At 69.5% G+C, this 57,671-nt stretch carries 45 protein-coding genes, 1 tRNA gene and 1 pseudogene (1 of these 47 cut by a window edge); 23 read left to right on the plus strand and 24 right to left on the minus strand.

All coding sequences use genetic code 11. The features are described from left to right. Positions 1-557, plus strand: partial view of an HlyD family efflux transporter periplasmic adaptor subunit gene (locus RIE32_14200; protein MEQ9097404.1) — the final stretch only. The gene continues 1,621 nt to the left of window position 1, outside the view; 557 of the gene's 2,178 nt are visible here — the last part of the coding sequence; its start codon lies off the left edge, out of view; it ends in the stop codon at positions 555-557. A 2-nt stretch (positions 558-559) separates the two neighbouring features. Further along, positions 560-2,593, plus strand: coding sequence for a hypothetical protein (locus tag RIE32_14205; protein MEQ9097405.1), 2,034 nt, complete (start codon positions 560-562; stop codon positions 2,591-2,593). Here RIE32_14205 and RIE32_14210 read toward each other — a convergent pair. The 6 genes from RIE32_14210 to RIE32_14235 all read right to left on the minus strand — a co-directional run bounded on the left by RIE32_14210 (position 2,547) and on the right by RIE32_14235 (position 6,782). Next, complete coding sequence (locus RIE32_14210; GenBank protein MEQ9097406.1) at positions 2,547-3,197, minus strand: hypothetical protein; 651 nt, start codon at positions 3,195-3,197, stop codon at positions 2,547-2,549. The genes RIE32_14205 and RIE32_14210 overlap by 47 nt on opposite strands. A gap of 432 nt (positions 3,198-3,629) precedes the next feature. Then, a complete protein-coding gene (locus RIE32_14215) occupies positions 3,630-4,217 on the minus strand; it encodes a hypothetical protein (GenBank protein MEQ9097407.1) in 588 nt (195 codons plus the stop codon). A gap of 9 nt (positions 4,218-4,226) precedes the next feature. Continuing rightward, positions 4,227-4,832, minus strand: coding sequence for a hypothetical protein (locus RIE32_14220; protein MEQ9097408.1), 606 nt, complete (start codon positions 4,830-4,832; stop codon positions 4,227-4,229). A 27-nt stretch (positions 4,833-4,859) separates the two neighbouring features. Beyond that, entirely contained in the window at positions 4,860-5,453 is a 594-nt protein-coding gene (locus RIE32_14225; GenBank protein ID MEQ9097409.1) for an MYXO-CTERM sorting domain-containing protein, read from the minus strand. A 26-nt stretch (positions 5,454-5,479) separates the two neighbouring features. After that, complete coding sequence (locus tag RIE32_14230) at positions 5,480-6,064, minus strand: hypothetical protein (protein ID MEQ9097410.1); 585 nt, start codon at positions 6,062-6,064, stop codon at positions 5,480-5,482. Between the two features lie 94 nt (positions 6,065-6,158). Beyond that, positions 6,159-6,782 carry a hypothetical protein gene (locus RIE32_14235; protein ID MEQ9097411.1) on the minus strand — a complete coding sequence of 208 codons (624 nt, stop codon included), beginning with the start codon at positions 6,780-6,782 and terminating at the stop codon, positions 6,159-6,161. Positions 6,783-6,848: 66 nt separating this feature from the next. Between RIE32_14235 and tilS the strand changes: the two genes are divergently transcribed. Together tilS and RIE32_14245 are read left to right on the plus strand one after the other, a co-directional pair. Beyond that, the gene (tilS, locus tag RIE32_14240) at positions 6,849-7,850 is read left to right on the plus strand and encodes a tRNA lysidine(34) synthetase TilS (GenBank protein MEQ9097412.1); all 1,002 of its coding nucleotides are present in this window, start codon (positions 6,849-6,851) and stop codon (positions 7,848-7,850) included. Positions 7,851-7,882: 32 nt separating this feature from the next. After that, positions 7,883-9,136 (plus strand): Xaa-Pro peptidase family protein, encoded by a 1,254-nt coding sequence (locus RIE32_14245; protein ID MEQ9097413.1) that lies wholly within the window; start codon positions 7,883-7,885, stop codon positions 9,134-9,136. Between the two features lie 393 nt (positions 9,137-9,529). On the opposite strand, the gene RIE32_14250 is transcribed toward RIE32_14245, so the two are convergent. The 3 genes from RIE32_14250 to RIE32_14260 form a co-directional block, all read right to left on the minus strand. Continuing rightward, positions 9,530-9,961, minus strand: a complete 432-nt coding sequence (locus tag RIE32_14250) for a hypothetical protein (GenBank protein MEQ9097414.1) — start codon at positions 9,959-9,961, stop codon at positions 9,530-9,532. Beyond that, positions 9,958-10,383, minus strand: a complete 426-nt coding sequence (locus RIE32_14255) for an alkyl hydroperoxide reductase (protein ID MEQ9097415.1) — start codon at positions 10,381-10,383, stop codon at positions 9,958-9,960. The genes RIE32_14250 and RIE32_14255 overlap by 4 nt, the downstream gene beginning before the upstream one ends. 61 nt (positions 10,384-10,444) lie before the next feature. Continuing rightward, positions 10,445-11,137: a hypothetical protein gene (locus RIE32_14260; protein MEQ9097416.1), complete on the minus strand. Its 693-nt coding sequence runs from the start codon at positions 11,135-11,137 to the stop codon at positions 10,445-10,447. Between the two features lie 76 nt (positions 11,138-11,213). Here RIE32_14260 and RIE32_14265 point away from each other — a divergent pair, with 76 nt between their 5' ends. From RIE32_14265 to RIE32_14275, 3 genes are read left to right on the plus strand one after another with little or no spacing between them, the layout of a single operon-like run. Continuing rightward, a complete protein-coding gene (locus tag RIE32_14265; protein MEQ9097417.1) occupies positions 11,214-13,082 on the plus strand; it encodes a glycosyltransferase family 4 protein in 1,869 nt (622 codons plus the stop codon). Further along, positions 13,075-14,514 (plus strand): ABC transporter ATP-binding protein, encoded by a 1,440-nt coding sequence (locus tag RIE32_14270; GenBank protein ID MEQ9097418.1) that lies wholly within the window; start codon positions 13,075-13,077, stop codon positions 14,512-14,514. Before RIE32_14265 ends, RIE32_14270 begins: the two co-directional genes overlap by 8 nt. Next, positions 14,511-16,472, plus strand: coding sequence for a sulfotransferase (locus RIE32_14275; GenBank protein ID MEQ9097419.1), 1,962 nt, complete (start codon positions 14,511-14,513; stop codon positions 16,470-16,472). Before RIE32_14270 ends, RIE32_14275 begins: the two co-directional genes overlap by 4 nt. An 81-nt stretch (positions 16,473-16,553) precedes the next feature. On the opposite strand, the gene RIE32_14280 is transcribed toward RIE32_14275, so the two are convergent. Beyond that, on the minus strand, positions 16,554-17,477 hold the full coding sequence (locus RIE32_14280) for a GC-type dockerin domain-anchored protein (protein ID MEQ9097420.1): 924 nt from the start codon (positions 17,475-17,477) through the stop codon (positions 16,554-16,556). Between the two features lie 191 nt (positions 17,478-17,668). Between RIE32_14280 and RIE32_14285 the strand changes: the two genes are divergently transcribed. Then, the gene (locus RIE32_14285) at positions 17,669-19,360 is read left to right on the plus strand and encodes a hypothetical protein (protein ID MEQ9097421.1); all 1,692 of its coding nucleotides are present in this window, start codon (positions 17,669-17,671) and stop codon (positions 19,358-19,360) included. On the opposite strand, the gene RIE32_14290 is transcribed toward RIE32_14285, so the two are convergent. From RIE32_14290 to RIE32_14305, 4 genes are all read right to left on the minus strand, one after another. After that, the gene (locus RIE32_14290; protein ID MEQ9097422.1) at positions 19,357-21,138 is read right to left on the minus strand and encodes a HAMP domain-containing sensor histidine kinase; all 1,782 of its coding nucleotides are present in this window, start codon (positions 21,136-21,138) and stop codon (positions 19,357-19,359) included. The genes RIE32_14285 and RIE32_14290 overlap by 4 nt on opposite strands. Beyond that, positions 21,139-21,858, minus strand: a complete 720-nt coding sequence (locus RIE32_14295; protein MEQ9097423.1) for a response regulator transcription factor — start codon at positions 21,856-21,858, stop codon at positions 21,139-21,141. It abuts the gene before it with no gap. Then, positions 21,858-24,248, minus strand: coding sequence for a VWA domain-containing protein (locus tag RIE32_14300; protein MEQ9097424.1), 2,391 nt, complete (start codon positions 24,246-24,248; stop codon positions 21,858-21,860). The genes RIE32_14295 and RIE32_14300 overlap by 1 nt, the downstream gene beginning before the upstream one ends. Positions 24,249-24,403: 155 nt before the next feature. After that, positions 24,404-25,660, minus strand: coding sequence for a hypothetical protein (locus tag RIE32_14305; GenBank protein ID MEQ9097425.1), 1,257 nt, complete (start codon positions 25,658-25,660; stop codon positions 24,404-24,406). Between the two features lie 142 nt (positions 25,661-25,802). On the opposite strand from RIE32_14305, the gene RIE32_14310 reads away from it, so the two are divergent. Next, complete coding sequence (locus RIE32_14310) at positions 25,803-26,225, plus strand: hypothetical protein (protein MEQ9097426.1); 423 nt, start codon at positions 25,803-25,805, stop codon at positions 26,223-26,225. Between the two features lie 28 nt (positions 26,226-26,253). On the opposite strand, the gene RIE32_14315 is transcribed toward RIE32_14310, so the two are convergent. After that, positions 26,254-26,958, minus strand: coding sequence for a hypothetical protein (locus RIE32_14315; protein MEQ9097427.1), 705 nt, complete (start codon positions 26,956-26,958; stop codon positions 26,254-26,256). Between the two features lie 373 nt (positions 26,959-27,331). On the opposite strand from RIE32_14315, the gene rdgB reads away from it, so the two are divergent. The 3 genes from rdgB to RIE32_14330 are packed head-to-tail and all read left to right on the plus strand — an operon-like array spanning position 27,332 to position 29,627. Continuing rightward, positions 27,332-27,967 carry an RdgB/HAM1 family non-canonical purine NTP pyrophosphatase gene (gene rdgB / locus RIE32_14320; protein MEQ9097428.1) on the plus strand — a complete coding sequence of 212 codons (636 nt, stop codon included), beginning with the start codon at positions 27,332-27,334 and terminating at the stop codon, positions 27,965-27,967. A gap of 4 nt (positions 27,968-27,971) precedes the next feature. Further along, complete coding sequence (locus tag RIE32_14325; GenBank protein ID MEQ9097429.1) at positions 27,972-28,916, plus strand: VOC family protein; 945 nt, start codon at positions 27,972-27,974, stop codon at positions 28,914-28,916. 6 nt (positions 28,917-28,922) lie between these two features. After that, positions 28,923-29,627, plus strand: coding sequence for a dienelactone hydrolase family protein (locus RIE32_14330; protein ID MEQ9097430.1), 705 nt, complete (start codon positions 28,923-28,925; stop codon positions 29,625-29,627). Here the strand turns inward: RIE32_14330 and ligD are convergent. The 3 genes from ligD to RIE32_14345 all read right to left on the minus strand — a co-directional run bounded on the left by ligD (position 29,617) and on the right by RIE32_14345 (position 36,514). Further along, positions 29,617-32,112: a DNA ligase D gene (gene ligD, locus RIE32_14335; protein MEQ9097431.1), complete on the minus strand. Its 2,496-nt coding sequence runs from the start codon at positions 32,110-32,112 to the stop codon at positions 29,617-29,619. The two genes, RIE32_14330 and ligD, sit on opposite strands and share 11 nt — an antisense overlap. A gap of 9 nt (positions 32,113-32,121) precedes the next feature. Beyond that, a complete protein-coding gene (locus tag RIE32_14340) occupies positions 32,122-32,964 on the minus strand; it encodes a Ku protein (GenBank protein MEQ9097432.1) in 843 nt (280 codons plus the stop codon). Positions 32,965-33,328: 364 nt separating this feature from the next. Continuing rightward, complete coding sequence (locus RIE32_14345) at positions 33,329-36,514, minus strand: protein kinase (GenBank protein ID MEQ9097433.1); 3,186 nt, start codon at positions 36,512-36,514, stop codon at positions 33,329-33,331. A 355-nt stretch (positions 36,515-36,869) separates the two neighbouring features. Between RIE32_14345 and RIE32_14350 the strand changes: the two genes are divergently transcribed. The 3 genes from RIE32_14350 (at position 36,870) to RIE32_14360 (ending at position 38,425) form a co-directional block, all read left to right on the plus strand. Beyond that, positions 36,870-36,955 (plus strand) — tRNA-Leu (locus RIE32_14350). Positions 36,956-37,076: 121 nt separating this feature from the next. Then, a complete protein-coding gene (locus RIE32_14355) occupies positions 37,077-37,892 on the plus strand; it encodes an ankyrin repeat domain-containing protein (protein MEQ9097434.1) in 816 nt (271 codons plus the stop codon). Positions 37,893-37,990: 98 nt separating this feature from the next. After that, on the plus strand, positions 37,991-38,425 hold the full coding sequence (locus RIE32_14360; protein MEQ9097435.1) for a hypothetical protein: 435 nt from the start codon (positions 37,991-37,993) through the stop codon (positions 38,423-38,425). Between the two features lie 44 nt (positions 38,426-38,469). Here the strand turns inward: RIE32_14360 and RIE32_14365 are convergent, their stop codons facing one another. After that, positions 38,470-39,075: a DUF2238 domain-containing protein gene (locus RIE32_14365; GenBank protein ID MEQ9097436.1), complete on the minus strand. Its 606-nt coding sequence runs from the start codon at positions 39,073-39,075 to the stop codon at positions 38,470-38,472. A 61-nt stretch (positions 39,076-39,136) separates the two neighbouring features. Here RIE32_14365 and RIE32_14370 point away from each other — a divergent pair, with 61 nt between their 5' ends. Together RIE32_14370 and RIE32_14375 are read left to right on the plus strand one after the other, a co-directional pair. Then, positions 39,137-39,859, plus strand: a complete 723-nt coding sequence (locus RIE32_14370) for a hypothetical protein (protein ID MEQ9097437.1) — start codon at positions 39,137-39,139, stop codon at positions 39,857-39,859. A gap of 368 nt (positions 39,860-40,227) precedes the next feature. Continuing rightward, positions 40,228-42,696, plus strand: a complete 2,469-nt coding sequence (locus tag RIE32_14375) for an EF-hand domain-containing protein (protein MEQ9097438.1) — start codon at positions 40,228-40,230, stop codon at positions 42,694-42,696. A 68-nt stretch (positions 42,697-42,764) separates the two neighbouring features. Here the strand turns inward: RIE32_14375 and RIE32_14380 are convergent, their stop codons facing one another. Beyond that, positions 42,765-43,133 carry a hypothetical protein gene (locus tag RIE32_14380; protein MEQ9097439.1) on the minus strand — a complete coding sequence of 123 codons (369 nt, stop codon included), beginning with the start codon at positions 43,131-43,133 and terminating at the stop codon, positions 42,765-42,767. Between the two features lie 64 nt (positions 43,134-43,197). Here RIE32_14380 and RIE32_14385 point away from each other — a divergent pair. Next, positions 43,198-43,383 (plus strand): annotated as a pseudogene (locus RIE32_14385) (hypothetical protein). On the opposite strand, the gene RIE32_14390 reads toward RIE32_14385, so the two are convergent. Further along, positions 43,362-44,450, minus strand: coding sequence for a hypothetical protein (locus RIE32_14390; protein MEQ9097440.1), 1,089 nt, complete (start codon positions 44,448-44,450; stop codon positions 43,362-43,364). The pseudogene RIE32_14385 and the gene RIE32_14390 overlap by 22 nt on opposite strands. Positions 44,451-45,208: 758 nt before the next feature. On the opposite strand from RIE32_14390, the gene RIE32_14395 reads away from it, so the two are divergent. Beyond that, positions 45,209-45,994 carry a hypothetical protein gene (locus tag RIE32_14395; protein ID MEQ9097441.1) on the plus strand — a complete coding sequence of 262 codons (786 nt, stop codon included), beginning with the start codon at positions 45,209-45,211 and terminating at the stop codon, positions 45,992-45,994. Positions 45,995-46,103: 109 nt separating this feature from the next. Beyond that, a complete protein-coding gene (locus RIE32_14400) occupies positions 46,104-48,194 on the plus strand; it encodes a GC-type dockerin domain-anchored protein (GenBank protein MEQ9097442.1) in 2,091 nt (696 codons plus the stop codon). Here the strand turns inward: RIE32_14400 and RIE32_14405 are convergent. After that, positions 48,191-48,976: an alpha/beta fold hydrolase gene (locus RIE32_14405; protein ID MEQ9097443.1), complete on the minus strand. Its 786-nt coding sequence runs from the start codon at positions 48,974-48,976 to the stop codon at positions 48,191-48,193. The genes RIE32_14400 and RIE32_14405 overlap by 4 nt on opposite strands. A 54-nt stretch (positions 48,977-49,030) precedes the next feature. Further along, on the minus strand, positions 49,031-51,781 hold the full coding sequence (locus RIE32_14410; protein ID MEQ9097444.1) for a DUF2339 domain-containing protein: 2,751 nt from the start codon (positions 51,779-51,781) through the stop codon (positions 49,031-49,033). A 100-nt stretch (positions 51,782-51,881) separates the two neighbouring features. Here RIE32_14410 and RIE32_14415 point away from each other — a divergent pair, with 100 nt between their 5' ends. The 3 genes from RIE32_14415 to RIE32_14425 all read left to right on the plus strand — a co-directional run bounded on the left by RIE32_14415 (position 51,882) and on the right by RIE32_14425 (position 56,813). Beyond that, positions 51,882-53,441, plus strand: a complete 1,560-nt coding sequence (locus RIE32_14415) for a histidine ammonia-lyase (protein MEQ9097445.1) — start codon at positions 51,882-51,884, stop codon at positions 53,439-53,441. A gap of 6 nt (positions 53,442-53,447) precedes the next feature. After that, positions 53,448-55,169, plus strand: a complete 1,722-nt coding sequence (gene hutU, locus RIE32_14420) for a urocanate hydratase (GenBank protein MEQ9097446.1) — start codon at positions 53,448-53,450, stop codon at positions 55,167-55,169. A 150-nt stretch (positions 55,170-55,319) separates the two neighbouring features. Further along, the gene (locus tag RIE32_14425) at positions 55,320-56,813 is read left to right on the plus strand and encodes a hypothetical protein (protein MEQ9097447.1); all 1,494 of its coding nucleotides are present in this window, start codon (positions 55,320-55,322) and stop codon (positions 56,811-56,813) included. Positions 56,814-56,821: 8 nt separating this feature from the next. Here the strand turns inward: RIE32_14425 and RIE32_14430 are convergent, their stop codons facing one another. Continuing rightward, positions 56,822-57,496, minus strand: coding sequence for a hypothetical protein (locus RIE32_14430; GenBank protein ID MEQ9097448.1), 675 nt, complete (start codon positions 57,494-57,496; stop codon positions 56,822-56,824). Positions 57,497-57,671 lie beyond the last annotated feature (175 nt).

Raw genomic sequence — 57,671 nt, forward strand, 5'->3', positions numbered from 1 at the left:
TGCTCGAGCGGCTGGCGTTCCTGCAGGAGCGCGTCGACGCCCTGACGATGCGAGCGCCACACGCGGGCACGATCGCCGACGACCCACGCCGGCTGGCCGGCCAGTACGTGCAGCAGGGCGCCCCGGTCTGTACGGTGGTGGCCAGCGACGACATCCGGATCGTCGCGTCGATGGACCAGCGGCAGGCCGACTGGCTGGCGGCCATGAGCTTCGGCGACGACTTCTCGGCCCAGGTCCGCCGGCGCACCCAGCCGGAAGTGGCCTACCCGGTCACCGAGTTCGAGCGTCGCGACGCGGGCGACCGCACGCTGCCGCACCCGGCGCTGGCCGACATCGGCGGTGGCCAGGTCCAGACCGATCGCCGCCAGGACCAGACGCCCCGGGCCACGCGTCCGCGGTTCATCGTCGAGATGGACGCCGACTTCGGGGACAAGGCCGGCCGCCCGCCGCTGCCCGGCGAGCGCGTGGCGGTGCGGTTCGCGTTGCCGCCGCGTCCGTTGCTGGGCCAGTGGGTCGACCGGCTGCGGCAGCTGATCCAGGGACGGATCGATATCTGACGATGGACACGACCGCGCACATCCCCCCGCCCGCGCCCGGCCCGTCGGTCAGCGAGCTGACACGCTACGAGGTCATGTTCCAGGCGCTGCGCGCCCGGCAGCGCAAGCCCGAGCACTACGGCGGGCTGGACAAGGTCGCCGTCATGGCGCGGGCCCGGGCCGATCGGCTGCGCACGACGACGCGGCACCTCTTGGCCGAGGCCAGGCGCGTCGATGCGCTGCGCCCCACCATCGTCGACCTGACCGAGGCGCAGCTCGACGAAGCGGTGCGCACCGCCCGCGAGGCGTTCGTGCGCGGGCGGGCCGACGCCGAGCAGCTCCGCCACGCCATGGCCCTCATGCGCGAGGTTGCGCGTCGGCAGACCGGCCAGGAGCCCTACGTCGTGCAGCTCGCCGGCGCGCTGGGGCTCTACCACGGCCGCGTCGTCGAGATGGCCACGGGCGAGGGCAAGACGCTCACCGGCTCGATCGCCGCGCCGCTGATCGCCTGGAGCCGCACGCGGCTGCACGTGCTGACGGTCAACGACTACCTCGCCGCCCGCGACGCCGAGAGCCGCCGGCCCATCTACGAGCGCTGCGGGCTGACGGTGGGCGCGATTACCCAGGAGCTCAGCCCCCAGGACCGCGCGGGCGTGTACGCCAGGCACATCGTCTACGGCACGCCCAAGCAGATCACCGCCGACTGGCTGCGCGACCAGCTGCGCATCGGCCGCCTCAAGACGCCCTGGACCGGCCGCCAAACACTCGCGCGCTTTGGCGACCGCCCCGAGGCGGCGGCCTTCAGCCCGCTGGTGCCGGGCCTGCACGCGGCGCTCGTCGACGAGGCCGACGCCGTGCTCATCGACGAGGGCGTCGTCCCCCTCATCATCGCCCAGGCGCGCAAGGAAGACGAGATGAGCGGGGTCTACGCCACCGCCGCCCGGCTGGCCGCCCGGCTGGACGAGGGGCCCGACTACACCATCGAGCACGTGCGCCGCCGGGCCGAGCTGAAGCGCCGCGGCCGCGAGCGGCTCAAGGACCTGTTCGCGAAGGAAGAGGACGCCATCTGGCGCGCCCCCCGCCGCGCCGAGGAGCTCATCAAGCAGGCGCTGGCCGCCCGGCACTGCTACCTGCGCGGCCACCACTACCAGATCGTCGACGGGCGGGTCGTCATCGTCGACGAGTACACCGGGCGATACCTGGCCGACCGCTCGTGGGAGCACGGCCTGCACCAGGCGGTCGAGGCCAAGGAGGGCGTGGAGGTCACCGCCGACCGCGAGACCCTCGCGCGTGTGAGCTTCCAGCGGTTCTTCCGTTCCTATCGGTTCCTCGCGGGCATGAGCGGCACGGCCATCGACGCCCGCAGCGAGATCGAGGCGGTGTACTCGCGCCCCGTCGTCGTCATGCCCACCAACGAGCCGCTCATCCGCGAGCAGTGGCCGACGCGGATCTTCCGCTCGGCCAGCGCGAAGTTCGCGGCCATCGTCGACTCGGTCGTCGCCCAGCACGCCCAGGGCCGGCCCGTGCTCGTGGGCACGCGGTCGATCGAGGTGAGCGAGCGGATCAGCGAACGACTGGAAGCCCGCGGCCTCGCGCATCAGGTCTTGAACGCCAACTTCGACAAGACCGAGGCCGAGCTGATCGCCCAGGCCGGGCGCAGCGGGGCCATCACCGTGGCGACCAACATGGCCGGCCGCGGCACCGACATCATGCTCGACGAGAAGTCGCGCGACGCCGGCGGGCTGCACGTGATCCTGACCGAGCTGCACGCCTCGAAGCGCATCGACCGGCAGTTCATCGGCCGGGCCGGGCGCCAGGGCGACCCGGGCAGCGCGCAGATCTTCGCGAGCCTCGAGGACGAGCTGGTCGAGCACAACGCGCCCGGGCTGGCCGGCTTCGTCCGCCGCCGCACGGCCCGTGAGGAGGTCGGCGGCAACCGCCTGGCGCGCCTGGCGGTCACGCGCAGCCAGCGCCGGGCCGAGCACCGCGACCGCATCAACCGCGGGCACGTCATGCGGCAGGACGACTGGATCGAGAAGCATTTGCCGGGCGGCTAGCGCGGCGGCGCGCAGCGAGCAGGCCGAAGAGCACGAGCGCGCCGGCGGGCGCGGGGACGACGACGATCGTGCCGGCGCCCTCGGTCAGGCCGTCCAGGCGGCTCTCGCTGATGGCCGAGGAGCGCTCGATGTAGACCGCGAACGCGGTCGTCTGCGTCGAGAGGTCGACCTCGAATCCACCAGCGTCGGACGGTGCGGTGAAGGTCGCCTGCCAGAAGGCGATCGGATCGCTGTCGTCGGCGGGGATCATCGCTGGCGGAAACAGCAACTGACCGGCGATGATGCCCGCGTACCCGCCGGCGTCGGGCGTGCCGAAGGTCGTGCCCGGCCCGTCCATCGGTGCGACGAGCACGACGTCGGACCAGGCGGACGCGATGTCGACCCCGCCCGAATCGGCCAGCAGGCTCGTGGCGACGCCGGCCATGGCGAAGTCCCGGGTGCTGTCGAAGCCGGCCCAGAGGCGGACGGTGGTCGATTCGCCCGGCGCCAGCACGGGCTGGTCGATCTCGATGATGACCTCGCCGGGCATCTGGGCGTGGGTGAGGCCGGCACAGACGGCCAAAGCGGCGGCGGACGCGGCGGCGGCGGTGGGCGTGGCGATCATGGTTCTTCCCCGAGATTGGCCGCCCGGCGGGCGCCGGGCAAACGAGAAGCTCGCGTTCCGATACGGGCCGTGGTCCTCGTGCGGTTGTGTGGGTCCGGAAACAGCGGGAATCGGCCCGCACGGGCCCCGGGGGCCGCTGACGGGTCCGAGAACGGCGGTGACGGGCCTTCGGGTTGCTGTGACGGAAGGACCGTTGGCTGTAACGGAAAGACGGTTACCGCTGACGGAAAGACGGGCGGCTGTGACGGAAGCACGGTTACCGCTGACGGAAGGACGGGTGGCCGTGACGGAAGGACCGTCAACGCCGACGGAAGGACGGTAAGCCATGACGGCAGGACCGGTTGCTGTGACGGAAGGACGGTTCACGCTGACGGAAGGACCGTTGGCGGTGACCGACGCTCGCGCAGCATTCGCCAAGGTCCGTATATCGCCTCATCGACGCCGGCGGCCCAGCGCGAGCAGGCCGAGCAGGGCGAGGCTGGTCGCCGGGGCGGGGGTGATGTTGACGCGTGCCGAGCCCTCGATCAGGTCGCCCAGGCGGCTCTCGCTGGTCGCCGAGTCGCGATCGACGTAGACGTCGAAGCGATCGGTCTGCGTCGAGAGTTCGAGCACGCCGGGCTCGGCGCCGGACGGCACCGTGTAGCGTGCCTGCCAGAAGGCGATCGGGTTGGAGGGGTCGGCGAAGATACCGGCGATCGGGAAGTTGAGCTGCCCGGCGATGATGCCATCGATCCCGGTGCCCGAAACAAGACCGGCGGAGGTGCCCGGCCCGTCCATCGGGGCGACGAGGCTGATGTCCGACCAGCCCTCGCTTCCACGGCTGCTGACGAGGCTCGTCGCGATGCCCGCGATGGCGTAATCGCTTGCGTCGTCGAACTGCGCGAACATGCGGATGATCGTCGATCCGCCCACGGTCGGGATGTCGGGATCGTCGGCCTCGATGATGAGGCGCGGGGCGGTCTGGGCGAGCGCGGTGCTGGCGGCAGCGAGGCAGGTGAGAGCGAAGGCGTGCGTACGCATGGGTGGCTCCTATTCGATGGTGCTTCGACGTCGATGCAGGGCGGCGAGGCCGAACATCAGGATGGCAGCGCCCGCCGGCGCGGGGATCACGAAGATGCTCGCCGAATCCTCGAGGGCGAGGTCGAGGCGCGACGCGGCGATGCCCGAATCGCGGTCGGGCCAGGCGTCGAAGCGCAGCGTCTCGGTGAGCAGGTCGACGCGGTAGCCGCCCCCGGCGTCGACGGGCGCGGTGAACGTGGCCTCCCAGAACGCGATCGGGTTGGTCGGGTCGGCGAAGATGCCCGCCGCCGGGAAGTGCAGCTGGCCGATCACGATGCCTTCGATGCCGCGATCGGTGGGCACGCCCGCGGTCGGGCCGGCGTCCATCGGGGGCAGGATGGACAGGTCGCTGAAGCCGCGCGCCCCCGGCGTGCCGTCGAAGTCGATCAGCAGGTTGAGGTTGGTGCCCGCGAAGGCGTAGTCGGTGTCGAGCACGGTGGCGATCAGCCGCACGCGGGTCGAGTCGCCCGGCGCGAGCACGGGCTCGTCGATGTCGATCGTGACGCCGACGGTCTGCGCGTGCGCGGTGGCGGCGGCGGAGGCCAGGATGGCGGCGGCGGCGATGGTCGTGTGCATGGATCTCTCCTTCGTTCCGGCGTGGCGTCAGCGGCGGCGGCGGCGCAGCGCGAGCAGGCCCAGCCCCAGCGCGGCGCCGGTGGCCGGCGCGGGGACGACGTGGATCTGGCCCGCGCCCTCGACCAGGACGTCCAGGCGCGACTCGCTGCGGGACGACGCGCGATCGGGGTACACCTCGAAGCGGCTGGTGCGGGTGGAGAGATCCACGCGGGAGCCGGCCGCGTCCGCGGGCGCCGTGAACGTGGCGGTCCAGAACAGGATCGGGTTCTGCGGGAAGCCGTAGATGCCCGCCGGCGGGAAGTGCAGCTGGCCGGCGATGATGCCTTGGAAGCCGCCCGAGCCGTCGGGGACGCCCGGGGTCGTGCCCGGCCCGTTCATGGGCGAGACGAGGGCCCAGTCGCTCCAGGCGCCCGAGATGTCGGCGGTGGTGTCGGCGACCAGATCGGTCAGGATGCCCGCCACGCCATAGTCGCTGGTGGTGAACGAGGCCTCCAGCGTGAGGGCGGTGCTGTCGCCGGGGGCCAGAAGGGGCTCGTCGATCAGGATGTTGATGTTGACCGTCTGGGCCGACGCCAGGCCGGCGGTCGCGGCAAGGGCGGCGATGGTGATCGGGGTTTGCATATTGCAGTCCTCCTGCGGTGGCTCGATCAGCGACGGCGCGCGAGCACGGCCAGGCCCAGCAGCGGCGCTGCGCTGGCGGGCGCGGGGACGGGAATGAAGAGCCGCGCCGACCCCTCCACCAGCACGTCCAGCCGCGACTCGCTGCGCCCGGATGTCATCTCGGGGTACACGTCCAGCCGGCTGGTTCGCGTCGAGAAATCGATGTACCCAACCTCGAGGGCCGTGAACGTGGCCTGCCAGAAGGCGATGGGGTTGGCCGGATCGGCGTAGATGCCCGCGGGCGGGAAGTTGAGTTGCCCGGCCAGGATGCCCGTCACGTCGAATCTACTGCTGGGTTCTCCGGCCGACGTGCCCGGCCCGTCCATCGGCGCCACGAGTTGCCAGTCGCTCCACCTGCCCGCTGGAGATCCCAGGGCATCTTCGCCCACGAGGTCGGTTGCGATGCCCGCCACGGCGTAGTCGCCGGTCGAGAACTCGGCCAGCAGCGTGACCGTGGTGCTCTGGCCACGGGCGATGATCGGATTCTCGATATCGATGGTGAGGTTCACCGTCTGGGCGGACGCCGTGCCGGCGCTCAGGGCGAGCGAAGCGATCGCGAGCGTTCGGGTCATGTCTTGCCCTCCGGGGATGCTGGATTCCTCGAGGGACAGCATACCGCAAGACTCCGCCGATCCGAAGCCCTTTTTATCGCATGAGGGCCCCGCGCTAGCGCCTCAGGGCCAGGATCAGCTCGATGGTGCCGACTTGCTGGTCGAGGCGGCGGGCGATGTCCAGCGGGCTCTTGCCGTCGTCGGCCAGTTCGTAGACCTCCTGGTGCAGGGGATCGCTGGCGGCGGGCGTGGGGTGACGCTCGGCCGGCATATCGGGGGCCTGATCGTCCCAGGGGTCCGTCGCGCCGTTGGTCGTGGGCGGCTGACTGGCGCGCTGGGCGGGGGCGGGCAAGTGGCTGGCGGCGGTGCCGGCGGCCAACCTGTCCTCGAGCCGCTCGATGCGTTCGTCGGCCTGGTCGAGCAGGGCCTCGAGGCGGGCGGCACGGGTCTCCAGGCGTGCCGCCAGGTCGCGCACGATCTCGGCGACCTCGGCGGCGCGCTCGCCCTCGGCCTGGCGGTCGGCGATGGTCTCGCGCATCTCGTAGACCGGGCTCTCCTCGGGCGCGCGGCGCTGGCGGCGCCACTGGAGGCGGAGCATGACCCAGATGAGGATGGCCACGCCAAAGGCCAGCAGCACCCACGAGGCGGTCTGCTGGGCGGCGCTGGGGCCGCCGTCCTGCTGGCCGGTGGCGGACGGGTGGGACTCGCTCTGGACCAGCATGAGGGCGAGGTGGGCCATTGGCAATAGTGTCGGCATCCGGGGGCGATATCCATTCGTTGCGGGTGCGACCGGTACGATCGGTCCGTGAGAGACGACGCCGCCCCAGCCCGTCGCCGCATCGTCCGCTCGTGGCGCATGCTGACCGGCGGGCCCGAGGTCCGCGACGCCGACCGGCCGACGCTGCTGGCCGTCTCGGGCGGGGCCGACTCCTCGGCGCTGGCCCTCGCGCTGGCGGGCAAGCCCGGGGTGGCGGCCATCGGGCACGTGGTGCACGACATGCGGCCGGCCGAGCGGGCCCAGGCCGACCGGCTGGCGGTCGAGCGGCTGGGGCAGGTGGTCGGGCTGCCGGTCGTCGTCGAAGAAGTCCATATTGGCCGCGGCAACGCCGAGGCGGGCGCGCGGCGGGCGCGGTACGCGGCGCTGGCTCGCCTGGCCCAAGGCGCCGGCTGCCGATACGTGGCCGCGGCGCACCAGGCCGAGGACGTGCTGGAGACGATGCTGGCCAACCTGGTGCGCGGCGCGGGGCCGCGCGGCCTGCGCGGGCCGGCGCCCCGGCGGAAGCTCGAGGGCGGCGTGACGCTCGTGCGGCCCATGCTGCGGGTGACGCGGGCCCAGGCCGAGGCGATCTGCCGGGCGGCCAGGTGGCGCTGGGCCCACGACGACACGAACGACGACCCCGGAGGGGCCGACGCGCCGCTCCGGGCGGCGCTGCGGGCCCGCGTGCTGCCGGTGCTCGAGGAACTGCGGCCCGGCGCCGCCGAGCGGTCGGCCCGGGCGGCCGAGGCGATGGGCGAGGCGGTGCACGTGGTCGACAGCGTCGTGGGCGGAGCGTGGGAGGCGATGGCCGAAGAGCGTGGCGGCGCGATCGAACTGGACCGCCAGGCGTTCGGCGCGTGCCCGGCGGCCGTGCGTGAGGGGCTGCTGCGGCGGACGATCCGGCGCCTGGGCGACGCGGGCCACGATCGGCTCTCGGCATCGACGGCGCGGTCGCTGCTGGTGTGGGTCGACGCGGGACGCGGGGCGCGCGTGGTCGCGGGCGTGCGGTTCGAGCTTGATGGCACCGTGCTCAGGGCGGCGCGGGCCTGATCACGCCGCCCACGGCGCGCCAACCATGGGCCATGGCCAAGAAAACCACCAGCGCTGCTTCAAAGACCGCTCGCCAATACACCCCCATCGCCCTCGACGAGATCAAGAAGCGCCGCCAGAAGGTCGGCAAGCTCTTGAAGGACGGCGTGGGCCTGGTCTTCGCCGGTGAGCACTCGGCCTCGCTGCGCGGCGACTGGGAGCCGTCGGTCGAGTTCTATTACCTGACGGGCATCGCCGACGAGCCGGGGGCCGTGCTGCTGCTGGACCCCAGCCACCCCAACCCGCGGCGGCGTGAAGTCCTGATGTTCCGCAGCCGCGATCCCGAGGACGAGGCCTGGCACGGCATCCGCGAGGGTTTGAGTCCCGAGCTGCGTGACCGCCTGGGCGTGGGGACGGTCTTCCGCACCAATCGGCTCAACTGGCTGGTGACCGAGGCGGCCGGCCGCACGGGCAAGCTCGTCACGCTGCACGAGCCCCGGCCCGCGCCGGCGGGCGTGAACCAGGACCTGGCCACCTATCGCCTCGCCGCCGAGCGCGTGCCGGGGGTGACGATCGAGCCCGCGTGGCGCGAGTTCTACCTGCTCATCGCCGCCAAGAGCCCCGCCGAGCAGAAGCTCATCCAGGGCGCCATCGATGCGACGCTCGCGGGCGTGCGCGCGGCGGCGAAGGAGATCAAGCCGGGCGCCAACGAGGGCGCCGTCATCCGCACGCTGCAAACGACCTTCGCCGAGCACGGCGGAGAGGGCAACGCGTTCAACCCCATCGCCGGATCGGGCGTCAACGCGACGGTGCTGCACTACGGCGCCAACAACCGCGTCATGGAAGACGGCGACATGCTCGTGCTCGACTCTGGAACCAAGCTCGGCGGCTACTGCGCCGACATCACGCGCACGTTCCCGGTCAACGGCACGTTCAACAGCACGCAGGCCGACGCGTACGAGCTGGTCCTGAAGGCCATGAAGGCCAGCATCAAGGCCTGCACGCCCGGCACGTGGATGCACGACGTCGACGCCGCCGCGCGCGAGATCATCGACAAGGCGGGGTACGGCCACGCCTTCTACCACGGCATCGGCCACCACTTGGGGCTGTCGGTGCACGACGTCGATCCAAAGATGCCGCTCGACAAGGACGCCATCGTGACCATCGAGCCGGGTCTGTACCTGCCGCAGGAGAACATCGGCATCCGCATCGAGGACGACATCCTCGTGGCCAAGGACGGGCCGAAGAACCTGAGCTCGAAGCTGCCGGTGGACCGCAAGGGCGTCGAGGCGCTCATGCAGGGCTGAGCGGGCGAAGCCTGAGGTTTGCCCGTAGGCTTGACCCTCGAAGGCCCGGATAACGCAGGGCGGCGCGAGAAATCTCCCGGGAGTCGTCCCGCGCTTCCCGGGAGATTCACCGCGCCTCCCGGGAATCGTCCCGCGCTTCCCGGGAGATTCGCCGCGCCTTCCGGGATTCGCCCCGCGCTTCCCGGGAGATTCGCCGCGCCACCCGGGATTCGCCCGGCGCTTCCCGGGCGTCTTCCCGCACGGCCCGGGATTCGCGGCGAGCCGCCCGGAGAGCGTCCCGCGAGTCTGAGGAAGCCCGCGGCGACACCGAGGCGCCGAGCGGCGTCCTCGGGGCGTCGCAGCGTCTCTCCCCGCAAGCCCGGCCCTTCAGCACGGCATGGCCGGCCGGGTTCATCAGGCCCCGCCGAGCAGCAGCAACGCGATCACGCCGCGGGCGGTCCATAAGAAGGTCCGGGCCCAGTTGGTGGCGACGAGCCCCCGAAACAAGCGAGCCCTGGTGGCCGCGTCGTGGCCGCGCTCCAGCCGGGCGTGCAGGGGCACCTGGATGAAGAAGGTGCTCGCCCAGACCAGCCCGAGCAGGATGGCCCCCGCGATGGTGAACACGCCCGGCCGCATCGCCAGCAGCAGGCCGGCGCAGATCAGCTCGACGAGCATCGCCGGCCCAACCACCAGCGTGGTCAATCTCTGGTGGCGGCGGCTGTAGTCGTTCCAGCCGGCGTCCCCGACGCCGGGAAAGAGCGGGTAGTGCACGACCTGGACGAACCAGATCAGGCCGGCCATGAACCACGTGGCGGCGGCGTGGACCAGCGCGACGACGTCGATCATGGTCGCTCGCTGTGGTGCTTCAGGGCGTCGCGGAGCATGAGGGCGAAGGGGATCCACCACACGAGATCGTTGGTCAGGATGGTGACGCCAAAGGCCCAGGGCAGGTCGCCGTTGATCAGCGCCCGGGCGAAGCCGATCGGCCCGAAGACCTTGCCCAGCAGGCCGACCAGCACGATCGGCCAGTGCCGCCGGTGGTCGCGCGCGGCGGCGAGGTAGCCGATGCCGTAGACGCCCACGATCATGCCGATGCACTGCCAGAGCTGGGGGTAGCGGGGTTGCTCCATGCCGGCGAACTCGAACAGTGCGCTCGGAAAGAGCACGACGGCGGCGCCCCAGAGGATGTTATAAACCCCCGCGGCAACCAGCCACCAGAACGCCCAGCCGCGGGATGTTCTGCTCCGGCGAGTCGAGCTCAGATCCATGGGCGATATTGGGACCGATGATCCGGCGCATCCGGCCGGGGCGGCGTGGCGTGGGAAGTTCCTAGGTTCGCGGCGAATCACCCGCGGGCCGGCGGGCCTTGTGCCAGCGGGCCAGGGCCAGGGCATGGGCCCCGAAGAACACCGGCAGCAGCATCTCGAGCCCCTCCTCGATGGCGTAGCAGACAACTCTGAGGCGCACATGCTCGTCCAGGTCGATCAGGCCCAGGTCGTCGCGCAGGATGGCCGGGGCGCGGTCGACCGCCTTGGTGAACACGAGCATGAAGAACGCGAAGCCCAGGGCCAGGACCCACCAGGGGATGGGCCGCTTCCAGGGCTTGAGCCTGATCAATCGCGCGACCAGGACGACCACGCTGGCAATGACCAGCACCATGATCACGCCGGCGATGGCGACCTCCAGGGGCGTGCCCTCGCGGTAGTAGAAGGGCGGCTTGAGCATGCTGTAGTCGGTGAAGGCCACGTGCCAGTCCCACTCGCGGGCGGCGGCGGCGCAGGCGACGATCATGCCCGCGGCGACGGTGTGGGCCTTCGAGCGGAAGGCCAGCGGGATGAACAGCGCCAGGGCGAGCCACAGCCAGGGCGAAGCCCGCTCGAAGGGGCCGGTCTCCTCGAACAGCGGCGTGCTGGTCTCGGGCGGCAGGGCCAGGGCCAGGACGGTGACGGCCGTGGCGGCGACGAGGGCGATGGCGACGCTGGCGAAGAACGACGCCCGGCCGGCTGGTGGTCTGGTGTTCACCGGCGATGCTAGGGCTACCCCGTCGCGCGGCGGCTACTGTCGGGCCGAGGCTCGCCGGGGCCCAGGAGTCCACTGGTTGCTGCTGATCTCTCGCGAATATCCCCCCTTCATCGGCGGCGGCATCGGCACGTACACGGTTCGCATGGCCCGGGCCCTGGCCGGCCAGGGGCGCGAGCCCGTGGTGGTGACGGTGGGCGACTGCGACGAGCCGACCGTGGAAGAGGACCCCGGCGTGCGGGGCGTGCGGGTGGTGCGACTGCCATTCCTCAATCATGCCGACGGTCAGCCCGACTGGGCGGGACCGCGGGACAGCATCCTGGCTTCGGCGAGCGGGCCGGCCTGCCACGCGGCGTTCTGGGCGTTCCACCGCGAGAGCGTCCTGGCGATGCAGCTGCGCGAGCACCTGCCCTGGCTGATCGAGACCTTCGACCCCCCCGCCATCGAGGCGCCCGACACCGGGGCGCTGCTGTGGTTCATCCTCAACGAGCGCCGGCTGGGCCGCGGGCCGCTGGCCGAGCACGGGGCCGACGGCCCCCCGGTCATCGTGCACCTGCACTCGCCGACGGCCTGGATCGAGGAACTCCAGGGCGGGCCCCAGCCGGGCCGGGCGATGGCCGAGCTTCGATCGATGGAACGCGACGTGCTGCGGTGGGCCGACGGCGTGGCGTGCCCGAGTCGGGCGCTGGCCGAGTGGGCACGGGCATGGGAGCCGGACGCCGTCGACATCTCGGTGACGCCCTACCCGCTGGGCGAAGCGGTGGACGAGGATGCGCCGATGCCCAGCGGCGCCGAGATGCTGTTCGTCGGGCGGATGGAGCGTCGCAAGGGATTCGACACGCTGGCCGAGGCGATCGGCACGCTCGGCGAGGCCGCCCCACCGCTGCGGATCGCCGGGCGCGACACCTTCGACTGGGTCGAGGGCGCGATGTTCGGCGCCACGGTGCTTCGCACGCACTGCCAGGGGCGCGACGTACGCGCCCTGGGCGAGTTGACGCCCGACTCGCTGGCCGAGGAGCGGCGTGGCTGCGCGATCGCCGTCGTCCCCAGCCCGAACGACAACTATCCCAACACGTGCATGGAAGCGCTGGCGGCCGGCCAGGTCACCGTTGCCGCCCGGGCGGGCGGCATGGCCGAGATGATCGAGGACGGCGTGAGCGGCTTGCTCTTTGAGCCCTCCGAAGCGGCCGATCTGGCGCAGGTGCTGCGCCGGGTCGTGGCCATGTCACACGAGCAGCGGCGGAGCATGGGCGCCGCGGCTCGGCGTCGGATGCAGCAGCTCTGCGGCGACGCCCCCGTCATTGCGGCACGGCTGGAGCACGCCCGAACGACGCGGCCACGGCTGGGAGACGCACGGCCGGCGCGAGAGGTGGCGCTGGTCGCGTTTGGCCCCGTCGATGAGGGGGTCCGACGCGCGCTGACCGATGCGCTTCGGCGGAATGCGGACGTGGATGCGGTCGTGCCCTGGTATGCACGGGTGGGGCCGGACGGACGCGAGGTCGTGGCGTTCTCGACCCCTTCGGCCGATGATCCGCGGCTGCTGGTCGAGCATCCCGGTCCGCTGGCGGTCGATGCTCGATGGTGGCAGCGTCTGGAGGAAGACGGAGTGGAGGGCACGGCCACGGCGATCCTTGCCGGGCTGATCGAGCGGGGTGCGCGGGTCGCGGCCCTGCCCGAAGTCGTCTTGCCGGCGGGGCTTGCGGTCCGAGGCGATCTGCCCGGAGAGCCGATGGTCAAACGCCTGACCGACGCGGAACGCACGCTCCATGGCGGGCAGGCCCGATTGGAAGCAACCGAGCGCCGAGCCCAGCAGGCCGAGATGGAGCGGGACGCGGCCAGCGCGCAGCTGGCGGACATCCGCAGCAGCCGGGCGTATCGCCTGGCGCGCGTGCTTTCGAGGATCCGCCACGCGGGTGCATCCAAGCCCGTAGAATCGCCCCGTGCGTAGTCCGCGGAGCATCCAATCGAACAAGGCGCATCCGGTGGATGACTGGGTCGTGCGCTGCGAGGATCTGGGCAAGCGGTTCAAGATCTACGACAATCCGTGGCATCGCGTGGCCGAATGGGCCACGCTGAATCATGCGAGCCTGCATCGAGACTTCTGGGCGGTGCGTGGCGTGTCTTTCGAACTTCGACGGGGCGAGTGCCTGGGTGTCGTTGGTCGCAATGGCAGCGGTAAGAGCACGCTCCTGAAGCTGGTCACGGGCGTGGCCATCGCCAGCGAGGGCACGGCGGCATTGCGGGGTCGCGTGCTGAGCCTGATCGAACTGGGGGCAGGGCTCAACAAGGACCTGACGGGCCGGCAGAACGTGCACAACATGGCCCAGCTCTTGAACTTCCCGCCTGGGTTCGCACGCGAGAAGATGGACGAAATCGAGTCGTTTGCCGACATCGGGGCGTTCTTCGATCGCCCGGTCCGCAGCTACAGCAGCGGCATGACGGTGCGGGTGACGTTCAGCATGTTTGCCGCCTTCGAGCCCGAGGTGCTGATCGTCGATGAAGCCCTGAGCGTCGGCGATATCTTCTTTGTTCAAAAGTGCACCAAGCGCATCCATCAGTTGCTGGACAACGGGACCACGATGCTGCTCGTAAGCCATGATGCCGGCGCCATCACCAATCTGTGCGACCGCGCCATCCTGCTGGATCAGGGCAAGGTTGCCTTCCAGGGCGAGCCCAGCGATGCCATCGCGCGATACCACGCCGCCTTGCGGAGCGCGGGCGGCAAGAAGGTCGCCGACAAGTGGAGCCGTGACGGCGAGGCCGAGGATGAGCGCTTTCCGAAGCGCGAGCACGCGCCGGATACCACGCACGGAGTCGCGCTGGCCCGCCGGGTGCTCCAGAACGACGTCATCGGCGGTGTGGGCGAGACCGAGCGTCGGCATGGCCACGGGGGGCTCATGATCCTGGCGGCGAGCGTGACGGATGAGAACGACGCGTCCGTTACGACCTACGGAATCGGCCAGGAGATGCTCGTTCGCGTGTTGCTCGAGGCGAGGGAACACATCGACGCACCGCGAGCAGGTGTGTACCTGACCAACAAGTTTGGTGTCCAGGTCTTTAGCCAGGGCACAGCGCAGCAGCACGTTTCGCTGCCCGCGATGGAACCGGGCGATCGCACGGTGGTCACCTTCCGCATTACCCTCGATCTGACCCCCGGCGAATACACGCTCGGGCTGGGGGCCAGCGAGTCGCCCGGCGACGGAGACCCGAACGGCGCCATCTTCCATGATCAGATCGATGGCCTGGGCCCGGTCCGCATCAATCACCCGCCCCTTGAACCCCTTCCGTTCTTCGGCGTCGCGCGGTTGCCGCTTGCGATCGACTCGGCCCCGGCGGGTCGGGCATCACCTTCGACCGAGCGGACGACGCAAACCACATGACCAACGCTGAGACTTCGCCCGATCGTGCTCCGATCTTCATCGTCGGCGTTCCGCGCAGCGGCACGACGCTGCTGCGCACGATGTTGGACGCCCACCCACACGTTGCTTGCGGTCCAGAGACGCCATGGCTGGCCGAGCACCAGCCCGCGACGCTGCTGGGCCTGGTGCGTGCGATGGTTGAGCCCGAGCACGGATACTGCAGGAGCTACGAGCAGCCTCCCGGCATCGTGCACCGAGCGGCGCGGACGTTTCTTGACACGGTGATGCTCGAATATGCGCACTCGCGTGGCAAGCAGCGTTGGGCGGAGAAGACCCCCAATGCGTTGATGCATCTGGATGCATTGCACGCCATTGTGCCTGATGCGCGGTGGATCTGGATCACGCGGGATGCGTTGGACGTTGCCTACAGCACGACGCACGTGGCAGAGCATCGCCGCGGCATCGCGCCGGTCTATGAGAACAACCTGCGTATGACGCCCGCGCACTCGACGGCCTCGACACCGCTGGCCGCAATGCTGCGATGGGTGAATTGGAACAGGCGGATCGCCTCGTTTCTACGCGGCAAGCCCCATCTTCACCTGACCTACGAGCGGCTGGTATGCTCACCACAGCACGAGTTGCGTCGCCTTTGCGATCACATCGGCGAGCCGTTCGACGAACGCATGCTTGCCTACGACACGACGCGGCACCATCTACCGGCCTGGGAATGGGGCAGCTCGGATGTCGCCCAGCATGGCAAGGTCGTGACAGGACGGATCGGGTCGGGCATGTCCGAATTCGACGAGCCACTACGCGATGGCCTCTCGGCGATCGCGTCTCTATTCAGCCCACCCGGGAGGCCGGGCCCCGAGGGCGAACGCGCCATCCTGGCGCCGCACCCGATGACGGCGTCTCTCATCGGCGAGCAAGCCGAGTCTTTGCTTCCCGGCCAGGAGCGGCGTCCCGCGGAAGTTGCCTCGCGGATTGGAGAGGCCATCGTGCAGATCGCCGCGCGCGGCACCGCGAGCGGCAGGGCGACCCTGCCGCCGGCGCTTGCGCCAGCCGCTTTGGCGCTGGCGTATGCGGGGGCGCCTACGGAGATCGTGCCTGCCGATGACGCTCACGCCGCCGGGCTCAAGAGACAGGCGGAGCGTTGGCAGGTGCAGGACCTTCTGACAATCGTCAGCGCGGGCACGCCGGCACCGGCGTTGCCAAGGCTTGCGTTGCAGTCGGGCGATCCGACGGGCCTTCGGACGCCTGCGCCGGCGCCAGGTGCCGTTCTGGCCAGGCTCGAAGAGTTGCAGAGCGCACCGTTCACGGGATTCATGTCGAAGCTGAATGCGTTTGCGAAGACGCATGGCCTGCGCGAGTTTGATTCGTGGAGCAAGATCTGGGAGTATCCGTGGCTTTGGCTCCGGGCGATCGAGCCGCTACCGCTGGCTGGCCTGCGTGTGGTTGACATGGGCAGCGAACTCAGCCCGATGCCCTGGTGGCTCGCGACGATGGGCGCCCGGGTCACGCTGGTTGAAACCTCGCGCGGCATGGAAGACCTTTGGTCAAAGCTCCGCAACAAGCTGAACGTTCGGGTTGACTGGGTCTTCACTGATGACGAGACGATTCCCGTCGACGATGGGCACGCACACCTGCTGACCAGCCTGAGCGTGATCGAGCACCAGCCGGACAAGAAACGGGCCATGGACGAGATCGCACGGGCGCTTTGCCCCGGCGGCGTCCTGGCGATGAGCTTTGACATCTGCGAAGAAGACATGGGGATGAAGTTCCCCGAATGGAACGGGCGGGCGCTGACCATGGCCGAGTTCGAGCGCGATCTCTGGAGTCACCGTGCTTTTGGCTCGACCCGACCGGACGGCCCGATTCGTTGGAACACCCAGGACATTCCAGCTTACTTCGAGTGGCACAAGTCGACGGCAGAACACCACACCTACGTCACCGGGGCCGCGGTGATGCGCCGGGACTGAAACCCGACAACGAACGAACCCGTGCCTGTTGGCACGGGTTCGTAGCTGGAACGTCGAGATGGTTGAGAGGCGCCTGAGGCCTTACTCGCAGCCGGCGTCGAAGGCGTTCTGGAAGCAGAGGAAGTCGAAGAGCGTCAGGCTGCCGTCGGCATCGCAATCAGCGGCGCTGTCGCCTGCGTCGAACGCGTTCTGGAAGGCAAGGAAGTCGAAGATGGTCAGTTCGCCATCGCCATCGAAGTCGGCGTAGCAGTCTGCCTCGGTCAGGGTGAACGAGATGCTGCGGAACGTGGGGCTCGAGAAGGCAAGGCTGGCCGAACCGGTGCCCTGATCGATGGTGAAGACGCCGCCGCCCTGCTCGCGAGCGCCGAACAGGGCGCCGTCGGCGTTGAAGGTGAGGTCGTTGAACCAGTTGCGGGTGCCCGGGAAGGCGTTGCCGACGAACGTGGCGGCCCCGGTATCGAGGTCGATCATGAAGATCGAGCAGTCGCCGATGTCGCTGCCCCATGCCTGGCCGTCGGCATCGATGGCAAAGCCGGTGAGCTGATCGAGGTTGGGCCCGGTGATGTTGCCAACCAGCGTCACGGCGCCGGTCGAGCGATCGGTGGTGTAGAGGGCATTGTCGCGAGCGGAGTAGAGCGTATCGGTGGTTGCGTCGTAGGCCACCGAGCGGAAGTTCCAGTTCTCGCCGGTGTCACCGACGACGACGCCGGCCGCCGTATCCACGTCCAGGTTGAACAACCGGTCGCTCAGGCCGTCATTGAAGCCATCGATCATGTACAGGTTGCCGTCGGCATCGAACGCCATGCCGCTGAAGATCGCCTCGGCGCCCGTCGCGAAGGCCGAGCTCAGCTCGCCGCCGGTCACCGGATCGAGCTCCATCAGGATCGGCGAGGTGGGATTGCGCAGCGCGTAGAGCTGCTCCTGGGCATGCACAAAGGATGTTGCGGCGAGGCCCAGCGTAATCGATGCGAGAAGAACGTGCTGCCGACGTGAATTCGTGTTCATGAATCAACTCCCAATTCGCTCCGCCGTCGGGACTCGTTTGCCCTGACAGCCTCCAAGAAAGGAGCCGTCGCGCCGCCCCTGTTGGGGCCCCCACGCCGGACTCCATCGCGGCTCCGTCGGGCGGCGTACGAGACCGACGCCCTTATCGTTACGGGCAACCGGGACGGGCTTCGCTCTGTACAATGTCGCTCATGCCCCGATGGACCTCGCTGGTCAACTCGTGCCTCCTGACCGTCGTTGCGACGGTACACGTTGGTTGCGCCCACCGAGCCACCAGGCCGGTGTTCGTCGAGTCGCCCCTGCCCCTGATTGCCGGCGGGGCTCTGGTCACACCCATCCAGATGGGTGGTGCCGCTTGGGATCGGCCTCAGGACGACGCGCCCGGCCCCATTTTGCTGGGCGACGGTCAACGCATCGAGACCAGCGTTCGGCGCTATGGCTACCAGCAAGGTGGCGCTGGCGAGCATGGCTGGCTCGGCCCGAGCGGGCAGTGGCGAGCCATGGTCCGTCCAAGTGAAGACTCGACGACGCTGCTCTTTGCGCGTGTACCCGAGAGCGGCCTTGGGCAATCGGCGTGGATGGATGGGCGTCGGATTCCCGCGTTCTGGCTGCTGCCGGACATGCAAGGCGATAATGGCCGGCAACCCAAGCCGACCGGGCCAGTGATATCTCGTGATCAAGCCATAGACCTGCTCGAAGGAGAACTGACGGACCCGACCATCAGGTGGCGGGCCGAATTGGCACTCGACCGCCTGGGATATGAACCGCCACCAAGCGATTGGCAGGATGACGTACTGCATGGATGGGCAGAGCAGTCGGCGGATCGCTGGCGGGCGGGGATTCAGAGGTTGCATGAGATCGAACCGCTGGTAGCTTCGCGCCTTACGGATGCGCTGACGAGATGGCTGGTGGCAGGCGACATCGCCCTACCCGTTTGGCCGACGGATGTTCAGGGCATCAACGATCTCGTACTGACAATCCTGCGACCCGGTGCAAGCGACGAGAGCGTGATCCGGGCCGTGCAGGCATTTCTTGACAGGCAGCCGCAGTGGCTTGCCTGGGTCGCCAATGACGCGGGCGGCGTGGTGGGCGGCGCGATCGCCGTGGTCAATCTGTCTTGGGCGCCCGCGTTGCTCTCGACGCGACCACCGATGGGCCGATGGGAGGCCTATGGCATGCTTGAGCCGGGAGAGATGGCCCTGGTGCCGGCCCCCCCACGTCCGGGCGTCGGCTCAGAACCATCGGTCTGGGAGGTTCGGCTGGGTGGGCGGACACGTTCGATTGAACTGACGACCAATGCTCTCGACTTGACGCCACCGGGGCTACCCATTGGTCCCTTCTGGCGGGATTGGACGCTCGATGGCCTGGTCTCGCAGACCGCGCAGGCCACTTCTCCCGGACAGAATGGATGGATTGGCGGACTGTTGCAGCGAGACACGAGGTTTAACGCCCCCGCTTCTTCCGAGAATGGTTGGGTGCTGTACATGGAAATCCGTCGGCCGCCGTGCGAACTGCCGGCGCCGGGGGCGCCCGCCCCGCAGCTCGATGCCGTACGCCTGGCATTCGGTCCGAGCGATCGACCGCGCGCGGAGGTCATCGTTCGCTGCTCGGGCCTGACGACCTTCGAGCGCGGCGCACCGGCAAACGGCGCAATTCTCTCTACGGATGGCGATCGGTGGGCATTCACGCTGCCGATCGATCGAGCATGGCTTGAGCCAGACGGCACCATCCTCTTCGGCGCGCAGTTCCTGCCCCATGATGGTCCGCGTGCAACGTGGCCTCGTCCGGTACTGCCAGGCCAGGAAACCATCGGACGGGTTCGGCTTGACCCATCGGCCTGGGACCTTCGCATCGGCCCGGTCGAAGCGGCCGCTGCGCCCTAGCGAACCAACGGCAGGCGGATGGTGAAGCTTGCGCCCGGCGATACGTCATCGAGTTCGAGCGAGCCGCCGAGTTGGCGTGCAAGGCCTCGCGCGAGCGCCAAGCCAAGCCCCAAGCCGTTCTGCCGTAGTTCATCGCGAGGAGCGCGGTGAAAGGCTTCGAATATCCGGCGATGCTCGCGATCGGGGATGCCCGGGCCCCAATCCCGCACGGTCAGCAACACCATGCCATCGCGCTCATGAGCGGTGATCCGCACGACTGGCTGCTCGTGCGGGTGCGCATACTTGCAGGCATTTTCGACCAGGTTCTCGAGGATCCTGACCGCCGCGTCGCCATCGGCATCAATTCGGCGATCGGCTACATCTGGATTCACTTCCGAATGGATCGTCAGGCCGGCTTGCTCGAAGGCCGGGGCGTGCTCGGCGAGCACGCGGTCAACGAGGTCGCCGACGGTGCGTTGCTCAGATTCGACGTCGCCGCTGGGTCGGCCGAGGCGCGCGTAGGCCAGCACGTTCTCGATAATGCGGGCGAGGCGCGCCGATTCTTCTTGAAGCGTTCCCACGAATCGCTCGCGTCGGGTCGCATCCTGTGCCGCTTCGCTGGCCAGTAGGTCTGCGTACAGGCGGACGCTGGTCATGGGCGTTCGCAGTTCATGGGTGACGGCCGAGACGAATCGACCTCGGCGTTCGGCCAAGCTAGTCGCCAATCGCAGCACGATACCGATGGCGATGACCGCCAGCAGGGCGGCCGTCCAAGTCAATACGAGCACGACACCGAGCGGCGATGCCAGTTCACCCAGGACGCCTTCGGCCGCAGGTAGTTCGATAACGGCTGGAATGACCGCGAGCGACCGTGAAGCGCTTGCGCCGGGCCGGATCGTGGCGCCGGGGGCCAGATCCGCGACCTGGGCGAGCAGCCAGTGTTGTAAGGACGGCCAGTCAAGCCAGACGCCCTGTGTCAGGCGCGTGTCACCGATCTGGACGTCGCGCATCAGCACGAGTTCTTCTCCGGCCAGCCATGTTGCCGACAGGGGACCAAGGACAACTTCTGGTTGAAGGCTCGCCGTCTTGGTGTCCGGTGCGCGGCGTGCCCTGGCCGCCGGAATGCGCGCATTCTCTTCGGATTCGGGCTGGACGCCCATTTCGGGCATTGACTCGACCTGATCGGCTACGTCGAGTTCCGGAGTTTGGGTTTGCCGCTGGGGGCTTACCGCGAGTTGTGCCGCCGCGGCGGTTTCCTGGCGGGCGAATCGATCTGCATCGATGGGCGATTCCGGCGGCGCACTCAACGTTACGCCGGCGTCGCGACGTGGCACGAGCAGTTCGGCCAGCATCAATCGAAGCGCCTCGGCGGCGATGACATCGTCGGCGGCTACATATTCCGATTCTGCCAGGTCCCGCAGATTGCCATCGGGGGCCTGCGGGCTCGTGACGCGGCCATCCGGACCGATCTCGAAGTGCAGCCGTACGAAGGGCGGCACGCGTGTCAGGAGCGGGCTTGGCACGAGTACTTCACCGGGCTCAACGGGGCCGAGCATCCTGCTGTATGCCCGCTCGGCGGGGTGGAAGGGACGGTAATGGAAGTATGGGCGGGCGCTTTCGGCCGCGAGCACGGCCGTCAGCGCGCTGTCCATGCGCCAGAGTGCCAGGCGGATGGCTTCGTCCTGGCGACGCTGGCGCTGGAGGTCCAGGGCCTTGTATCCCGCGTACCCCAGCCCCTCGAGGACGGCAAGCGCACAGACTGCGTAGATGACCCACGGAATGAGCTTCTTCGTACGCACCTAGCCGGCAGCCTCCCCGGCCACGATCGCTTCGGCCAGCATGTATCCCTTGCCACGGACGGTAACGATCACGCTTGGGTTCGTCGGGTCGTCACCGAGTTGCTCACGCAAGCGAGCCACGGCCATGTCGACGGTTCGGGTGCGCACGCCGCGGGGGTCGAGCCCCCAGACGCGGCTGAGCAGTTCGTCACGAGAAATGGCCCTGCCCGGGCTACCAGCGAGATAGCCCAGCAGCGCCGCCTCTTTCTCGGTGATCTGGATGGCTCGTTGGCCATCGCGCACGATCTCCCGCCGAGCAAGATTGATGGTCAGTCCGTCGAGCCGGATGGATGCGACGGTTGTTGGGCGCTCGGGGCTGCGGCGCAGCACCGCCTCGATGCGCGCGACGAGTTCTTCGGTGCCGAATGGCTTGACGACATAGTCATCGGCCCCGCCCCGCAGTCCCTTGACGCGTTCGTCGCCCTCGCCGCGTGCGGTCAGGAAGATGACCGGCATGCCGGGGCGAGCGCGACGCAGCTCGGCGAGCACCTCGTGCCCGTCCATCTTTGGCATGCGCACGTCGAGCAGGATCAGGTCGAAGACCTCACCCAGAGCGCGGGAGAGGCCCTCCTGGCCGTCGCTGGCAGCTTCTGATGCGTAGCCAAACGCGTCAAGTGCGTCGGCCACGGCCCTGCGCACGCCGGCGTCGTCCTCGACGATCAGCACCCGCGCCCGGGCCATCAGGGCGCCTCGGCCTGTGGAGCCTGGACGAGGATGACCTTGCCGCCGCGCTTGAGCAGCACGTCGCGTCCAAGGGCGAGCACGCCCTGGCGGTTCTCCGAGGCCAGCTCGTCGGCCAGCTCGAAGTAGCGTTCGGTCGCAAACTCGACGGTCTCGTCCACGTCGGCATTGTTGGCCTCGACCGCCTCGAGCAGCGAGGAGTCGACCCACTGGCCGTTGCGGCTGAAGAGCGTTTGATCGCCCACCTGTCGCATGCCGGTGAGGATGATCTGCGCTCCACCTGCGGTCTGCATGCGGTTGGCCATGACGGCCTTGACCTGCATGTTTTGCTGGTTCACCGCGTCTTGCTGCACGGCGCCCATGCCGGTTCGCTCCTCTCGCGCAGACTCGAGGCTGTAAAGCACGCTCGTCTGCGCGGGTGCGGCCGGTCGGGCCGCGGACTCGCGCATCAGGCCGTCCAGCCGCGTGGCGCCCTCCATGTCTGCCGCCCCACCTCGAACGGCCATCTGGACGCCTACTTCCACGCCCGCCTCGATCGCCAGGAACGACGTGTACTCCGTCAGAATGCCCCAGCGAGTGCTCAGTGCCACGATCTCGGAGATCAGCTCATCGCTGACCTCGCCCTTGCCGTCGGCGCCGGCCTGCCGGACGGCGTCAACGAGTTGTGCGATGCGGCGCTGGGCCCAGAGGCGCGGCACGAAGGCGTGCTCGACGCTCGCGCGGCTGGGGTCAAAGATCATCTTGAAGGTACGCTCGCCCTGAGCGCCCTCGCCGGAGAGGGTGAACGACAGGTTCTCGCTTTCGTCGGTATAACGGCCCAGAACGATGAGCTGGTCGCCCTCGAAGATATCGGGCAGTTCGCCGGGCAACATGTCCTTCACGCTGGCGGACTTGCCGGGCTTGAGCTTCGGCGACGCGAGCACCGGACCGGTGAGGCGGCGGAACACCTGGCCTACCTTGGCCTCGACGCTCTCCTGCGGGAGTACGAACGTGGGCGCCCCGCGGGTCTCGCGGCTGACGGCGGTCAGCAGCGGCGCATTGACGTCGTAGCCCACGCCGAAGCCAAAGACGCGGCGGTCGTGCTTGTTGGCTTTGGCCACGGCATCGCGGATCGCACTTTCCTGCGTCACGCCCACCGTCGGCAGCCCGTCGGTCAGGAAGATGACCATGGGCAGCACGCCCTCGGCCGGTTCGGTGCGCACCGCCGATAGCAGGGCGTCGTGGATGTTCGTACCGCCGACGGCGTTGATGTCCTTGATGAACGCGATGGCCTCGGCCTCGCTCTGGGTGGTCTTGGCGACGGCGGCATCGCCGAGGCGATCGATGGTGTCCGAGTAGGCGATGATGTTGAAGTACTCGCCCTCGTTCAGGCCGCTGATGACCTGCATGGCAGCCTCGCGGGCCTGCTGGATCTTTTCGCCGCGCATCGAGCCGCTCTTATCGATCACGAGCGTGACCTCACGCTTCACTGGCTCGCGGTCGCCGTCATCGGGCAAGGCGGGCGGGCCGGCGACGAGCATGAAGTAGCCCCCGCCGTCGGCATCGGGATACGCCACGAAGGAACTGGCCAGCATGCCGGCCTCGAGCGGCTCGCGCAGCCATCCCACGCGGAACGGGCCGGGGGTGCCGCTGAAGGCCTCGGGCGAGACCGAGACCTTCACGCTCGTGGCGCTGGGCGTCTCGGTGGCGATGTCGTGCGTGGGCGAGTAGACGGTCGCGATCGGCCGGGCGCTGTCGACATCCATTGCGAAGGACCACGGCGCGCCCTGGAGCATGAGCTCGGCCGAACGCGGCAGCACGTACTCGACCCGGTCGCCGTCGGCCTCGAGCGTGTGGTCGTAGGTCATGCTGACGGTTTGCTCGCCGTTGGCGGGCACGGGAAAGACGCTTGAGCGCACCAGGCTGGTGCCGACGAATTCGAGCAACGCCGGGTCGCGCATCGAGGCGACGATTCGGTTGTAGATCTTGCGGGCCTCGTCGGCGGGCATGATCTTGGCGATGCCCTGCTCGCCCAGGCCTTCGAGCACGAACTGTCCGATGGCCGCGCCGTCGGGCACGGGCAGCAACACCTGGGCTTCGGCCTGGCTTCCGCCATGGTTGTGCAGCGTGATGCGGATGGTGGTGCTGGCGGCCTGGCCGGTGGCCTTTGCCGACACCTGCACGCTCTTGATCTCGATCTGCGAGCGCGGCTCGCCCTGGATCCAGACCCGCCGTTGGGGCACGACGATGTTGACGCTCGGCCGGTCGACTACGTCGATCTGTTGGGCCGTTGCCAAGCCTGGCAAAGCCACCGTGGCGGCAAGGGCCAGTGCGAGGATGCCCGCGCGAGCGTACCGGGAGTTGTTCGAGGTGCGTGCGAGTGGCCGGAAACGCTTGGTATGCCTGGTCATGGATCACCTCCTGGGCGGGCCAAGGGGAGGGAAATGAGGCCGGCCCGCACCCTAAGTGATACTTCCAGATCGGTCAGAAGTGCGTAACAACGCCGTAACCGGTGGGCAAAAACGCCCTTGCGGCTCGTCAGGGGCGTTGCGATCGAGCGCCGGGCTCAGGTTTCCCGGCGGGCGGCCTGCTCGAGGATGGCGTCGGTGGCGGCCATGGACGCCTCCAGGCCGTCGAACCGACCGGCGATGTCCTTGAGGGCCTGGATCTGGTCGGCCATGGCCTGCGGGTCGGTCAGCAGCGTGCGGGCGGCCATGGCGATGGGCTCGGCTCCACCAAAGTGCGGGACGAGTTCGGGCACAACGTTGGTGCCGGCAATCAGGTTGGGCAGGGTGAAGTACCTCGTCGAGACGATCCAGCGCCCGATCAGGTTGTACAAGAACTCGTTGGACTTGTAGAACACGACCATGGGACGGGCCTGGCGGGCAATCTGGAGCGTCACGGTGCCACTGACCACGAGGGTTAGTTCGCTCCATCGCACCGCCGAGTCGGTATCGCCGGCGATGAAGCCCACGCCCTCGGGCACGCCGCCGTGGCGGTCGGCCAGGTTGCGCAGGCGCTGCTCGACGGCCTCGTTCACCGCGACGATCATGGCGACGGGCGCTCGACCGTCGCGCGTGCATTTCTCGCACGCGGCCAACTCTCGGAAGGCGCCCAGCAGGAGTGGCAGGTTCTTCTCGAGTTCGCTGGGCCTGCTGCCGGGGAACAACCCGATGCGCCATGGCCCCTTCGCTTCGCCTTGACCGAACTCGGGGAGTTCTTTCGCTCGCTCGAGCACGCGATGGGGATCCAATTCGTGGTCGAACAGCGGGTGGCCGATGAACCGCGCCGGCACGCCGCGGGTGGTAAACCAGCCCTCCTCGAAGGGCAGGAGGCAGAGTACCAGGTCGGTCAACCGACGCAGTTTGGCCACGCGCCAAGAACCCCAGGCCCAGACCTGTGGGGCCACCAGGTGTACGACGCCCGTGCCGTTGGCCTTGGCCATGGCGGCGATGGGGAAGTTGGCCGCGGGCGAGTCGACCGGCACGTGCAGCACGGGCTTGTGGCTGGCCATCCACTTGCGGATGCGGGCGTTGATGCGTTTGTGCTCGCGGATCTTGGCCAGCCCGGGCATGCCCATGACGGCGTTCTCGCCGGTGCGTTCGATGACCACCGCCCCGGCGGCCTCCATCTTGGGCCCGCCCCAGGCGTAGACGGGCCGCTCTGGCTGCCGCTCGATGATCTCGGCGATGACCGGGGCGGCATGGTCGTCGCCGCTGGGCTCGAAGGCGGTGAAGAGGATCGGACGCTTGGCCGCGCCGTTTCGAGAGCCGCTCCGAGGGCTCTCGGAATGGCCGCTGGATGTCCGCTCGGGCAGGCTCACGCACCAGTGAAGCGCGGGGAGCCGGGCCGGTCAACCGGTGGGGCCGAGACGGCCCGGAACCCTCTCACGCTGGCGGGAGGTTCGGCTGCGAGCAGTCAGGATGCGGCATCACGACCTGCCCCGCCACTACCATCTCGTGCTCATGTCGCGATGCCCCAAGTGCCAGTACGACGACGCACGCCAAGACACCGGACCTCGCGTGGTGTGCCCCGAGTGCGGATGCGAATATTCGCCCGGCGAAGAGCCAGACCTCGCGGGCCCATCCATCGCGGCGTCGGCCGTCTTCACGATCGCCCTGGCGGCGATGGCGGGGTTGCTCGCCCTCACGTGGCCAATGAGCGACGCCTGGTTCACGCGAGCCAGGATCCCATGGTGGTACGCCGGCGTGGTGGGCAGCATCGTCGCGGTGTATGTGCCGATAGCGCGACTATTCCCGGCCCTGTTTCCCAGGTGGTGGCCCAGGCAGAATCCCGGGTTCGTGGTGTATCTGCTATTTGCCAGCGGCCTGTACGCGGTGATCGCGTTCGGCTTGCTCTGGATGCGCGGGATGTCGGCGTGGGCGTAGCCGCCGCGCGGGCGACGGTCGTCTTCGGCTACCCGGCCCGCGCCACGCCCTCCTCGGGCCTGGGCCTCCGGACCGGACCGGGCTGGCTCGCGACCGTCCCGAAGTACACCACCGGCCCGAAGCCCCACTGGCCCACGCGTCCGTTGCTGCGGATGGCGCGCACGCGATACGAGACCGACGCGAGCCCGCGCGGCACGTCCTCATCGATGAAGCGCTTGGCGCCGATGGTCATCAGCGGCCGCCACGGGCCATCGAGGCCAACGCCGCGGTTGAGCTGCCGCTGCACCTCGTACGTCAGCGCACCGCGGCCGCGGTCGTTGATCTCGAAGGCGACCTCGATCGACCCATCGGTGCGCACGCTGCGGGTGAAGTCGCCGGGCGCGGCGGGCACGGGCCGCGGCCCGCCGTCGCCGGGCGGGTCGATCCGCGCCAGGGCGTACACGTCCGGGCCCTCCAGCCGGGCCGTGGCGTCGATGGTGGTCGCCGCGGCGCCAAAGCGCGTGCGCAGGACCTTGAGCGCCGTCCGCTTCTTGAGGAACGCCGCCCTGGCCAGGTCGGCGGCGCGCCCGGCCTCGCGTTCGGCCTGGATCGCCGCCTGGCAGGCCTGGGTGAAGGCGTCGACCTGGGCCTCGCTCAGGCCGAACCCCGCCGGATCGACCGCCTCCCAGTGCGTGCTCCACTGCTTGCACTGCTCGATGAACTCCGCATCGCTCTTGCTCGCTCGTCGGGCCACAGGGCACCTCCGGTGGGGATTCAAGGACTCAGGATGCACCGCGTACGACGGCCACTCGGCCGCCACGCCCATGCATCGACGCGTTCACCACCGGACTCCAATCGAAATCCGCCCCGCCCGGGCTGGCCCTTGCCGGCCCCTCCCCGGCCCGTGTCAGCGACCACCCGGCCGCCGCGGGGGGCCGATCGGCCCACGCCGGACGCGGCCCGGCTCGTGCCCCGTGGCGTGCGGCACGGGCCCGATGGCAGCTGGCGTGGGGCGGGTCTCGGGCGGCGATGGGCTCGCGCGGCCTTCCGCGCGCCCGGCGGCGCGGGGCGGATCGAGCCGGAGCGCCGCGCGACCTCGTCCGCCCGGCCATCGTCTACGCTCGTCCATGCGCGTGCGTTCGCCCATCACCATCGCCACGGCCAACCCCGGCAAGGTCGCCGAGCTGCGGCCGATCTTCGCCGAGCTTGGCGTCCAGGTCGTGGGCCTGGCCGACCTCGCGACGCCGACGAGCGAGCCCAACGAGACCGGCGACAGCTTCGAGGCCAACGCGACGATCAAGGCCATCGAGTACGCCAGACAGACCGGGACCGCGTGCCTGGCCGACGACTCGGGCCTGGTGGTCGACGCCCTGGGCGGGGCGCCCGGGGTGATTTCGAGCCATTACGCGGCCGACGGCGGGGTCGACCCCCGGCCGCGGCGCGAACGCGATGCGGCCAACAACGCACGGCTGCTTGGCGACCTGAAGGACGTGCCCGACGCGGAGCGCTCGGCGCGATTCGTGTGCGTCATGGTGCTGGCAAGCCCCCGGGGCGAGGTGCTCGCCCGGAGCGAGGGCGCCTTCGAGGGCCGCATCGCCCGCGCACCGCGGGGCGGGCACGGCTTCGGGTACGACCCGCTGTTCCTGGTGGCGCCCGGGTTCGATCGCACCAGCGCGGAGATGTCGCCAGACGAGAAGAATGCCCGGAGCCATCGGGCCCGGGCCGCCCGCCGCATGGCCGCGGCGATCGCCGCCCTAGCCTGACGCCATGGCTCCGACCACCCCCATCATCTCGGGCGTCCATCACGTGACCGCCCTGGCGAAGGACCCGCGCGGCAACCTGGACTTCTACCGCCGCGTGCTCGGGCTGCGCTTCATCAAGCGCACGGTCAACCACGACGACCCGCTGACCTACCACCTCTACTACGCCGACGCGGTGGGCACGCCCGGCAGCGTGATCACGCACTTTCCCCATCCGCACGCGGCACGCGCCCGCCACGGCTCGGGGGAGATCCGGCGGACGGTGCTGGCGGTGCCGGAGGGAACGCTCGGCTTCTGGCGCCATCGGCTGGGGGCGCACGACGTCGACGTGCGGGAGGCCACGCGGTTCGGCGCCGATCGACTGGAGTTCGACGACCCCGACGGCATGGAGCTGGGCCTGGTCGAAGCCGACGTCGAGGAAGTGGGCAGGCCGTGGTCGGAAGACGGCGTCGACGCCGCGCACGCGATCCGGACCGTGGACGGCGTCTCGCTGCGGGTGCGCGATGCGGGCGTCACGGGCGAGTTCCTGCAATCGGCGCTGGGCTTGAGCGCCGGCGAGCGCGAGGGCGATGTCCGGCGATTCACCCTGCCCGGCGGCGGCCCGGGCCGGCGGCTGGATCTCATCGAAGACGCCGGCGACCAGCACCCCATGGGGGCCGGTACCGTGCACCACGTGGCGTGGCGCGTCGCCGATGACGAGGCGCTCACGTCCGTCGCCGATCGGCTGGCCGAGCACAACGTGGCGGCCACGCCCATCATCGATCGCCTGTACTTCCACTCGATCTACTTCCGCGTGCCCGGCCGGGTGATCTTCGAGATCGCCACCGAGGGCCCGGGCTTCGACGTGGACGAGCCGATGCGGGAACTGGGCCGTACGCTGGTGCTGCCACCCCAGCACGAGCCGCGGCGGGCGGAGATCGAGGCCCACCTGCTGCCCCTGGATGGAGACTGAACACGGATGGACGCGACCGTACACGACGCCTTCGACACCTCGCTGGAGACCCCGCCGCACGCCGGCGGCCCCGTGCTGCACGCGGGCGCCCCGCCCGAGGAGGCGAAGATCGCGATGATCCTGCTGCACGGCCGCGGCGCCGGGCCAGAGGACGTGCTCTCGCTGGCCGACGCTTACGCGCTCGAGGGCGTGTGCTACCTCGCGCCCGCCGCGGGCGATCTCCAGATCGAGAAGCGTTCCTGGTATCCACACCCCTTCACGATGGACTTCGACAAGAACGAGCCGTTCATCGAGAGCGCGTTCTCGGTCATCGAGTCGCTGCTGAGCCACCTGGCCAAGCGGGGCCTGCCCCCCGAGCGCTGCGTGCTGGGCGGCTTCTCGCAGGGCGCGTGCCTGGCGACGCACTTTGCCTACCGCTACCCGCGCCGCTACGGCATGATCGTGGGCTACAGCGGCGGGCTCATCGGCAACCACAAGCAGGTCTTCCAGCCCCACGGCGACCTGGAGGGCACGCCGGTCGAACTCTCCGGCGGCGAGAAGGACGTCCGCGTGCCATGGGCCCGGGTGGAGCAGACCGCGCGCGTCCTGCGCGCCATGCACGCCCAGGTCGAGATCGAGAGCTATCCGGATCTGCCGCACACGATCTGCCGCGAGCAGGTGCAGAAGACGCGCGAGCGGTTGCAGGCGTTGCTGGCGGGCCTCAGGAAATAGCGTCGCCGCTGGGCAGCGTTTGCGTGGCCTCGAAGTAGCCCTCCCACGGATCGCCCTTGAGTCGCGACAGCCGCCGCGGCAGCGTGGTGATGGTGTACGCATTGGCGGCATCGATGCGCGACAGGTCTTCCCATCGCACGGGCACGGCCACCGGGGCCCCGGGCCTGGCACGGGCGGAGTAGGGCGCAATCGACGTGGCGCCCTGTGAATTGCGCAGGTAGTCGACGAAGATCCTGCCGCCGCGGCCGGCCTTGCTGGCGGTGCTGGTGTATTGCGTGGGGTACGCGCCCGCGAGCGTTTCGGCGACGGCGCGACAGAAAGCTTTCGCCTGGTCCCAGTCGGCCTTGGGCTTGAGCGGCGCGACGACGTGCAGCCCCTTGCCGCCGGTGATCTTCAGGTAGCTGGTGAGCCCCACGCCATCGAGCATGTCGCGCACGCGGCGGGCGGCGGTCTTGAGCTCTTCCCACGAGACGCCGCCGCCGGGGTCGAGATCGATGGTGATCTGGTCGGGCTTGTCCAGCGTTCCCTTCTTTGACCCCCACGGGTGGACCTCGATCACGCCGTACTGCGCGAGCGCGACCAGGCCGGCGACCGAGTCGACCGCCAGGTAGTCGGCCTTGCCGTCCTTCTCGTTCACGCGGATCGAGCGCACCGGATCGGCGAAGGTATCGGTGTGATGCTTCTGGTAGAAGCACTTCTTCTGGCGACCCTGCGGGCAGCGGACGGTGCTCAGCGGGCGATCCTTGACGAACGGCAGCATCCGCTCGCCCACGGCCGCGTAGTACTCGGCCAGCTCGAGCTTGGTGATGCCGGCGTCGGGGAAGACCACGCGGTCGGGGCTGCTGATGCGCACGCCCTCGACCGTCGGCTCGTTGGAGGTTCTCGTGCTCACGGCGTTCACCCTCTCCGGCTCATCGATGTGCACCCCGCTGGCGGGCTTGTCTTCCCGCAATCCTTGGAACGAGGGGTGCCGAAGGCGGCCGTCGTCGGTCCACTGCGTGAAGGCGACCTCGGCGACGAGTTGCGGAGTCACCCAGTTGGCGCCCTTGGCCTCGGCCCCCTTCGGCGGCTGGTCGGCCGGGCACGTCTTTCGGGCCAGGGCGTCCAGTCGCTTCTTGATATCCTCGAGCGAACGCGCATTGAAGCCCGTCCCGACTCGGCCGGTGTAGATCAGCCTGTCGTCGCCGTCGCGCGCGGCCAGCAGGAGCGAGCCGAAGTGCGTGCGCGAACCGCCGGGCGGCGTCCAGCCGATGACGACGAACTCCTGTCGCCGTGAGCACTTGACCTTCAGCCAGGTTCGCGATCGGCCCGACGTGTAGGGGGCGTCCGCCTTCTTGCTGATCAGGCCCTCGAGCGCGAGTTCGCAGGCATTGGTGAACATCGCCTCGCCCTGGCCGACCACGTGGTCGCTCAGGCGGATCACGCCGTCCTCGGGCAGATCGGCGAGGAGCGAGGCAAGCTCGGCCTTTCGCTCGACCAATGGGCGCTTCCGCAGGTCGTGGCCATCCAGGTGCAGGAGGTCGAAGGCGAAGAACACCAGGCGATCGAACCTCCTGGCCTTGATGGCGTTTTGCAGATCCTGGAACGACGTGTGGCCATGGGCGTCGAGCAGGCATGCCTCGCCGTCGAGGATCACCGCGTCCGCCGGCAGCCCCGAAACGGCGGCGGCGATCGGCTTGAACCGATCGGACCAGTCGTTCTCCTGGCGCGTCAGGAGGCGCACGCGGTCGCCGCCGCGAAGGGCGACGAGGCGGTAGCCGTCGAACTTGATCTCGTGCAGCCAGTCGTCACCATCCGGCGCCTTGTCGGTAAGCGTGCAGAGTTGCGGCGGCACGAATACGGGGAGCCTCGACGATTCCTTGCGGCCCGTCGATGACCTTGGCTTGGGCTTTGACTTGGACCTGGGCTTCCTTGTGCTGGACGCACCCTGTGCGGCGATCTCCTTCAAGCTGCGCCCCGTCTTGATGCTCGTGGGCTGGTCGGCCAGGACGTCTCGCTCGGGGTCGGCGTGCTCGTCGTCGTGCTTGATGAGCAGCCAATTGTCGCCGTCGTCCTTCGTGCTGCGCATCTTGGTGAGCGTGAAGCCACCCTTGAGCTTCTCGCCGTGCAGCGTGACCGAAAGCTTGCCCTTCTTCACGCCCCTGGCCGCATCGCCCTCGGCCTCGAACGTGCCGCGGTCCCACAGCATGACCGTGCCCGCGCCGTAGCCCCTTGGGATCACGCCCTCGAAGTCGCCGTATTCCAACGGGTGGTCCTCGACGTGCACGGCCAGCCGCTTGTCCTTGGGATCAAGCGAGGGCCCCTTCGGTACGGCCCACGACGCGAGGGCACCGCTTATCTCGAGGCGGAAGTCGTAGTGCAGCCGGCTGGCGTCGTGCTTCTGAACGACGAAGACGGGCCTGGCGGACTTGGTAGGCTTGCCGTCGCCGCGCGGCTCGGGCGTGCTCGAGAAGTCGCGCTTGCGTTGGTACGCCTTGAGTCCCATGACGCAGGATCAGCCGGCCTTCTTCGAGGACTTCTTCTTCGACTTCTTTTTAGCCTTCTTCTCGTCGGAGCCGCCCAGGCTCTTCTTCAGGGCATCCATCAGGTTGATGGGCGGCGGGGCCTCGCCCTCGTCCGGCTCGTGCACGTCGGGCGCACGCTCGAGTTCGCCCGACTCGATGCGTTCCTCGATGTACGCCATCAACCGTTCGCGGTACTCGTCGTGGTATTCGGTTGGGTCCCAGTCGCTCTCCATCGAAGCGATCAGGTCGCGGGCCATCTTGAGTTCCTTGGCCTTCACGCCCACGTCGTCGGCCGAGCCGGGCAGGTCGAGGTCGTCGAAGCTTCGCAATTCCTGGTGGTACCGCATGAGGTTGAGCACCAGCCCGTCGCCGCGCGGGGCCAGCGCGGCCAGGTACTGCCGCGTGCGGATGACGACGGTGGCGATGCCCGCCTTGCCGGACTCGCGCAGGGCGTCTCGCAGCAGGACGTAGCCCTTGCGCCCCTGCTTGGTGGGCTCAAGGAAGTAGGGCTTGTCGAAGTACAGCGGATCGATGTCGTCCAGTTCCACGAACGCCTCGATCTCGACCGTCCTGGTTGCCTCCGGCGCTGCGGCTTGCAGTTCGTCCTTGCCGATGACGACGTACTGCCCCTTCTCGTACTCGTATCCCTTGACGGTCGCATCCCAGGGCACTTCCTCGCCCGTCTCGGCATTCACGCGTTCATAGCGGATGCGCGAGAAGTTCCGCGAGTCGAGCATGTGCAACTGCAGGTCGGCCCGCTGCTCTGCGGGATACAGAGAGACCGGGATGTTCACCAGCCCGAATGAGATGTGGCCCTTCCAGATGGCTCGCATGGTGCACCTCGCCTGTTCGACCGGGATTCACGCGGCCAGCGTCCGAGTCCGACCGGCGACTCACGTCAAGGTAGACCCCTCGTCGTCCTGGGTTCGATGCCACGCCCGATACGGTGTAGCGACCTCGAACAACCCCAGTGGAGTGTCGCGACTAACGCTGAACCACTGGTGAACCGGGACTGAATCATCTTTCAGCCGCACCCGATGTCTGATGGGGGCTGCGTTTGTCGATAAATCGGTTTCAATTGTCAATTCGTTGCCGCTCTTCTGCCGCAAGCCGGTGCATAAGACGCTTCCGCAGTTGCAGGCGTCGCCAGCGGACATCATGAACTGGTGGTGTCGCTGAGGAGCGTCTGGCTGCATATCACGGCGCGGTCCAGCCCGCCAGCCATTGCAACGCGAATGCCGCAATCGCCAGATCGTCCATCGCCCGGCCACGAGCCTCCGCCTGCGCCCACGCTTTACGGGCGTCGCCATCGAGTACGCCTGGCGCCTCATTCAGGCGTTCGGTCACCTCCCGCTGGCCGGCATCTCGCGGGAGCCCCCAGTCCTCCCGTAGCACCCGGGTCGCACCCACCAAGTGGGCTGCAGCGTCGTAGACGCGCACCGACAAGGCCAGATCGGCGACGGCCTCGATGGCGTTTATAAACCCGCCACGATCGCCCAGTTCCTGGAAGATCGTGATCGCCTCGGCGAGGAGCGGCGCCGCTTCAGTCGGACGGCCCTCGGCGCCGAGCACCGCGCCAAGGTTGGCACTCGCGATGGCGGTGCCCTGGCGGTCGCCCGTCTCTACGAAACTCGAGCGCGCCTGCTCGAAGCCCCGATGAGCCTCTGACAAATCGCCCGTGCGTTGAGCCAGTTCGGCCACGTTCATGAGTGAGCGCGCCATGGCCCTGTGATCGCCCAACTCCCGAAGGATCTCAGCCGAACGTGCGTAATTGGTCTTTGCTTCCACCAGGCGATTGGCCAAGCGGGCCACAATGCCAAGATTGTTCAGTGACATCGCTTCACCGCGTCGATCGCCGCGTTTGCGCTTCATTGCGAGCGAGGCGCCGAACAGCCGTTCGGCCTCTGCCAGATCGCCACGATCCATGGCGATCAGGCCCAAGCTATTGAGCGATGCGGCCTTGCCTCGCGCATCGCCTAACTGCTCGTAGATCGCCAGGGCCTCGCTCTGCTGGGCCCACGCCGATTCGTGCTCGCCGATGGTCCAGGCCATGGCGCCGGCCGCGTAGCGCGCGTCCGCCCGTGCCGTGGTCGGCTCGAGCGATGCCCGGCATGCGCGGTCGCAAGCCATCAAGCCAACGCGGATGCGCCCGCGGACCCACCAATACCGCCAGACGCCAGCGCACACGCGTTGCGCAAGCTCTGCGGCGCTATCGGCCGCGGTATCGATTGCATCGAGCAGATCCTCCGCGCACACGTCCAGGCGTTCGAGCCATGCCCCCTGGTCAGTACCCGTCAGGCCGTCACGCGCGCCCAAGGCCAGCTCATCGTAGAATCGCAGTCGTCGGGACTGCACTTCGTCAAGCTCGCCTTCCGCTTCAAGGCGCTCGAGGGCGTACTCGCGGACCGATTCCATGAGCCGATATCGCGCCGACGCCCCGATGTGCTCGCTTACAAGCAGCGACTTGTCCGAGAGCACCGTGAGCATGTCCAGTGTTTCGAACAGGTCCGCATCCGGACCAAGGACCCAGCAGGCGCCCTCGAGCGAGCAACCTTCGGTGAACACCGCGAGCCGCTGGAGGACGCGCCTCGAAAGGTCATCAAGCAAGTGGAACGACCAATCGATCGCGGCGCGCAGCGTTTGATGCCGGGCTTTGCGAACATCTGACGAACGCAAGAGCCGGAATCGATCATCCAGGTGCCGCTCGATCTGCTCTGCCGAGAGCATGCCTATACGCGCGGCGGCTAGCTCGATTGCCAGGGGGATGCCGTCCAGACGGCGACAGATACTCGCGACCGCCGGAGCGTTGGATCCGTTCAAGGCAAAACCGGCCCGGACTTCGCGGGCACGCTCAATGAACAGCGCGACGGATTCGCAAGCCAGTAGATCATCGACCGCCCAGCCATCTGCGGGCGTGGCCGCGGGAGGCGTCGTGGCTGGCGTTGCAGGCGTGTGGACCGAATCGACCTCCATCCGCCCGCGGCGGGTGGCCCTGCCCGGCACACCCAGGCTGGGTACGCGCCAGGCCAGTTCTCCTGGTGCTGCAAGTGGCTCCCGACCGGTGGCGAGGATACGAAGCTCACTGCATCGATCGACGAGTGCCATCGCCACGTCACGTGCTCCCTCGCGCACGTGCTCGCAGTTGTCCAGCACCAGCAGAACTGGATTCGTCGAGATGTGATCGGCAACGGCGTCGAGTTGCGATCGTCCGGGCTCATCAGACAAGCCCATGGCAGCGGCGATGGCGTCCACGACGCGCTCCGCGTCGCGTGCCGACAGGTCAACGAGCCAGACGCCGCCCTCGAAGCGATGCTGAACCCTGCGAGCCACTTCGATCGCCAGCCGCGTCTTGCCGCAGCCTCCTGCGCCAACCAGCGTGGTGAGCACACGATCGTGCAGCGCTTGGGTGATCTGGACAACCTCTGCAGCGCGACCGATGAACCGATCAAAGCTACGCGGCAGATTGGTGCGCCTGGTTGGCTCCTTCGCGGCGACATCTTCCTGATCCGTTGATGTCTTCAATGATCTTGGAGGAGCGACCGCGCCTTGCAGCACCACCCGCGCATCGTGGATCGACTCGAGGCGGTCGTCCGCCCTCCGTGCGAGGCAGGACCGCACGAGCGCAGCGACGCCATCGGGAAGTTCAGCGGGCAGGTGCGAGTAGTCGGGCTGGCCCACCAGCGTTGCAGCGATGCGATCGGCGTTCGTATGACCGTCGATTGCTCTTCGCCCGGTGAGGCATTCATAGAGCACGCATCCAAAGCTGAAGATGTCCGCTCGTGCGTCGACGGCCTCGGCGCGACACTGTTCAGGACTCATATAGCCGGGCGTGCCGGTCATCGCCGCCTCGACGGGGGCGTCCGCGCCCACGCCTCCAACGAGCGTGGGCGTACTCGCATCGGTGGCCTTCGGCGCCGTGCAGGCGATCCCGAAGTCGAGCACCTTCGCATCGCCGCTCTCAGTCACGAGAATGTTGTCGGGCTTGAGATCTCGATGAATGATGCCGTGCGCGTGCGCCGAATCCAAAGCGTCGGCGATCTGGAGCACAAGCGGAAGGATCCGGTCGAGACGACCAGCGAGTTGTGCAGCGACGTGGTGCAGTGCTTGCCCACGGACGTACTCGAGCACCAGGTAGGTCTTGCCATCCTCTTCCAGGAGTTGGTGGATCTGTGCGATGTGCGGATGGTTGAGTTGTGCAATGATCCGTGCTTCATCGCGAAATCGAGTCATCCTCGAAGGGTCCGAGGAAACGTTGTCTGGGATCGCCTTGATGGCCACGAGCCGATCGAGCCGCTGATCACGAGCACGATACACCACCCCGTGGCCACCACGGCCGATTTCGGCTTCGATCTGGAACGACCCGATCCGATCAGGCGTGCTCATCCAGATCCACTGTATGCGACCGGCGATCGCTCGCCCGAAGATGTCGATTGCTGATTGTCGGTGGTCACCAGGCTTGTTCGGCACCCCGGGCCAGAAAAAGTCAAGGAGCGCCAAGAGATCGAGGGTTGTCAGCGAGCCATCACCGCCGAGGTCCGCCGCGGCGTCGACGTCAAGACCGCAACGACGGTGCAGCGGAGGCCCGAGGTCGCCCCCGGGCGCTGCGCATGATCGGTACCCGGGGCCGGGCCGACAGGATCGCGGCGCTGCAGGAGGCCCGGCGGCAGTCACGCAATCGGGTGCATCAGGCTGCGCTACCGTACCGTCTCAACGGGGCTCACGGCCCCGTAGACCTTACGGGCCCGTGGCGAAATCGGCAGACGCGGCGGACTTAAAATCCGCTTGGAGGAAACTCCAGTGTGGGTTCGAGTCCCACCGGGCCCATCTCCTTGACAAACGACAGTCGCCCCGATCGATGGGGGAAGCCTCCGGCGGGCCGTCCTATCGTGGTGCGTCAACCTCACGAGGCCGCCATCGCGGCCGCTGTCCGCAGGGGGCTCGCTCCATGAACAATCTCAAGGGCCATCTCGTGCTCATCGGCGTGGCGATCGTCGGCGTCGCGCTCATCCTGGTCGCCATCCTCCTGCCGCCCAGCGAGGTCCCGCTGCCGCCCGACGACGAGCAGGCCTCGGCCCAGACCTCCGAAGGCCAGGACCCTACCAGTGAGCGCACGCCCCCGGCCGAGCCCAGGGCCGAAGCGATCGACGAGCCCGCACACGTCCGGCTTCTTCGGGCCGCCTCGGCGGGCGACACAGGGACCATCGACGGCCTGCTGGCCATGGGCGTGGATGTGGACAGCCGCGCAAGCCAGGCCGACGTGGACGCCGTCGCATCGCCCCAACTTGAAGTGGACGCCACGGCCCTCATGCTGGCCGCCCGCGACGGCAATGAACCCACCGTGCGGACGCTGCTCGAGGCCGGGGCCGACCCCAACGCCCGATCGGCGTCGGGCATGACCGCCCTGATGCATGCAGCCCAACAGGGCCAGACCGACGTGGTCGTTTCGTTGCTGGGCGCGGGGGCCGATCCGGCCATGCAGACCCAGGAGGGCCGCACGGCCCTGATGCTCGCCGCCCGCAGCGGGGCCCACCAGCCCGCCAGCCTGCTGCTGGAGGCCGGGGCCGACCCCGATCAGACCGACGCCGACGGCGCCACGGCCCTCATGCACGCGGCCGGGGCCCAGCAGTTGGAAGCCATCCTGGTGCTGCTGGGCGGCGGGGCCGACGTGCAGGCCGTGGACGATCGCGGCCGCGGGGCGATCGACCGGGCGGGCGAGAGCGGCCCGGTGGCCGACATGCTGCGTGAGGCCGCCGGCGGCTGAACCACGGCCTGACGATGGCCCGGTGGACGCCGAAATCGGGCTGACAAGCCGCCTTCCGCTGGAGCCCGCGCGGCCGGGCGGTCGATATGGGGCCACCGATGACCGACGTATCCGGCGTGCAGAACCCGAACCCGCTGGCCGCCCTCCAGGGGGCCTCCCACGCTGTCTCCCAAGGCGCTGGGCGGACGCTCCGCGTCACGCCGGCCGCCCCGAGCACCGTCCGCGCGACCCAGCGGACCGACGTCATCAGCTTCACCAAGGCCGCCCAGCAGATCAGCGCGTCCCGAGCGACCCAGGCCGCGCCGGCGACCTACGGCCTCTCGGGCCTCCAGGCGACCACGCCCACCGCCGCCCAACGCGAGATGGGCAAGCTCGTGGCCGCCCGCGTCGACGCCCCGATGGACTACGTCTCGGGCCAGCTCACCGGCCGCAACGGGTCGCTGCCCTTCTACACCAACCCCGCGCTGGCCAACAGCGCCGCCACCAGCACCAACGCCGCGCGCCTGGGCACCTCGATCGACACGACCGGCTGAGACGGCCAGCTAAGACGGCCGGCTGAGCATCTGGGCGAGCAAGCTCAGCCCCGCAGCCGGATCCACGCCCCCATCGCCGCCGCCCCCACCAGGTTGCTTACCAGGTCCCACCCGGTGTTTGTGTAGCCGCCCACGTTCGTCTCGGGCATCGTCAACACGGCCACGAACTCGACGACCTCGTTGAGCGCGCCCAGGCCGATGCCCATGAGCACGCAGGCGATGGCCAGGCCCCAGCTCGCCCGCGGTGGCGCCCCATCATCGCGCACGAGCGCCCGGCGCAGGCACTCCCAGCACACGAGCGTCGCGATGGCAAAGCCCACCGCGTGCAACGCCTGGTCGTACTTGGGCAGCCAGGGCGCCGGGCGGAAGTTGTAGAGCACCCCCGCCTCGCCCGCGGGCACGTTGCCGCCGGTCAGGTGCAGCACGGCCCAGGCCAGCAGCCCCCAGATGGCCGCGTGCGAGAGTTCCACGCGCCGATCGAGCACGAAGACGGCGATGGCCAGGATCACCAGCACCACGCCGTAGAAGATGAACTCGGCGTTGCCATTGGCGATGGCGTAGATCGAGAAGCCCGCCAGGGCCAGCACGAACACGATCATCGCGGCAAGGCGGCTGGGGTCGGTCCAGAACGCGGGTCGGTGCGGTGCCATGCCCCAGTATCGGCGCGCCGGCGGCCCGGCGTCCGCCGCGGGCCCTCCATATCCTGCCGCGATGCTCGCGCTCTTGCTCTGGACGCTCCTGGCCGGCGCTGCCATCCCCGCCGGGGCCCTGCTGGCCTCGGCCGAGCGCTTCCGCCCTCGGTGGCTGGAGAACGAGCTGCGCCGCACGATCATCGCCCTGGGCGGCGGGGCGCTGCTCAGCGCGGTTGCGCTCGTGCTCGTGCCCGATGGAGCCGACGCGGTCGCCGCGTGGTGGGCCCCGATGGCGCTCGTGGCCGGGGGGCTGGCGTTCATGGGACTGGACATCGTGCTGGCCCGCCGCTCGGGTGCCGGCTCGCAGGTGGCGGCGATGCTGGCCGATTTCGTGCCCGAGGCCATCGCCATGGGGGCGACCTTCGTCGCCGATCGGCGGACGGGCGTCTTCCTGGCGGTGCTCATCGCGTTGCAGAACCTGCCCGAGGGCTTCAACGCCTACCGCGAGCTCCGCTCGGCCGATGCGCGCTCGCCCGCGGCCCATCGCACGCCGCGCGCGCTGCTGGCCATGTTCGCCCTGACCGCGCTGCTGGGCCCGGCGTGCGGCCTGCTGGGCTTCTGGCTGCTCGAGCCGGGCGGGGCGGTGCTGGGCACCATGATGCTCTTCGCCGCCGGCGGCATCCTCTACCTGACCTTCGAGGACATCGCCCCCCAAGCGCGCCTGGACCGCGCCTTCGCCCCGCCCATGGGCGCGGTGATCGGCTTTGCGCTGGGGCTCATCGGCCACGTGCTGATCGCGTGAGGCTCGGGCACGCCTCGATCGTCACCATGAGCCGCCACCACCAGGCGCTACGACCGGCTTGGACACGGGCGGAGGATTCGCCGACGCCGGAGGTGAGCGATCGCGCGACCGTTCCGTCTGATCACCGCCACCTCGCCGGCGAGCGCCACGGCGAAGCTGTTCGCCACCAGAAACCGCGTGCGATCCGAGACCGGGAGCCGTCCGTCGTGCACCCAACCCCGTTATCGGCTGGAGGTGTCCACCGAGCCCGACCGCCGCGATGCGGACCACGACCAATGACCACGTTGCCATCCACGCTCTGCGCCGTCGAGGCGGGTAACGGCACCGGGCCGCCGCGGCATACGCCTTCAAGCACCGGAGGATGACCCATGGCGACGCCGTTCGGAAACGTGGCTCGATGTGCAGCATTGGCCTCGCACGTCCTGGTGTGCTGCGGTGCGCAGGGCCAGGACGTCATCGAATGGGCGCTGCCGGTCGATGGAGCATTCGAAGAATCCGCGAACTGGTCACCCGCCCGCGTGCCCGGCGTGCTCGATTCGGTTGTCCTGGGATTCACAACGCCGTATGCCGTCACGCTGCTGGGTCCTGCCGGCGTCTCTCGGATCGACCTCACCAATCCGGCGGCCACGCTGCGGCTCGTCGATGCGGCCGAACTCTCGCTCGACGAACTGGCGGGCCCCGGCGTCGTGCAAATGGAGAGCCCGGGCGTGTCGCTCAGGACGCGCCTGATCGTCGCGGGCGATGGGCTGCTCGACACGCGCGTCGAGTTGCTGGTGGCGCCCGACGAGCAATCGGGCTGCACGCTCACCCACGGCGGTGGCGCGCCCGCTCGGATCGGCCCACGGGGCGTCGTGTCGGGCGCCGGCCTCCTCCAGGGCAACTGGCACAACGCCGGCCGCATCGACGTGTCCGGCGACCTGCTCGACCTTCGCGTGGGCGAGATCACGCAGGCGCCGTCCGGCCGCATCGTGGTCCGCAACGGCTCGACGTTCCGGATCGACGACAATGCCGTGCGCGGCGGCGTGATCCAGCTCGAGCCCGGAAGCGAGCTTGATTCGATCCGCGGCGTGATCGATGGGGTGACGATCGAGGGCCAACTCCAGCTCCGCAACGGCCAGTCGGTCGACGTCCAGAACGATGTGACGTTCGACGACATCGTGGTCCACGGCACGCCGTTCCCGGGCGTCGCCCTGCTCTTCTACGACGACGGCGCCGTGCTCCGCGGGCGGCTCGAACTCGCCGGGCGGCCAGGGTCGCCCGGCACGGCGGTGCTGCGGCCGAAGGAGCGGGACGGCGTGGGCCGGTTCGCCCAGGGCAGCGTGGTCGACGTCACCTGGGGGGAGATCGAGGGTCGCTGGGAGAATGATGGCCTCATCGAGGTGCGCGGCGCCGGCAGCACGCTCGACATGAATGCGGCGATCGTGCAATCGTCCACCGGCGTCTTTCGCGTTGGCGAGGGCAGCTTCGTCGACTCGCCGGCGATCATCGGGGGCCTGGTCGAACTCGGGGCCGGCAGCCGCTTGCTGAACGGCGCCTTCTTCGAGGGCGCACGAGTCGTCGGCGGCTTCGGCGTACCCAGCGGCGAGACCGTGCGGGCCTCGGCCCAGGCCGTCATCGAGGGGCCCGTCGTGGTCAACACGCTCGGGCTGGCCCTGGATACGCGATTCTCGCTGCGATCGGCCTCGCGCCTCCGAGGCGACGTGGCCCTGAACGGCCAAGCCGGCTCCGGCTTGTCGGCCGTGTTCGAGGGTGACGGGCCCGACAGCGATCGGCCGATCATCGAGGCCGGCGTCACGGTGCATGGCTCCGGCCAGGTACTCGACTGGCTGATCAACGAGAGCGCCATCACCGCCGATGGTCCGGACCAGTCCATCACGTTCCTCAAGGGCGGCATCCGCCAGCAGCGCGATGGCATCCTGATCGCACGCAATGGCGGCACGTTTATATTCGAGGGCATGGAGGTCGAGGGAGAGATCATCGACGTCCGGGGCGGTTCGTGCATCATGCGGCGGGGGGCGTTCGCGGACACCGCGTTCATTGGGGCGTCGGTGCACGGATCGCTGGACTTCGAGCCGGACGCCACGCTGCGCATCGGCGACGGCACACGCTTCGATGAACCACTTGCGCTCCCCGGCGGGGTCGACGAACCGACCGTCGTGACGCTGCTGCGCGACGCGACGTTCCACGACGTGCTCCGCATGGACGCACCGTCAGCGGACCTGGAGGCGGCGCGCTTCGAGGCCGAGCGGGGCCGGCTCGCGACGATCGGGCCCGATGGCCTCGTCGAGGGCCAGGGCGAGATCAACGGCCCCTTCTCAGACATGCTCATCCAGGGCACGCTCGCTCCCGGCCCGGCAACGGGCTCGGGCGAAGCCGTCGGGACGATGCTGCATCGCGGCGAGCTGTTCATCTCGCCGCTCGCGCGGCTCGTCATCGACGTCGCCGGCCCCGGCGCGCACGATCAGATCGTTGGCGACGGCCAGATCACGCTCGGCGGCACGCTCCGGGTGCGCCTGGCCGACGGCTACGAGCCCGCGGGCGATGCGTCGTTCACCGTCCTCACGCAGGCATTCCTCGGTGGCCGGGTCGATCGCGTCGAGGTGCACCCGCCCACCGGCCTGGGCCCGGCCCACGCCATCCAGACCGACCAGACGCTGACGGTCGTGCTGTGCGCCGCCGACCGCGATGGCGATGGCGCGCTGACGATCTTCGACTTCCTCGAGTACCAGACGCAGTTCGATTCGGGCCGTCCCAGCGCCGACCTGGACGGCGACGGGGTGCTGACCATCTTCGACTTCCTGGCCTTCCAGACCGCCTTCGACGCCGGCTGCGGCTGAGAGACGGAATCCATCCTCCCAAGCGCCCTTGGAGGGCAGCCGCCCGCGAGCCCGCCCGGAGTGCGCCCTCAGTGCAGCACGCCGGACCGCACGTACATGGCCGCGAGCGCCACCGCCGAGAGCAGGCACGCCCCGATCACCACCGCCTGCGCGTCGATCACGCTGCGTCGTCGCGCTTCCATGATCGCCCCGGCCAGCAATCCCAGCCCGGCCAGCAGCACGACGGCGGCGACGACGGGCAGCGCCACACGCGCCCAGCCGGCATCCGTGTCGTGCAGCACCACCAGCACGGGGGGCACGAACATATGAACGGCCACGGCCTGACCCGCGAGCACGACGACGCTGCACGCGATGCGGCGGACCGGCGTGCGGTTGAATGCCCTGGCCGCGACGCCATCGCGCTCGGGGCTTGGGATCGGCAGGCGAACACGGGGCATTGGCAGCATTCTCCTTCGCAATCAAGGCATCCCTGCGGACAGACCATGATGCCGGGCCACCGCCGCCACCAACGCCCTTGAGCACCAGGCCGACATCGCCTACGTCCAGATGTGGCTCGGGCATGCCTCGATCGCCACGACCAAGTTGTATGACCAGAGGCGGTCGGGCGACAGGACTCGCCGACGCATGAGGTCGGGGCGACGGACCGCATTCCAAGCGGTTCAGGCCTATTCCTCCATCGATACATGAATCTCGAAGATCTCCGGACCCCACGCTAACCAGACCATCTCGATACCGTCACGTGTCCCCATGCTGACAACCTGTGGAAGCGCATCGACGAACGCGCTCGACCGAAGGTCAATGCTTCCTACATCCCTTTCACTCGTAGCGAGGATCACGCTTGCAATCGTGGAGGGATGGTTCGCATCGGGAGTCTCGGCTCGAAGGCTGTATTCTCGGCCCCCAAGAACAAGCGGCGCTCCCTCGCGGTACCGAGCCTCTTGCCCGTGGATTTGCTTCGCACCAACAATCGCGGCATCGTCGTCAAGACTGATCTGCCAATAGGTGCTCATACTGTCAATTACCACGTTGGCCACGATCGCTCGCTCGCGCGCGTCCGTCGCTCTCGAACTCCATATTGACAGAACGCGTGGAGCTTTGGCGGTCTCGGGCAGTTCTAGCAGTTCAGAAAACTTCCACTTCTGGATAGGGACACCTTTTGCGGTCATTCGAACGATTTCATCTCCGGCCGCCACGATGGCGACCGTCCCGGCGGCGCCTCCGCTCAAACACGTCGCCCTGCTTGAACTGAGCAACGGTCCGGGAACTTGCTGGCGACCCACGATCTCGGCCCTGGCATCCAGGATGATTGCTTCGTGGGTCGGAAAGCCGCTGGCCACGATGATCCCGAGGTCTTCATGCATATTCGCCGTGGTCAGCAACATCATATCGAAGAACTCGGACTCTTCTTCGAGTGGTTCGCGACTCCGATATAAAGACCAGAGGTATGAGCCGTCGTGATCCACTGCATCAATACTCGTTGTGAACTGATAACTGTCCCATCGCACAAACTCCAGAAACTCGTCGTCATCGAGCTGAGTCGGCTTGACCTTTCGAAACGGGCTCGGCCGAAGACTCTGTCGATCCACTTCGGCCGGCCACCAATCGAAATCGACGGAGCGGAGCACGCGCTTCTGCCCGTCGATCTCAACGGCGCCAAGGGGTCCCACAACGAGAACAGAGCCGCGGTCCGTTCGATGCATGTGACTGACCATGGTGATGTTCTGGAATGGCCCCGCCGTTGCAACATGGCGCACGACGGGCTGCGGGCTCTCCTCACCCGGTGAAATGAGTCTGGATTGCGACCGACGATCCGTGGGCACAGTTGCGTCCTGGTTGCACGGTCGATGTGCCATCCCGTGGCATGCGAACCAGCCACTGAAGAGAGCAGCGAAGCACGTCGATCTGGTCATTCGCCGAAACTGATGTGGTGACATGGACTTGATCTCACGCGATTCCCCGGCAGCGGCAATGCGGCCGGCGCTGGCAACTGGATCGTCCCCAGGCCTCGGGGGGCCGCGGCTTCTGGTCGAGCACGAACAACTGCCAACACATTGCGGCTACGTACGTCATAGGCGATGTTGGCGTCGGTCGTCACACCGCCGTCAGCCGAGTCCGCGGCCGCGCATGACCACCGACTCTACGCCGCTGGCCCAGCCGGGGTTTCCCGAAGCAACCGCGCCCCCGTGACGCGGCCCGTGGCCACTCGGCCGCCCAACAAGGGGCCCCGACGGCCCCACGAGCCCGGTCGAGCCCGCGACGGCGGCCGTGGCGGATCCTTCGACGGCGTCGGTTCCAGGGACCGGGCCCGGGCCCGCCCGCCCGCAATGCAGCGCATCGTGCCCACGCTCCTGGGGCACGATGCGATGGCGTCGGGGCGGGCGGTGGCGACTGGTGGCACCGGTATGCCCCCACGCGGCACGGATCCGCTGGAGCGGGGCCCCGGGAACGCCGATGCCCGTTCGAGCACCGGCGGCGGCGTGGCCCGCGGCCCCGGCACGGGAGGAATCGCGCCATGGCCCGTCGGGCGAGCAAGCGGCAGGAGACGTTCATCCAGGACATCGCGACCATGCTCGCCCACTGGCAGGCGGTCGACCCGATGAGCTTCGGCCTGGACGAGGCCCGCGTGCAGGCCCTGGTGGAACGCTACGAGGCCGCCCGCGACGCGCTGCGCAAGGCCCAAAAGGCCCGCGACGTCGCCAAAGCGCGCACGCTCACCAAGCGCCAGCGCATTGCCGAGCTGCGCCGCGAGTTCGCCGGGCTCAGCGAGATCATCGACGGCGTGGCCAAGACCACGGGCGACAAGGGCGTCTACGCGCGGGCCCGCATGGCGCCGCCCGGGACGCGCACGCCCCTGCCGGCGCCGCCCCCGCCGCGCGCATTCGAGCACGCGCTGCGCAACGACGGGTCGATCGAGGTCCGGTTCGAGATCGACGACGAGGGCCGCGGCTCGCTGGTGTACGAGGTGGAGCGCCAGCTCGTGCCCATCGACCGGCCGGACGATCACGATCCACCCTTCGAGCCTCCCTACCAACCCCTGATGGTGGTGTCGGCCAGGCGCTTCATCGACGACGAGGTCCCCGAGGGCCTGCGGCTGGTACGCTACCGCGTGCGCGCCCTGCGCAGCAACGGCGGCCGCAGCGACTGGGCCCAGGGGAGCGCCGTGTTCTTCGGCACGCAGAAGCGCTCGGGCGGGCGGGCGGCGCAGGACGTGCAGGCCAAGCCGCAGCCAACGGCCCCCACGCCCGCCACCCCCACTTGCGCCACCGCCGCCACCCCAGCCGCCGCGGCGACGCCCTAGCGCCCCACCGCGCCTTATGGCCGCGTTCATGGCGGCGCGTCCGGCGGGCCGACACAAGGGTGCCATTCCCCCCACCCCCCCGCACCGCACACAACCAGGAGCGCCCGCCATGCGTCCACGCCCTTATCCGACGATCGCACCCGCGTCTGTGCTGTGCGTCGCGCTGCTGGCGGCGACCGGTCCGGCCGTCGCGCAGCCCGAACGCACCCACGCCGGCGGCGCGGCCTGCGAGGCCGCCGCGACCTTCGCCTGGCCCCAGGCCGAACCCCGGCGGGCGACCGACCTGGAGCGAATGGGGCGCTACGTGCTGGCGAGCGGCCCGGGCATGGCGGTGTACGACGCCAGCGACCCGGCGCGGCCCGAGCTGATCGCCACCTTCGAGCCCGAGGGCATGCCCACGGTCGATCGCATCGAGGTCGTTGGCGGCGTGGCCTGGCTGGCCGACGACACAACGTTGGTGGCCGTCGACGCCACCGACCCCTCGTCCATGCGCGAGCTCCACCGCTTCGAGCCCGGCTGGACCATCACCGGGCTGGCCTCGGGCCGGGGCGTGGAGGGCGGGGGCATCCTCGCGGTGACGATGCTCGACTCGCTGCTGCACCTGTACGACGTGGGCGACCCGACCAACCCCATCGAGGGCGTCAGCTCGGGCATCGGCGGCGGCTCGCTGCACTTCGCGTTCATGGGCAGCGTGCTCGTGGGCGTCAACCGCGATGGCCTGACCACGCGGTGGGTGCCCGACGCCAACACCTACCGGCGGCTGGGGCACGTCCGCCTGCCCGACAACGCCATGGGGCTCTCGGTGGCCGGCACGACCGCATTGGTGCCCTGCCGGAACGTCGGCCTGGTGGCCTTCGACCTGCGCGACCCGGCCAACCCGCGCGAAGCCGGCCGCCGCGCCGACCTGGTGCCACAGGCGGTGGCCAGCCTGGGCTCGCTCGCGGTCGTCGCCGCGTTCGACGCCGACGAGGCCGTCATCGGCCGGCCCAACACCATCGTGCGCGTGCTGGATGCGCGCGATCCGGACGATCTGACTGACGTGCGGGCCTACATCACCGGCTTCGCGTCCGACGCGGTCTTGCTCGGCCGCCACGCCGTGCTGGCAGGCGACCGGTCGCTGCTGGCCGTCGACCTGGCGCGCCCCGTCGTCGATTCGCGGCTCGGGCTCGTGCGGATCGAGCCGCGGCCGGCGGTGCTTGCGGCGCACGAATCGCACGCGTACGCCGCGCGCAACGCCGTCCTGACCGTGCTGGACGTCACCGACCCGACCGACCCGCGGGCCATCGCCACGCGCCAGGCCGGCGCTCGGATCACGGGCTTGTGGCGCGAGGACGATCTGCTCGTGCTGGCGACCGAGGAGGGCGTGGAATCGTGGTCGCTCGCCGAGCCGGCGGCGCCCGCGTTCGTTTCCGGGCAAGCGCTGCCCTGGCCCGTGCTGGACGCCTCGATCGATGGCGCGGTGCTGGCCATCGCGGTGCCGTGCCCCCAGGGCTTGATCCTGCTGGACATCGCCGACCCGGCCAGTCCCCGCGTGCTCGGGCCGGCCGCGTTCGCCCGCTGCCCATTCCGGCTGGACGCAGAGGGTTCGCTGATCGCATCGGCCGAGCGCGAGGGATCGACGGTGGCGTTCACCGACGTGTCGGATGCCATCCGACCGCGCGAACTGGGCGAGTACGACGCCGGCGCGGTGGTGCGCGACGTGCTGCTGGCCGATGGACTGGCGTACGTGCTGGCCGGCGGGCGTGTACGCGTCTTGGACGTCACCGATCCGGCGCACCCGGTCCTCCTGGGCCAGGGCGAGGGCGCCCTGGACGAACCGGGCATGCTCGTGCTGCGAGACGAGGTGCTGGTGATCGAGACGGCCGACCGAGTCCGGCTGGTCGACGTGGGCGAGCCCGCCCGACCGCTGGAACTGGGCAGCCTCTACCAGACCGACGTGCGCGCCGTGGCCTTCACGGCCGACGAGTTGCTCGTCGCCGCCGGGCGCAGCGCCGGCTTCGTGCGTGTGCATGGTCTTTCGGCGTGCCGGCCGTGCCCGGGAGACCTCGATGGCGATGGCGCCGCGACGGTGCTGGACTACCTCGAGTTCACCAACCGCTTCCTCGCCGGCGATCCCGGGGCCGACTACGACGCGGATGGCGTGCTGACGGTCGTCGACTTTCTCGCCTTCGAGCGGGCCTTCGCCGCCGGCTGCGACTAGGGCGCCGGCTCGGACGAGAGCACCCGCCCCGCCCAGGCCGCCAGCACGCCGGCGACCATCTCGGCATCGGCCTTGTCCGTCAGCAGGTGGTCGGCCTGATCCAGGCTCACGAAGCTCTTGGGATGCCTGGCCCAGCCGTAGATGGTGGCGGCGTTGTCGATGCCCACGATGCGGTCGACCGGCGAGTGGAAGATCATCAGGGCGCGTCGCAGGTTCGCGATCGTGCGCTCTGGGTCCTGACGCTGCAGGTCGTCGACCAGTGCCGCGCCCACGCGGAACGGGCGGCCGCCGATGCTGACCTCGGCCGAGCCATCGCGGCGGATCTCGTCGAGCCCGGCGCTGAACAGGTGGGTGACGTGCTCGGGGTCGGCCGGGGCGCCGATCGTCGCCACGGCCCGCACGCTCGAGATCGCTTCACCGCCCGCACCGGCCAGTGCAAGCACCGCGGCGCCGCCAAGGCTGTGGCCGATGAGCAGGCCCGGCGGCCGCCGATTGTCGCCCAGCCACGCGCAGGCGGCTCGCAGATCGGCGATGTTGCCCGTGAACGTGGACTCGGCGAACGCCCCCTCGCTCTGGCCGAGCCCGGTGAAATCGACCCGCAGCACGCCGATGCCGCGGTCGGCCAGCGCCCTGGACACCCGCGATGCGGCGATCGAGTCTTTTGAGCACGTGAAGCAGTGGGCAAAGAGCGCGTAGGCGGACGCATCGGCCTCGGGCTCGTCGAGCCTGGCCGCCAGCGCGTGGCCGCCGGGACATTCGATCGTGTGGCTGGTGGTGGGCATGTAGCTTCCTCCAACAATCCGGACTGGAACAACGCGGGGCCGGCCCAACCGGGCTCAGCGGGGCGTTGTTCCCCCGCCGCCGGGAGCCGCTGGCGACCGACCCATCATCGCCGCGTAGCCCACGCCCGCGCCCAGCAGGATGAGCCCAACCACCGCCGAGCCGATGATGCGCGTCAGGCCGTCGAGGGCGGCCATGTCCAGCAGCACGGCCTTCGAAGCCGTCACGCCCAGCAGCGCGAGCCCCGCCCAGCGCACGCCGGCGGCGCCGAGGCGCACGCCCAGGGCGATCGTGGCCACGGCGTAGAGCGCCCACCAGACGCTGAGCGCCGCGTCCGGCGCGGCCTCGCCGGCAACGCCCATCCATTGAACCGCCCGGTAGGCCTCCGACGAGCTCATCGCCAGCCCCAGCACGCCCGCGGCCACGAACACCGCCAGGCGCAGGGCCGCGCGCACCTCGGCCTGGTTCCAGGGCACGCCCTCGACCACGGCCGCGCGCTTCAACCGCCAGCCGACCGCCAGCATGCTCGCGATGATGAGCAACGACGTGAGGATCGCCCGGTGCAGCAACGGCGCCGCGTCGATGGCTTCCCAGTCCGTCACCGCGCGCTGGCCGATCCACAAGGCGCCCATCGCGAGCGTTGCGCCCGCGGCCAGCGTCGGCAGCAACCAGCCCCGCAGCGCGCGAACATCCGCCGCGACCAGCACGCTCAGGGCCACCAGCAGCAGCGTCCAGCAGAGCATGAGCGTGGCCATCGGCGTCCCGTCGCCCACGAACATCGCCGCGAACGCCAGCACCGCCACGCCTGCGCCGGCCATCCTCGCCAGCGGCGCGAGCCGTGGAAGCGCGCTGGCGACGACCCACATCACCGCGACCACCAGCAGCGCCCAGGACGCGTCGGTCCACGAGAGCGCCACGTTCGCGGGCAATCGCCGGGCGCCGTGCAGGGCGATCGCGGCGGCAATGCCAGTCGTCACTGTGCCAACGCCAAGCAGGACGAGCGACGCCAACCGCAGGTCGGCGCGCCCGATGGCCACCGCCAAGTACGCCGCCCCCACCGCCAGCACGGCCCACGCAGCGCCCAGCGGCAGCCCCTCGCTGCCCGGCCCGATGAACGCGAGCGCGACCGTGGCTAGGGCTATAACCGCCGTCGCGTGCCGATACGGCGAGCGGCGCAGCATCACCGCCGCGGCCGTGACGGTGCCCGCCACGATCGCCATCTGGGCCGACCACGAGCCGAAGCGAAGCCCCATCGCCCCGATGGTTTCGAGCGCGCCGTCGGCGTGCAGGTACACGGCGTTGCCCAGGTCGAACGTCACCAGCCGGGCGAAGCCGAAGCCCATGAACAGCAGCCCCAGCACGCTAGCCGCGTGGAAGCGCATGCATACGCCGAAGGCGATCGCCGCCAGGCCGACCAGGGCCCAGGTGATGACCTCGGCCGCCCCGCCCAACCCCACCGCGATCGTGAGCGCGAGCAGGCCCGCCGCGTCGATCGCCAGCGCCGTTGCGAGCGCCGAGCGGGCCGAGGGCACGCGGGCCCACAACCGCCGGCCCTCGGGCGCGACCACGAACGCGACGATGAGCGAGGCCGCCATCATCGCCGCCGGCACGATCCACTCGCGCCCGGGCGCGTGCTCGAAGACGGCGTAGCCCATGAGCAGCACCGCCCACACGGTCACACCAAACACCGAGTTGATCCATCGCGCCTCGGGCGTCCACAGCGTGCGCAGATCGAGCTCGATGGCCGCACCCGGCTCGCGCTGCACCAGGCCGGCGGTGGATTCCTCGGGCCACGCCACGCTGGGCCGCAGCCGCGCGAAGAACCGTGCCGAGGCGACCAGCTCGGCGATCGTCATCGCCCACACGAGGGCCGCGAACACCAGCGGCGACCACAGGCTGTCGTCGATGATCGCCACGCCCCAGAGCGTGCCCAGCGTGGCCGTGCCCCACCAGGCCAGCCGGCGGATGACGGCGAATCCGCTGCCCTTCCAGCCCGCCAGCGTCAGGCCCATCGCCAGCAATGCCAGCAGGTACGCCGGCAGCGCCACGAACGAGGGGGAATCCGTTCGCACCACCAGCGGCACCACGAACGCGCCGACCAACGACAGCCCGGCCAGCAAGACACGGTTCGAGAGCGCCCCCAGCAGCACGCCGGCGAGCGAGGTCAGCGCGAGCAACCCGAAGGCCACCGGCATCGGCATCAGCTCGTAGATCCGCGCCGCGGCCAGGATCGAGCCGAACACGATCGCCAGCCCCGCCGCACTCACGCCGCTGGAGGCCAGGTCGTTGATCCTGCGGCGGAAGAACTCGCCCACGACGACCAGCGCGATGCCGAACGCCGCGCCGAGCGAGCACCGCACCCAGCCGGGCACCTGGTCGACCCAGCCTCGGTCCCAGGCTTCCTTCAAGAAGAAGCCGGCGGCGATGACCAGCACGAGCACGCCGGCCAGCACGATGCCCTTGGCCCCCACCAGCCACTCGAGCTCGGAGAGGTTCCACGTGCGCCGCGGTCGCGTTGGCGGCGCTCCGGGCTCGGGTTCTTCTGCGGGCACGGGCGGTGCGGCCGCCGCCGGGGGCGCATCGTCGCGCGCGGCGGCCGCGGCCATCTTCTTCTCGCGGAGCTCCTCGAAGAGCGGCCTGGCCCTGGGCGCTTCCGGTTCGGGCTGCTGGGGCTCGGGCTCGGCCGGGGCCGTTGCCTCCGCGGCGAGCTTCGCCTCCAGCGCGTCGAGTCGCTGCTGCATCGCCCGGAGCTGCGCGCGCAGGTCCGCCAGTTCCCGCTGCGCATCGTCGTGTGGCGGTTCCCCCATCGACTGTTAGTCTACACTTTACTTGTTCGGGGGTCCATCGCCCGTGAATTCGCCATCGTCCCGGGCCGTTGCCGTCGGCGGCGGGCCAAGAATCGCCCCCATGCCCAAAGACGCCCCCCTGCTGCTCGATGCGTCCGCCCTTTCGATCGACGACGTCGTCGCAGTCGCCCGCCGGAAGCGCCCCGTCGCGGTCGACCCGGCCGTCAACCAGCGGCTCGAGTCCATGCGCTCGAAGCTCGAGGCATTGACCACCGACGGCAACGCCTACTACGGCATCAACACCGGCTTCGGCTCGCTGGCCCGCACCCGCATCAACTCCGAGAAGCTCCGCGAGCTCCAGGCCAACCTCATCCGCAGCCACGCGGCGGGCGTGGGCGAGCCGCTCGCCGAAGAAACCGTTCGGGCCATGATGCTGCTGCTCGCGGCGTCCCTTGCGCGCGGCCATTCCGGCGTGCGCCCGATCGTGGTCGACACGATCCTCGCCTGGCTGAACGCCGGGCTCACGCCGGTCGTCCCGTCGCTGGGCTCGGTTGGCGCTTCGGGCGACCTGGCGCCCCTGGCCCACGCGGTGCTCTCGATGATGGGCGAGGCGCCGACCATCGACGGCCGCACGCCCAAGGACGCCGGCATCGAACCGATCACCCTCGAAGCGAAAGAAGGCCTGGCCCTCATCAACGGCACGCACCTGATGGCCGCGCGGGGCGCGTTGCTCGTGCACGATTTCGATCGCCTGATGACCAGCGCCCTGGTCGCCAACGCCATCTCGATCGACGCCTTCCGGGCGAGCGCGTCCTATCTCGATCCCCGCGTGCACGCGGCCCGCAACCAGCCCGCCACGGCGGATGTCGCCGCGAAGCTATTAAGACTCCTCCAACCCAGCGCCATCTGGAAGAGCCACCAGACCGACGACCCGAGGGTGCAGGATCCGTATTCGTTCCGCTGCTCGCCGTACGTGCTGGGCGCGGCCGTCGATGCCGCATCCCACGTGCGCGTTGCCATCGAGCAAGAGCTTGGCGCCGTCACCGACAACCCGCTGCTCTTCGAGAAGGCCGACCCCCTGGGCATCGACGAGGACACGCTCGACGTCGTGAGCGCCGGGAACTTCCACGGCATGCCCATCGCCATCGCGCTCGACACGCTTGCGATCTCCATCGCCCACGTCGCGGGCATCAGCGAGCGGCGTGTGTTCGCCATCCTGGCGGCCAGCGATCCCGAGACGCACCTGCTGCCCTACCTCTCCCACGGTCCCGGCCTGCATAGCGGACTCATGATCGCCCAGTACACGTCGGCCGCATTGGTCAACGAGATCGCCGGATTGGCCAGCCCGGCCAGCGTCATCAATCTCCCCACGAGCGCCGGCATCGAGGACTACAACAGCTTCGGGCCGCGCGGTGCCGCCAAGGCCGCCAGGGCCCTCGAACTGGCCGAGAATGTCGTCGCCATCGAGATCATCTGCGCCGCCGAGGGCGTGGAGTTCCACCGGCCGCTCACGAGCGGTCCGGCCGTGGAAGAGGCCATGAAGCGGATCCGGACCGTCGTGCCCTCGTTCTCGGCCGATCGCAGCCCCGCCCCGGCGATCGAGTCGGTTTCGGCGATGATCAGGAGCGACGCCTTCGCCGACATCTTCGACTTCGCGGCCACCGGGAACACGGGCGAATAATCCACCATGACCACCACGACCCCAACGACCATCCGCGCCCCGCGTGGTTCGACCATGTCCTGCAAGACCTGGCAGGCCGAGGCCGCCATGCGGATGCTCATGAACAACCTCGACCCCGAGGTCGCCGAGCGGCCCGAGGATCTCGTTGTGTATGGCGGCCGGGGACGGGCGGCGCGAGACTGGGCGAGCTACGAGGCCATCATCGCCACGCTCAAGAGATTGGAAGCCGACGAGACTCTGTTGGTCCAATCCGGCAAGCCCGTGGGCGTCGTCCGCACGCACGAAGACGCCCCGCGCGTCCTCATCGCCAACAGCAACCTCGTGCCCCACTGGGCCACGCAGGACCACTTCGACGAGCTCGAGAAGGCCGGGCTCATGATGTTCGGCCAGATGACCGCGGGCTCGTGGATCTACATCGGCACGCAGGGGATCCTGCAAGGAACCTACGAGACCTTCGCCCAGTGCGCGAGGGACCACTTTGGCGGAAGCCTGAAAGGGAAGCTCTGCATCACCGCCGGCTGCGGGGGGATGGGGGGCGCCCAGCCGCTGGCGGTCACGCTCTGCGGCGGCGTCTGCCTCATCGCCGACGTGGACCCGTCTCGCCTCAGGAAGCGCGAGCACGACCAGTACCTCGACGAGATCGTCGACGGGCTCGACGCCGCCATCGACCGGGCCCTCGAATGCACCAAGGCCGGCGAGGCGCGCAGCATCGGCGTGGTGTGCAACGCCATCGAGCTGCTGGAACGTTTGATCGAGCGCAATGAGAAGGTCGACGCCCTGACCGACCAGACCAGCGCGCACGATCCGCTCGAGGGCTACACGCCCATCGAGTACACGTTCGAGGAGGCCAAGCGGGTGCGACAGGATGACCCGGACGCCTACCAGCAGCTCAGCCTCCAATCCATGGCCCGCCACGTCCGCGCCATGCTCGAGCTCCAGAGCCGCGGCGCCATCACCTTCGACTACGGCAACAACCTCCGCCAGCGCGCCAAGGACACCGGCGTGGCCAACGCCTTCGATTTTCCCGGCTTCGTCCCCGCCTTCATCCGCCCGCAGTTCTGCCTGGGCCGCGGGCCCTTCCGCTGGGTGGCGCTGTCGGGAGATCCGCGGGACATCTACGTCACCGACAAGGCGATCCTGGACGCCTTCCCCCGCGAGGAGAACGAGTACAACGCGCGATTGCACGACTGGGTCCTGGGATGTCATAAGAACCCCGCCGCGCTCGAATCCGGCGACTTGGACAACTGCGCCCCACGCTTCGGCTTCCAGGGCCTGCCCGCGCGCATCTGCTGGCTGGGCCTGGGCGAGCGCGACAAGGCGGGCCTGATCTTCAACGACCTGGTCAAGACCGGCAAAGTCTCCGCTCCCATCGTGATCGGCCGAGACCACCTGGACTGCGGCAGCGTCGCGAGCCCCAACCGCGAGACGGAGGCCATGAAGGACGGGACGGATGCGGTGAGTGACTGGGCCATCCTCAACTTCGCCGTCGCCACGGCGGGCGGGGCGAGCTGGACGAGCTTCCACCATGGCGGCGGCGTGGGCATCGGCTTTTCGCAGCACGCCGGCCAGGTCATCGTGGCGGACGGCACGGCCAAGGCCGCCGAGCGTCTGAAGCGCGTGCTCACCAACGACCCCATGATGGGCGTGTTCCGGCATGCCGACGCGGGCTACGAGGACGCGAAGAAGTGCGCTTCGGACCTGAACGTTGACATCCCGATGGCCGAGTAGCCGGGATTGGTCCGCACGCCCACCGTCACGCGTCCGTAACACCAGCGCCCATGCGCGAAGATCCAGAACTCCACGCCGGGCGTCGCCGTACCGATGCCCGGCGTCGCGATGCGCGGCGCCGATTCCTTCCTGCGCACGCCGGGGCCCGCCATGCACGCCGCCGCGATCGTCCTCACCGTTCTGGCCGCCCTCGTTGCCGACCCCACGCAGCGCTTCGGCCTCTCCCATCGCGCCTACGAGGAGCCGCCCACGCTGGAATGGCGGACGGCGAACGCGAATCTCGTCGTGACGGCCCGCATCGCGGGCGTCCGGGCGTCCAGCGCCGACGACCAGCCCCACACCGTCGCGCTCACGCTCGAAACACTCGAGGCCATCAAGGGCGATCCGCCCGCCACGCTCGAAGTCCGGCTGGCCGACGAGTCCCCGCGCGCGACGCTGGCCGAGGGGCTGGCCGGGCGCATGGACGCCGGCGACGTGGATTTGTGGTTCCTTTCGTGGAATGACGGCGCCGACATCGCCGAACCCATCGAGGGCGGCGTGGTTGCGTCCTTCGTGTTCCTGACGAACCCGCCCGAGGTTGGCACGCCGGAATCCTGGCTCACCTGGCCCCCGCCGCCGGCGCTCACGAAGGACGGCGCGCGATACGACGGGAGCGCCGCCATCCTCGACGCGGCGCGCCGGATCGCGGCGATGGATCTGGCCATCGGGGACGTCGAGCCACCGGTCCCCTGGGAACGCATCGAGGCCGCCGAGTGGTGGGACTGGGACTTCGTAAAGAACTACCGCAACTCGGCGTTCCGCGCTTCGCTCATCGAGCCCTGGCTCGAGCCGCTCGCGCTGGCCATGGTGCACGAGCCGGCGCGCTTCCTGCCGCCGGCCGAGGGGATCGTCACCGACGAGCAGCGCGCCGCCCGGATGCGCGAGGAAACCGCCGTCCGGGCCGAGGGCGTCCGCCTGCTGGGCATGAGCTTCCCGCTCGCGGACCACGAGGAACTGTTTTACGAGCTGCGATACGACACGGGCGAGGTCTTCCGGGCCGATCCGCGGCTGGCCGAGCCGGCGTACCGGTTCAAGGCCGTGGGCGCCCACGCGGAACGCGCCCTCGACCAGCTCATGTACGCCAGGCCCATCACCCCGCGCCGCTGGCCGATGCACCTGTTCAGCCCGCGCCCCGATGCCGCCGCCATCGCGAAGGTGCACGGCCCGGCGATGGAAGGCCTCGCCGTGGCCGAGATGGAGATCGAACTCAGCGGCGACCAGAACCCCGAGTACCTGCAACTGTGGGTTCCCGCCGCCGGGGCGGGCGCGCGATACCTGGACCTTGAGCGCCTGCGGACCGAGGGCGCCCACGCGGCGGCCATGGCCTTCTTCCGCCACGAGGACGGCGCATACCGGCACACCTTCCACCGCGTCGCCGGCCCCGGGGGTTTCAGCATCACCCTGCACGAGCACGACGGCCGGCCGATGCTGCTGATCCGCGAGGGCGATTCCCGGGACACGCGCATGGCGTACGGCTGGTGGCCCAGCGAAAATGGCGATGGCGCGTGGGCGTGGTCCGCCCGGGCGGGCAGCTGGGACTACGAGACCGCCACGTTCACGCCCACGGGCGCGGTGGCGTCCATCACGGGCGCACCGCCGGCCTGATCCCCCGCCTACGCCCGCCCCGCCCGCACGAAGGCGACGACCCCGGCCACCAGGACCGCCGCGATCGGGACGCCGCCCAGGATGGCCAGGCCCACGAGCGTCGCGTAGGGGCCGGTGTGCCCCATCGCAACCACCAGCACGTGCGACGCGGCCCCGGTCAGGAAGAGCGTCAGCAGCAGGATCACCGTCCACGTGGTCAGCGCTCGCCACCGGGCCCGGCGGATCGAACGCCCGGCGTGGCCCGTCCGGCGCCCCGTCGTGGCGGCGCCCGGGAAGGGGATCGGCGCGTCCGGATCCGCGCCCGGCGATGCCATCCGCCCTGCAGGCGCTTCCTCGCGCCACGCCGCGCGGTCGCGCCCGAAGGCCCAGGTCATCTCGCAGGAAGGGCAGGTGGTCCGCCCGCTGATCTCTGCGGGAACTTCGGTGAGGTCCTGTCCGCACTGCGGGCAGATGGGCCTGGCTCCGGGCGTGGAACGTGCCTGCCGCGGCCGCATGAGGACGACCAGCCCGAGGACGCAGCAGCCACCGACGACCAGCGACCCCACCCGCACCACCACGGCGCTCCCCGGCAGGGCGGGCGCGAAGGCCCCGGCGACCAGGGCCAGGAGCATGCCAGCGGCGAGCCCCGCCGCGAGCACGTGGCGCGCAAGTTCGGCTCCAGGGCGCGATGCTCGGCCGGGCATGGCGGGGTTCTAGGCCCCCGAACACCCGGTGGAGCCCGCCGAAGGCTCGCCGCACGCAGGAATCCGCCTGGAATCGGCGTTTTCTCATTCCACGGTGGCTCGGGCGGGGTCCATCACCGCTCCCCGAGCGCGCAGCGCAGGGTCTGCGTTGCGCGCTCGGGAAGCCATGATGCGC

It is taken from the genome of Phycisphaerales bacterium (assembly GCA_040221175.1).
Classification (GTDB): Bacteria; Planctomycetota; Phycisphaerae; order Phycisphaerales; family UBA1924; genus JAHCJI01.

What these genes read in the sequence shown, in the direction of transcription:
- RIE32_14205 (MEQ9097405.1), top strand. Translation starts at nt 560, where the DNA reads ATGGACACGACCGCGCACATCCCCCCGCCCGCGCCCGGCCCGTCGGTC.
- RIE32_14210 (MEQ9097406.1), bottom strand. Translation starts at nt 3,197, where the DNA reads ATGATCGCCACGCCCACCGCCGCCGCCGCGTCCGCCGCCGCTTTGGCC.
- RIE32_14215 (MEQ9097407.1), bottom strand. Translation starts at nt 4,217, where the DNA reads ATGCGTACGCACGCCTTCGCTCTCACCTGCCTCGCTGCCGCCAGCACC.
- RIE32_14220 (MEQ9097408.1), bottom strand. Translation starts at nt 4,832, where the DNA reads ATGCACACGACCATCGCCGCCGCCGCCATCCTGGCCTCCGCCGCCGCC.
- RIE32_14225 (MEQ9097409.1), bottom strand. Translation starts at nt 5,453, where the DNA reads ATGCAAACCCCGATCACCATCGCCGCCCTTGCCGCGACCGCCGGCCTG.
- RIE32_14230 (MEQ9097410.1), bottom strand. Translation starts at nt 6,064, where the DNA reads ATGACCCGAACGCTCGCGATCGCTTCGCTCGCCCTGAGCGCCGGCACG.
- RIE32_14235 (MEQ9097411.1), bottom strand. Translation starts at nt 6,782, where the DNA reads ATGGCCCACCTCGCCCTCATGCTGGTCCAGAGCGAGTCCCACCCGTCC.
- RIE32_14245 (MEQ9097413.1), top strand. Translation starts at nt 7,883, where the DNA reads ATGGCCAAGAAAACCACCAGCGCTGCTTCAAAGACCGCTCGCCAATAC.
- RIE32_14250 (MEQ9097414.1), bottom strand. Translation starts at nt 9,961, where the DNA reads ATGATCGACGTCGTCGCGCTGGTCCACGCCGCCGCCACGTGGTTCATG.
- RIE32_14255 (MEQ9097415.1), bottom strand. Translation starts at nt 10,383, where the DNA reads ATGGATCTGAGCTCGACTCGCCGGAGCAGAACATCCCGCGGCTGGGCG.
- RIE32_14275 (MEQ9097419.1), top strand. Translation starts at nt 14,511, where the DNA reads ATGACCAACGCTGAGACTTCGCCCGATCGTGCTCCGATCTTCATCGTC.
- RIE32_14280 (MEQ9097420.1), bottom strand. Translation starts at nt 17,477, where the DNA reads ATGAACACGAATTCACGTCGGCAGCACGTTCTTCTCGCATCGATTACG.
- RIE32_14285 (MEQ9097421.1), top strand. Translation starts at nt 17,669, where the DNA reads ATGCCCCGATGGACCTCGCTGGTCAACTCGTGCCTCCTGACCGTCGTT.
- RIE32_14295 (MEQ9097423.1), bottom strand. Translation starts at nt 21,858, where the DNA reads ATGGCCCGGGCGCGGGTGCTGATCGTCGAGGACGACGCCGGCGTGCGC.
- RIE32_14300 (MEQ9097424.1), bottom strand. Translation starts at nt 24,248, where the DNA reads ATGACCAGGCATACCAAGCGTTTCCGGCCACTCGCACGCACCTCGAAC.
- RIE32_14310 (MEQ9097426.1), top strand. Translation starts at nt 25,803, where the DNA reads ATGTCGCGATGCCCCAAGTGCCAGTACGACGACGCACGCCAAGACACC.
- rdgB (MEQ9097428.1), top strand. Translation starts at nt 27,332, where the DNA reads ATGCGCGTGCGTTCGCCCATCACCATCGCCACGGCCAACCCCGGCAAG.
- RIE32_14325 (MEQ9097429.1), top strand. Translation starts at nt 27,972, where the DNA reads ATGGCTCCGACCACCCCCATCATCTCGGGCGTCCATCACGTGACCGCC.
- RIE32_14330 (MEQ9097430.1), top strand. Translation starts at nt 28,923, where the DNA reads ATGGACGCGACCGTACACGACGCCTTCGACACCTCGCTGGAGACCCCG.
- ligD (MEQ9097431.1), bottom strand. Translation starts at nt 32,112, where the DNA reads ATGGGACTCAAGGCGTACCAACGCAAGCGCGACTTCTCGAGCACGCCC.
- RIE32_14340 (MEQ9097432.1), bottom strand. Translation starts at nt 32,964, where the DNA reads ATGCGAGCCATCTGGAAGGGCCACATCTCATTCGGGCTGGTGAACATC.
- RIE32_14345 (MEQ9097433.1), bottom strand. Translation starts at nt 36,514, where the DNA reads ATGAGCACGCCTGATCGGATCGGGTCGTTCCAGATCGAAGCCGAAATC.
- RIE32_14355 (MEQ9097434.1), top strand. Translation starts at nt 37,077, where the DNA reads ATGAACAATCTCAAGGGCCATCTCGTGCTCATCGGCGTGGCGATCGTC.
- RIE32_14360 (MEQ9097435.1), top strand. Translation starts at nt 37,991, where the DNA reads ATGACCGACGTATCCGGCGTGCAGAACCCGAACCCGCTGGCCGCCCTC.
- RIE32_14365 (MEQ9097436.1), bottom strand. Translation starts at nt 39,075, where the DNA reads ATGGCACCGCACCGACCCGCGTTCTGGACCGACCCCAGCCGCCTTGCC.
- RIE32_14370 (MEQ9097437.1), top strand. Translation starts at nt 39,137, where the DNA reads ATGCTCGCGCTCTTGCTCTGGACGCTCCTGGCCGGCGCTGCCATCCCC.
- RIE32_14375 (MEQ9097438.1), top strand. Translation starts at nt 40,228, where the DNA reads ATGGCGACGCCGTTCGGAAACGTGGCTCGATGTGCAGCATTGGCCTCG.
- RIE32_14380 (MEQ9097439.1), bottom strand. Translation starts at nt 43,133, where the DNA reads ATGCCCCGTGTTCGCCTGCCGATCCCAAGCCCCGAGCGCGATGGCGTC.
- RIE32_14395 (MEQ9097441.1), top strand. Translation starts at nt 45,209, where the DNA reads ATGGCCCGTCGGGCGAGCAAGCGGCAGGAGACGTTCATCCAGGACATC.
- RIE32_14400 (MEQ9097442.1), top strand. Translation starts at nt 46,104, where the DNA reads ATGCGTCCACGCCCTTATCCGACGATCGCACCCGCGTCTGTGCTGTGC.
- RIE32_14405 (MEQ9097443.1), bottom strand. Translation starts at nt 48,976, where the DNA reads ATGCCCACCACCAGCCACACGATCGAATGTCCCGGCGGCCACGCGCTG.
- RIE32_14410 (MEQ9097444.1), bottom strand. Translation starts at nt 51,781, where the DNA reads ATGGGGGAACCGCCACACGACGATGCGCAGCGGGAACTGGCGGACCTG.
- RIE32_14415 (MEQ9097445.1), top strand. Translation starts at nt 51,882, where the DNA reads ATGCCCAAAGACGCCCCCCTGCTGCTCGATGCGTCCGCCCTTTCGATC.
- hutU (MEQ9097446.1), top strand. Translation starts at nt 53,448, where the DNA reads ATGACCACCACGACCCCAACGACCATCCGCGCCCCGCGTGGTTCGACC.
- RIE32_14425 (MEQ9097447.1), top strand. Translation starts at nt 55,320, where the DNA reads ATGCACGCCGCCGCGATCGTCCTCACCGTTCTGGCCGCCCTCGTTGCC.
- RIE32_14430 (MEQ9097448.1), bottom strand. Translation starts at nt 57,496, where the DNA reads ATGCCCGGCCGAGCATCGCGCCCTGGAGCCGAACTTGCGCGCCACGTG.